This is a genomic window from Candidatus Uabimicrobium amorphum, from assembly GCF_009002475.1.
Taxonomy (GTDB): Bacteria; Planctomycetota; Uabimicrobiia; order Uabimicrobiales; family Uabimicrobiaceae; genus Uabimicrobium; species Uabimicrobium amorphum.
In genome coordinates this window covers 4,786,730-4,844,400 of sequence record NZ_AP019860.1, presented here as the reverse complement: position 1 = coordinate 4,844,400, position 57,671 = coordinate 4,786,730, and the positions used below count along the sequence as shown (strand labels likewise).

The following is a 57,671-nucleotide window of genomic DNA, read 5'->3' as shown; positions in this document are numbered from 1 at the left end:
AACGCCAAACAAAAATATAAACAACACATACATTCTGTACATTAACAATCTCCTTCACATTTAAAATTATGCTTTTGGCAGCACAATAGAGGTAAAAAAGTCAAAATTTTGAATATAGAGAGGATTTGGCGGTCTAAAAAAGTAATGTAATTTATACATTGAAATTTTTAAATTTTGCCGGTGTACCATCTCCAAGTGTGAATTGAAAATCGTATACAAGGCCAAAACTCTATAAAACACAAATTTTGAGGCGCTTTTACTTCCTTATACTATTACGCATTTTTTGCAATAATTGTTTGAACTATAAATAAAATAATTTTTTATGACACAACGTGTTATATCAAAAATGAACGACGAATCTAAACAACAAAAAAGCATTTCCCCTACGTAATCCCTTGTTAAACTGGGGATGATGGCGTTCACAAATGAACAACAAATCGTGGATTCCGACTTTCGCAGAAATGACCGTTATCAACATTTCTGCGCAATGGAAACCAAATAATATTTCTAAAACGGACTCGTATCCAAAAAACGATACTGTAGCGCCTCGGCAACATGTTTGCGCCTCACCACCTCGCTTTGGTCAAGATCAGCAATGGTGCGGCTAATTTTTAAAATTTTTTGATACGACCTCGCGCTAAAACCACTCGATTCATTTGCTTTCTTTATTAAGCTTTCACTTTCTTCGCATAATTTGCAAAATTTTTTTATCAAATTTAGCGACATTTGTGCATTTGTTTTTATGTTGTGGGTAGCAAAACGCTTTTCTTGTCGTGTACGAGCCTCAATAACCAGACGACGCATTTCACTAGAGCTCGTAGATGTTTGCGATTGAATGAGAAACTGTTGTTCCACACGTCTTACGTTTATATGTAAATCAAAACGATCTAACAAAGGACCAGAGATGCGTTTTTGGTATCTTTGCACCATATACTCGGGACAATTGCACATACGATGCTCATCGCCATAGTAACCACAAGGGCAAGGGTTCATCGCCGCAACAAGTGTAAATTTACACGGGAACAACACTTTATACTGCGCACGCGAAATGGTCACCCCACCATCTTCGAGTGGCTGACGTAACATATCCAACGTTTTGCGCGAAAATTCTGGCAATTCATCGAGAAACAGCACTCCATTATGCGCAAGACTTATCTCTCCAGGTTGCGGAAAGCTTCCCCCACCCACAAGAGCAACACTACTTATGTTATGGTGTGGTGCGCGAAATGGAGGCTTTTTCACAAGACCGTTCGCCAAACCGGCGACGCTGTAAACTTGAGTAGACTCTATAGACTCGCTTTCGCTAAGTGTTGGTAGTATCGTCGCAAAACGTTTGGCAATCATCGACTTACCACATCCCGGTGAGCCACACAACAAAAAATGATGCTGTCCTGCTGCGGCAATTAAAACCGCGCGTTTTACCATCTCTTGGCCCACCACCTCATTGTAGTCAAAGTGATATTTTTTGTCCTCGTTTTTTGTTGCGGTTTTGATATATTTCTCGCGAAAAATATTGTCAATACTGCGTAGTGAATGGATAGGGTAGACATCTATATTGTTTACCACCGCCGCTTCCGCAGCATTGTCCTTTGCACACACGAACTTTTTCAAGCCATACGATTGCGCTGCAAGGGCCATACTCAAAATTCCGGGTACCGCTCGTACACTACCATCAAGAGCAAGCTCACCTATAATCACTGTATCATGAAATGGCGTATTGTCCATTTGTCCACTCGCCATTAACAACCCCAACGCAATAGGCAAATCGTAACGTGGTCCTTGTTTCTTAATATTCGCAGGTGCAAGGTTTATCAGTATTCGCGCATACGGAAACTCGAAACCTGAATTATTGATCGCTGTGCGCACGCGGTACTTTGCCTCGCGAATCGCCGTATCGGGAAGTCCTACGATATCAAAGCGCGGTAGCTTATTGCTTATGTCAATTTCTATCTCGATGAGGATTCCATCGACACCAACAACGGTCATGCTCCACAATTTAGAAAGCATTCAAATACTCCTTTGCAATAGTAATTATGTTACAAAAAAGTATTATAAGAATGCTTGCGACAAGTCAGTGGCCGCTTTTAACGCAAACTGGCCACACTGTAACCCGACCAATCTTTTAATTTGCGATGTGCGTGTTTCGACCAGTAGTATTGGTGTCGTCTATCTATTCTTTGTAAGTGGGAAAAAGCGCGGTAAAAATCCGCCAGTGCAATCGACAACCACAAACGATGATTTTGCCGTTTTCGAACATCGTAAAAAGCACACTGCCCATTGATATTACCTAACTTTCCTGATTTTTCATAAGCAGCCACTCTTTCGTTGCCATTAAACACTCTTCCGCACGCAAGTACCGCTCGCGAAGTAGAGTCGTCACTATACATAACTTTTTTACTTAATCTAAATGCCTTTTCATGTTTGCCAAATTCAATGTAGTAGCTCAATAAGTTGGGAAAAAAATCTTGGCAACCGTGTTTTTCGTAAGCCTCTTCGAAAAGCTTACCGCCCAGCGTTTTCTTTTGCAAATACCATAAATAGACCGCTTTTGCTGACTTTTCTTCTGCGGTTTGTGGATTTTCCGGTACCATATTCTTCACAATGCGCAAGGTATCTGCGATTTCTTTTTGCCTTGCTTCGTTTTTATCATCTGGCTTCTCATACACAAAATATAGCACGGTCATGTACAGCTGAGATGCATAGATGTAGTACACAAAGTTGTCGGGATCTAAACGTATCGCCTCACGAATTTCACACCATGCAAGATCAACATAGAAACAATCAAACAGCATGCGAAAATTATCAAAATGGTGTTGCGCTTTTAACTTGTTTTTATCTAACCCTTTTTCTATAAAACCTTCCAAATCATAAAGGCTATATGCCAGCAATTGCTGCTGTTTGTTTTGTAATCTTTTCAACCACTTCTCTGCATCAGCAGACCTTTTTGCTAAATGACTTTGACACACAGCGCGAATCGCACGTGCGTACCCTTCGTTTGCAATAGGTTCAAAGGAAGTTTTATCCATCGCAGCAACCGAACATTTTGCATCGAGATGTCCTTTGTTTGCCGCTGTAAGATACGAACGATAGCTGTCGCGCTTTTCTAGTTTGCAAAGATATGCATGCTTCTCATATAAACTAGGTGACTTTTTCTTTATACTTAAAAAGAAACGTTGTGCATAATCAAAACCTTTTTCATGGTAGTATAGACCCAATAACCTCTCTGCAGCTTGCGAATAAGAGGATTTTTTCCAACACTTCTCAAATTCCGCGATGAGTTCTGCGCGTGTGGCAGATTTTTTCATCTGTTTTATCAACGCCAAAGAGTAAATATCTAAAAAATCCTCACTCGATTGAAGACGCGCAAAAAACTCCGCGGTTAAGATCGAAGAAAACTCTTTCTGGATAAGTTTTCTCTTGAGTTTGATGATAGGATCATCCCAACCATAGCGTATAAAACATGAATTTAAGTGCCAAGCGTGAACATAGTATGCCGGACGAGGATTCTGCGCGATGGCGTTTTTCAAATGTTGCCATGCTTCTTCAAGTTCGTATTTTTCGTAACTATCTAAGTATCGAGCAAAGTGTTGTTGCGCCTCTTTGGTGGCGCTATTGGTCGTTTTTTCATATGGGATTTCTTCGGTACTTTGTTGCAAAAAAATCCCCAGCAAAGCAAAAATGAACACCACAGCGGCAACAACGATTCCGACAATGTGCAAAGACCCACCTTGCTTACTACGACTTCTTGTACGCATACCGTTTTGGAAATTACGCAGATCTCGTGCAAACTGTGCGGCATTTTCGTAGCGTTGTTCTTTATTTTTTGCCAACGCTTTTTTACAAATGCGTTGCAACTCTCCCGATACGTTTCCGGTGAACTCCGGTTTGTCGTTTAAAATCGCGAACAATAAATTTTCATGGCTTTTTGCCTCGAACAAATTACGCTTGTACACAATTTCATAAAGAATGACCCCCAAAGAATAAATATCCGTAGTTTTGTCTACAGGCTTACCAAAAATTTGCTCTGGAGAAGCGTATTTCACTGTCCCCATTACATCCCCTGTTTTGGTCAGTGTACCACTAGAGTCCATCATTTTTGCAAGACCAAAATCCATCACAACAGGCTCTCCCTCTTTTGTCACCAATATATTGCTTGGTTTTAAATCGCGATGGATAATGCCATTTTCATGCATGTAATGTACTGCTCTCGCAACTTTCATAAGTACGTCAATCGTTTGCTTGCGTGAATGCTGTTGTTGATACTCTCTTAGAGTGCAACCATCGACATATTCCATTGTAAAAAATAACTGCGGCTGTGAAAAAACATCGTAAATATGAATAATATTCTTATGTCGCAAAGCCAAAAGCGCTTGTGCTTCGCGTAAAAAACGCGTTTTTTGTTTGTCATTGGCACTTTCACCTGCCAACAAAACCTTGATGGCAACTTCCGTATCTAAGTTTTTATCATACGCTTTGTAAACGCGCCCCATACCTCCTTGACCGATTTCTTTCAAGATTTTGTAACGCTGAACAATTGATTGATTTTGTGTGACATCCATTTTTCACCGTATTCTGATTATTTTTCTAAACATGCTAGATTCTACAAACTTACCACGATTCTTTGTGTTAAAGACGTGTTTACACTGTAAACAAAAAATATATTACAAACAAGAAAACTTTCGCCTTTTTAGAAAAACTTCATCGTTCTGAGCCGATTTTTGTTATACTTGAAAATATAGTATATAGAATACGTTCATACATCTTATTTTGATATTTTTTGGGGTATGAACTTTACATAAACTATTATTCAAACAAAAAACATACTTTGCTCGTTTGATATATAGATATATCTTTCGACAGAAAGTTTGTTCTTTGTCAAAAAACCATTTTGTTATGTAATTTCAGAGAATACATACTCGATAATCAAAATATCTAGAGTTTATCTAAAAATATGCCAAAAAATAAAAATTTAAAAGTTTTAGTCATCGGTGGTGGAATCCTAGAGCACTCACTGGTTTGGAAACTAAAACAATCACCCAAAGTAGCAGAGATATATGCCGCTCCTGGAAATGAAGGGATGCGTGACATTGCGGAATGCTTAAATATTCCCGAAACAGATTACTTTCAGATATTAAAATTCGCCAAAGAACAAAAAATCGACCTAACACTTGTAGGCCCCTACCGCCTTATTGCTGACGGGATTGCGGATCAATTTCACAAAGAAAAGCTGCGTATTTTTGCTCCGCGTGCAAAACAAGCCGAGATAGGAGCTAGTCGTGTAGTTGCTAAAGAACTTATGCGACACTACTCCATACCAACTTCTCCATACCATGTATTTGAAAATATTGATGGAGTCATGAATTTTTGCGAACATGCGCAATTTCCTCTAGTGCTAAAAATAGAGGGGACGGCTCTTGCGGGAACAGTGGTATGTCATTCCATGGAGCATGTCGTTTCCCACTTAGACAAAGTAATGAAGCAAAAAGTTTTTGGTGAAGCAGGGGAGCGCGTCATTATCGAAAATTTTATTCATGGTGACATTATCTCCATGACAATATTGATTGATCGCCAGACAATAATCCCCTTCCCAGCATGCCAAATTGTCAGAGAATTTGTCGATGGTAATCGCTACCCAATAAAATTGGGAGCATTTTCTCCGGTAAATTGTGCGTCCCCAAGAATGATACACCACATTGAACGTGAAGTCATTGTACCACTTGTACATGCGATCAATCGGCAATATCATTCCTACAAAGGTTTTCTCACCGTCGATATGGTTATAACGGAAAAGGGTGCACGTGTTTTGGACTTCAAAATCCAATGGAGCGATATATTGGCACAAGTTTTGCTAAATGTATATCAGGGTGACTTTGTTGATTTGATACTTCATACTTTAAATGGTACACTAGAAAATCTCAATATCCAGTGGAGCAAGCACTCTGTGGTAGGACTTGTTGCCGCAAAAGAAAATCAAATCAAATCAGCCGGGGGGCATGTAAAACTTCCGATCTTCCCCATGGATGAAGAAGATGAAAACACCAAGGTTTTTTGTGGGAAAACCAAACGAATGCGTGACACAGTTTGGGGAACAGGAGAAAGAATTCTAGGAATCGTCTCCACAGGGAAAACCGTAAACGGAACCTATAAAAATATGCAAGAGAGTGTCGCTTACAATGACTTAAAAGAAGATATTGTATTTCGCATTCCACAAATAACGAATAAAAACAAAAATAAATAATCTTTAATATGTGAATCGATTTATGAAAACTAAAGACATTATTATATTTTTTGCGATAGTCATCACTCTGTTTGTAGTGGACATTGCGAGCAAAAAGTATGTTTTTGATTATTTTTCGGTTGTCATTGCTGACGCCGCTCCTCAAGATAAAGACATGAGGATACTCTATGACGATCAAAAACCTTATGTTTACGTAAAAAAAGACTACGAACCTTTGGAAATTTTACACGCATACAAAAAATTTACCATCGACATGAAATATAAGTCGGAACTATATCACCGTCGCGTGAGTCCAACTTTAAAGAAAATTTTCAAAGAACAGGGATACGAAATAAAAGATCGCGCCTTTATCCAAAGGGCAAAAGACATGTGGATTGTGAAAGATTGGCAAAACGGCAAACGTTTTTTTGTAAAACCTCAAGAAGACAAACTACATGTTTCCTCTTCTTTTTTTAGTTTTCTCATTGTGATGAATCGCGGTGCGATTTGGGGAATTTTACAGGGCCAAACAATTGTTTTAACGATATTTTCACTTGTTGCGATTTGTTTCATCTTGTTTATTGTTTTTCGCAATGACAAAAGCAAACCGTACATGATTCCACTGGCATTTATTACCTCTGGGGCATTCGGAAATTTATGGGATAGGACATTTTTTAATGGAGTGCGAGATTTTTTAGATTTCAATCTCGGATTTATGCAATGGCCAACCTTCAACTTTGCAGATGTATTTATTGTAACAGGAGTAATTTTATATTGTTTAATCGAACTTTATATCTCATATAAAGAAAAGCATAGAAAGGATGCATAAGAAATGGCAACCGCTACTATTGAAACAAAATTTGGAAATATTGAATTGGAATTCTTGCCAGACGTAGCTCCAAAGCACGTAGAAAATTTTATCAAATTGGCAAAAGAGGGATTTTACGATGGCTGTACTTTTCACCGTGTTATTCCAGGTTTTATGGTTCAGGGAGGAGATCCTAACTCTAAGAGCAATGATCGTTCAAGACATGGAACCGGTGGACCAGGATACAACGTAAATGCCGAATTTAACAATACTCCTCACAAAAGAGGAATCTTATCAATGGCAAGATCAAGTGATCCGAACAGTGCTGGTAGCCAATTTTTTATTGTAGTAAAAGATTCCTTGTTTTTAGATAAGCAATATACTGTCTTTGGTAAAGTCTCATCCGGAATGGATGTAGCTGACCAAATTGTGTCTCAACCACGTGATGGTGCTGACAATCCTCATGATCGCATAGAAATGAAAGTTAAGATCACAGAGTAACACGCATAAGAATGTGGAGACATTCCACATTCTAAATTTCATGAGATTTAACACCGCAAACGATCACTTAGTTTAAAAATTAAGGAGATTCCAATGGAAAAACCTTATTTACCTATACAATATGGAGATGTGGACAACTTGCGCGGGCGTGCTGTAATCGCCATTGAAGTTAGCCGTGAGCCACAAAAGTTTGCGCATTCGATTATAGATATAAACGGAACAAAATTAAAAGAAGACTTAGCAGATGCTGTCGTCTATGGAAGATTGATTGTTCCCGATATATTTATTCCGTCTTATGTAAAAACCAAAACACTCAACAAAGAGATGTCGATTCAGCAGTTACGTGATTTTGCACAACAAGAATTTCGCGATTTAGTGGTTGTGTACTTTGACGAGGTGAATAACAAGCTTGCTGAAGCAATGCATGAACAAATGAGCACTCGTTACTTAATGCGCTACTACGAAGCTGTTTATTTGCGAATACTAGAGTCGATGTCAAATGAGATATTTCGTCATTACAGTCGTTACCCTTATAGTACTTACTATGTAACGTTGTTTCGTATTGCACAAGTTATTTGTTTACTTGCACGTGCGACAAAAGAAAAAAATGGTAGCGTCGAGTACTACAAAAACGAAATTCGTAACTATCAAGATCAAATTTCGATTTTAGATTTAAACAAGCTCACCGACGTGTTAACCGGAAAAAACGGTCTGGAAGCCCAAAAAGCAATCGAGGGACTAGATGCGCTATTTCTGTCTCTAAAAACAGACTACCCTTGCTGCTATAGCGGAGACGTGTTCTTTTCGTTGAACAAAGAGAGCAAAGAATGGTTGGGGCAAGGTCTCCCAAAACTATACTATCGTTTTTTTCATAGTTTGTTTTCGGAAGATTACGAGCAAGCGTCGATTTTACACCAAGAAATTGAGAACTTCGAAAATACAAGTTCGATAAAGGAATTTCATTGATATTAACTTACTTGTGTGTTTTATCACTGCTACTATGGACTTTATTGCTACTGCACCCTGATCAACCGCATTTATTTAGTGAATCGTTGCCTGAAAAACAACCGCTAAAGAATGCGCCCAAAGTTAGTATTGTAATTCCTTGCCGCAACGAAGAACAAATACTAGAAACAACTTTACAGACATTAACAAATTTGGACTATGATAATTACGAAATTATCTTAGTAGATGACTGTTCAACAGATGCTACGCGCACTATCGCAGAAAAGCAATTGCATAAACCACATGTAATTGTATCGGGAAAAGAGGTTCCCGAAGGTTGGGCAGGAAAAATGTGGGCATTGGAACAAGGTATAGCGAATGCAACAGGCGAATGGATTCTGCTCTCCGATGCAGATATTGCACATAACGAGCACTCTCTTTCGCAAATCGTTAGTTTAGCCGTACACCAAGAATATGATTTGGTATCGGTGATGGTTTCTTTGTCCACGAAATCTTTTTGGGAAAAGCTTCTCGTTCCCGCGTTCGTGTATTTTTTCAAAATTTTATATCCATTTAGGGCCATTCGCAGCAAAAAGCGCAAAGTGGCCGCAGCCGCAGGAGGCTGTGTATTAATAAAAAAAGATGTACTCCAAAACATTGGAGGGATTCGCGCGATTCATGGTGAATTGATTGACGATGTGGCTCTTGCCAAAAAAGTAAAGTCATCAGGATACAACATATCACTGTGGCTAGATAAAAATATCCGCAGCATTCGTAGTTATATTGGTCTAGAAGGACTGTGGGCCATGGTCGCGCGATCAGCATTTACCGAACTAAAATATTCCTACATGCGTTTATTAATGTGCACGTTTGGCTTAGTAGTTCTATTTATGATCCCCGTTTACACAATGATGACGGGCATCTTTACATCCCACAACCCTTTTGTCCTTTTAGGCAGCTCTGCATACATCACAATGATGATCACCTATTTACCAGCGATTCGCTTTTACAATGTGAATCTAGTGTATGCTCTGTTATTTCCTTTTATTGGCGTTCTTTACATGCTAATGACTTTAGATTCTGCACGAAAGTATACCTTTGGCGTCCGTGCCACTTGGAAAGATAGGTCCTACAAAAACTAACTTACCACAAAATAGCACTCCCATCCCACGCGAAAAATTTCGCTGAATCCTCCAGTGTTAATCCATAAATCACGTCTAACAATTGTTGTGCACACTTTTGTGGTGGAAACACAGTGCGTTTTGTACTATTGCGTACAAAGGGTTCGGAGAGTTGTGTAGCGACCGTTCCAGGGTGAAGAGCTACACATACAGTGGTTTTGGCGATGCGTTTAAATTCCAAAGCCATGTTTTTTGTAATCATATTTTGCGCTGCCTTCGAAGCGCGATACGTATACCAGCCGCCAAGTCGATTGTCTTCAATACTTCCCACACGTGCGGAAATATTTGCCCATACCGCATGGCTTCGGTGGTGAAAAAACCGATGAAAATGTTTTGCCATCAGCATTATGGAAAATGTATTCACCGCAAAGCCCTTGAACACAAAATCCATGTTGATGTCCTCAAGCTTTTTCTCCGGTTGCATTTCGCTGTCGTGTAAAATACCAGAACAATTGACCAGTAAATGCAACTCACTTGTATGTTTCGCTAAATCGTCGGAACAACTACGCACAGATTTTTCATCGGTCACATCTAAATGATAAATACGCAGGCGTTCGTTGTGAGAATTTTGCATCGCCTGTAAATTATTTTTACTTTCTTCGGAACGATAACTCGCATGAATTTTTCCTTGCGAATTTGCGAGTAACTCTTCGACAAAAGCAAGTCCAATACCGCGACCTGCGCCTTGGATAAATACCTGGGTGTCTTGTGATATAAATGTCATACATTATCCTATCTTGTGAAAAGCGCTTATATACCTGTATTTGAGGGACGGGCGGACACTAGGTACGCCCCTACATTTCGCAACACAAATAACGAGGTTTCAATTCTATATGTGGGCATTCGCGTTGGAATATTTCTATTTCTTCTTCGCGAATGTTCGTGCCATTTACTGCAATTTCTTTCAGTAAAGGCAACGACTTTAAATATTGTAATCCGCGAATGGTTATATTGGTATCGTTGAGTTCTAATGAACGAAGTTTATCATGAAATTTTAAATACTGCAAACCGTCATCTGTTATACGTGTGTTGTTCAAAACAATTTCTTTTAAATTGGGGAAGTCACTTAGATACCGAACACCTATGTTACTGATATTGGTGTTACACAACAAAAGATAGTGAAGTTTTGCCAGAGGCTTTAAAACCTCGATTCCCTTATCACTTATCTCTGTGCCACTTAAATCTAAGTAACAAAGTTCTTGTAGGTACCTTAAGTTTTTCAATGCTGTGTCACTAATTGCGGTTTTTACCAGCCTAAGACATGAAATTTTTGCCAGGCTTTGAAATACACTCATTCCTTTGTCGCTAATACTTGTATGATCCAAGAAAACAATACTTAAATTGGGAAAATATGAGAGATAATTTACTCCTTCATCGTCTACTTTTGTGTTGTCTAAGTACAACTCTGTCAATTTGGACAAAGATTCTAAATACACAAAAGCATGGCCATTCACTTGTGTCCGGCTTAAGTTCAATACTTGTAGATTAGTTAATTGACTCATATACCTTAAGCAACTACCATTTATGTCCGTAGAGGAAAGATCGAGTTCTTCCAGGTGGCGAAATTTACGTAAAATATTCAAACCGTCATCACTTACGCAAGACTCGCTTAAATTTAAGTCGCGAAGATACGAAAGATTTTGTAAATGTGTGAGAGTATCATCATTTATATCACACGATACATGAACTTCTCGTAAGTAAGTACACGATTTAAGATAGTGAAATTCTTGTGGCTTAACCGCCGTATTATATATCCCCAATTTCTTTAACTTCGAAAGTTTTTCGCAAAATCCAAGGCTTGTTATTTTTGCCCCCTCGAGTTCCAGCTCTTCAATTTCTTTATTTTCTCGTAAGTACTCAAAACCACGATCACTTACTTTTGTATAACGTAAACGTAGTGCCTTTAATCGTGGGAAAGCCGCAAAATACCTTAGATCTTCATCCGTAACCTGTGTGTTACTCAAACTAACGTCTTCTAAAGATGTAAGTTCTCGAAGATACTTAACACCACTGCTAATAGGATTTCGATTTAAGTCGATTACCCTTAAACCTTTAAGTACACTTAGATATTGCATGTCATCATCATTTATGGAAGAATTATAAAAACCTAACGAGATCAAACGCTTAAAGTATCGCAGATATTGAAGCTCTCTTTTATCAAATTCCATTAAACGCAGCTGAATTTCTTGTATATTATTTAGGTGGTAAATATTTTCCAAAATACGACCATCGACATCGACATCCCATAAATAAATGGCCTTGAGATGGGTCAGGTTTTTCAGGTATTTGAGTTCGTCGTTGACCCAAGTATGTCTTAAACGAAAGAATTCCAGATTCTTTAACTCCGCAATATGATGAAAGTCAGCGCGTTTACTTATTTTTTCTAACTCAAGATAGCAAAGGTCATCTAGTGATGTAATGTAATCAGGTATTGTACCTGATAAAGACAAACGAAAAGGTACGGAAAATCCACAATTGCGAAACGCACATCCTTCTAGATTTTCAAAATGGGCGCAATTTCGGAAACTACAATTTTCAAAGATAGAATTGCACACCGAATAGGGAGCATAATCGCTATCTAAATAAAAAGTACAACCGCGATATTCGCAGTTATTCTCAATATTTGTCAGTGATTGTCGCGCTATTTTTTTCAAAATTTTTCCTTTGTATTATACGTTGTCTCACAGTTTCACAAAAACGCTGCCACGTGGATTTTTACTCACCGCTTGCAATCTCATTTTTATATTTTACAATGAGACAAACTGTATTGTTACATTTTTTTCGAGGATGAATTATGGAATACCGTATTGAAAAAGATACAATGGGTGAAATGCAAGTACCTGCAAGTTCACTGTGGGCGGCACAAACCCAAAGAAGTTTGAAAAACTTCAAAATTGGTACTGAAAAAATGCCACAAGAACTCATCAAGGCATTCGCAATTCTCAAAAGATCTCTAGCTGTCGTCAATTGCAAGTTAGGTAAACTAGATGAGGGCAAGAAGAATGCGATTACTCAGGCTTGCGATGACATTCTTGCCGATAAATACCCGAATGAATTCCCACTATCTGTGTGGCAGACAGGAAGTGGTACACAAACAAACATGAACATGAACGAAGTGATCGCCAATCGCGCGATCCAAGTCTTAGGTGAGGACTACACCAAAGTAAAAACCATTCACCCTAACGATCACGTCAACATGTCGCAAAGCTCCAATGATACTTTCCCAACAGCAATGCACGTTGCCGCAGTAATAGACATTGAAGATCGTTTACTTCCTTCTATCCAAAAACTGCGTGACGTTTTACAAAAAAAAGTAGAAGAATTTTCTGACATTGTCAAAATTGGTCGTACGCACTTACAAGACGCCACACCTCTAACACTAGGACAAGAGTTTAGTGGCTATGTCGCCATGCTTGACACAAACATGCGTCAGGTAAAGGAAAGTTTGGAACATATTCGCGACCTTGCCATTGGTGGTACCGCCGTAGGAACAGGTTTAAATGCCCACCCCAAACTAAGTGAAATGGTTGCCGAAGAAATTAGCAATGTGACCGGAAAGAAATTTAATTCTGCACCAAATAAATTTCAGGCGCTCACTAGTCACGATGCCATTACTTATGTCAGTGGTGCGCAAAAAGCACTGGCAGCTAACTTAATGAAGATTGCCAACGATGTGCGTTGGTTGGCAAGTGGCCCACGCTGCGGTATCGGAGAAATCGCCATTCCTGCCAATGAGCCAGGAAGCTCCATTATGCCCGGAAAAGTAAACCCGACACAAGCAGAAGCCATCACTATGGTCGCTTGTCAAGTATTCGGCAACGACGCCACGATCGGTTTTGCTGCCAGCCAAGGGAATTTCGAGCTAAATGTATTTAAGCCGGTCATCATCTACAACCTGTTACAGTCAACACGTCTTTTGAGTGACGCAATGGTTTCCTTCTGTGACAATTGCGCCGTAGGTATCGAACCTGTCAAAGAAAACTTAGATCGTAACTTAAACGATTCCCTGATGTTGGTAACGGCTCTTAATCCTCATATAGGCTATGAGAATGCTGCCAAGATAGCCAAAACAGCTTTCAACGACAATAGTACGCTAAAAGAAGCCGCCATCAAACTCGAATTACTTACCGCAGAACAATTCGAAGAATATGTGAAACCACACGAAATGACTTCTCCAAAAGAATAGTTCGCGTGGTTACAAATACATGTCATTCCTGCGTAAGCGCATGTGTCAAGCTAAGCGTGAAAGCTTTTTTAATAAAGATCCACAAATCCATGTCATTCCCGCGTAAGCGCATATGTGTCAAGCTAAGAGTGAAACTTTCGTAATAAAGACTGACAAATCCGTGTCATTCCCGCGTAAGCGGGAAACCAGCAATATAAAGTTAACTTGTAAACGCTGGATCCCTGCTTTTGCAGGGATGACACAATAAGAGGCTTATATCTTAGCTTGACAGCCATGTGTTTTTGTAGGGATAACACCATAAGGATTTACATAAAACTAGCATGCCTCTAGAATTCTATTTTGATATATGTTATGATATAGAGAGTACATGTTAACGGATATATACATATTAATAGAATAAAAGTGACTGAACCAAAAGCCAAACCGAACCATAACTACAATTCAAAACAACGATTATAAAATCCGTTAAATGCATACACAAACCAATCATCCTAATCGTTCTGTGGTGTTTTATGACGAATCCTGAAAATAAAAACAAAGACTCATTTAGTAGTCGTATAAAAACGAGTCTACAACAAAAAGAAAATGGTGCACAAAACGAAACGTTGGATAAGCTACGGCATATTTCTGGTTCGAAAGTCACCGATAGTACCGTAATAGATACTCGGTCACCGAAGTCTACGGGCCGTAAAAGTAAACCAACATCCCAAGAAGAGTTTAAGTGTTTAGATGCGGATCGTTACGAAGTTATCGAAGAAATTGGTAGCGGTGGTTTCGGACGCGTTTATAAAGGCTTTGATACGAAACTCAGTAGACAAATCGCTATAAAAACCGTTCGTTTTGACAAAAACACCGAAACAATTGCTTTTGAAAACGAAGCGCGTACCTTGGCACAGTGTAACCATCCCAACATAGTTCAAGTACACGATGTTCTCAAAAGCAATGATAGTTCCTGTATCGTTATGGAGTTCATCAACGGGCCAAACATTTGTGAATATGCGGCCACACTGAAGGAAAGTAAACAATCAAAACAATGGCAACGCATTTTATGTTCGCACATCGTTGATCTTGTAGATGCATTGTGCTATATGCACAAACGCGAAATCTATCACCAAGATATCAAACCCAAAAATATACTAGTTTCCCTCAGCAATAGTTGTGCGAAACTCGTCGATTTTGGTTTGGCAATTGACTACTTTGATCAGAGTAAACACAGTGGATTGTCAGGTACATATGGCTATATGCCACCAGAAAAATTTTGTGGTGAAGGCACGCCAAAAATGCATGACATATATGCTTTTGGAGCGGTATTTTTTGAAGTTTTTACCGGAAGAGTTGCCAATCCTGGAGAGACAGCTCGTGAAGTAGCCGAACATGTCGTCGAAGGTAAAATAGAATTCTCTGATACCGAAAGTATCAACGAAAAGTTACAAAAAATTTGCTTAAAGTGCCTGGAAAAAGATCCGGAAAAACGCTACCAAAGTTTCGAAGAAATCTACAGAGACATAATGAAGTATCTTGGTGGCAACACCGCTGTTAACGACTATCCATACCTATCTCTCATTGCCGATAAAAAGAAGTTAGTGTTCCCACTAACGCAAAGTAAAAACTTTATTGGACGTACTTTTAACAACCAAATCGTAATTCCCGACCCCTCTATTTCACGCTCTCAGGCAGTTATTGAAATAAGCGAAACGGTAAAAATCAAAAATCTCAGTGAAGTAAACAAAATCAAGGTGGGAAACATCGAACTCGGATACGAACAAAAGATGCAACTTGTGGGACATGAGACCATCAAGATTTCCGACTACATATTTCACTACATACCACGCTCGGAAATACAAGATACCAAAGAAATGGTTATTGAAATCGAAGGAAAAAATTCGCAAGTGGTCAATCGCGTCGTGACACCTATCTCCGCTTCGCAAAAAGAAGCACAAAAAATAGGCCTTACTTACTCGCAAATTGACAATAGTATGTGGGAATCAACCATTGCCACGCAAGAGAGAAAAGAGTCACCTATCTCATCGTTATCTACCAAAGACGAAAAACCTCTCAAGTCACAAGATATACAAGAACTGCAATCTTCCATAGATAAACTCAAAAAAACCATAGAACAATTTGAACAAAAACTTTCACAGCAGTAGACCTATCATTAGTTATGGAATTACCCATGGATATTTTCGAACGTTTACAAAATAGAAGTTCCGTGCGTTCATTTGACACCACAAAACAAATTCCACGAGAACATGAACAAAAAATTGTCGGCGCTGCGCAGAGAGCGTCTACATCCTTCAATCTCCAGACATACTGTTTTATATCAGTGAAAGATACAGAAAATAGAAAGAAACTTGCTGAACTTAGTGGAGAGCAGTGGTTCATTTGTAAGGCAAGCCTTTTCTACGTCGTTTGTGTCGATTTATACAAAATGGACTTTATCGCGCACAAAGCCGGTTACAAATATCACCAGAAAAACCTGCTAGAAGGTTTCTTAATGGCGAGTATAGACACGGCAATTGCCGGACAAACGGCAGCAATAGCTGCAGAAAGCTTAGGATATGGTATTTGCATGATTGGTGGCATTCGCAATCATGTCGATCAGGTATGTGAAGTTTTACAACTTCCACAATTGGTAGTGCCTCTTTTCGGATTGTGCATCGGACACCCTCGTAAAGTAAACCCTCCCAAACCACGTTTGCCTATTTCAGGTATTTTACTCGAAGATACGTATGATAAAAGTTGCGTAGAAAATGCGATCGAGGAATACGATGAACAAATGGCACATTCAGGATTGTACAATAACAGAGAGTTTCCCAAAAAAGATATCGAAGAACTGCGTGAAGTTGCCAAAGACAAATATGGATGGGTTGAACATTGCGCGCGACGTGTTGCCACACAAGATCCCCTAAAAAGTCGTGCACAACTTTTACAAATTTTGCAGGAACGCGGCTTTCCACTCGGTTAGAATTTTATTTACTTCGTAAAAGAATAAAGGCGGCAGTTGCCGCCTTTTCCACCGCAGGATACAAACGATAGTTATTTTAGGATTTCTTTTTTGATGACTTGCCAACAAACCATCAAAAAAAATTAGAGGAGCAATAATAACTCCTCTATGGGTCTACATGTTAACGTTGGTTACATAGCTTAATACACACACACTTTTCATACCGGCATAAAAAAATATATTTTTTTTTACAACTAAATCAACTTGCCCGCTTCTGAGCCCGAGCCCGTTCCCGTTTGCATTTTCATCTTCGATCAATATACTCATCCCAACTTTTCACAGGCCAGTTCTTATCATGCCACAGTGATTCGACAAATAATTTCGCACATTTTATATTGGTAATAAGCGACACAGAAAAGTCAACAGAGGTACGCCGAATCAAATATCCATTTGTGAGTTCAGATCTCTCATTGCTCTTTGGTATATTAATCACTAAATCAATTTTTCCCTGTGTGAGATAATCATGAATGTTGGGTTGTTTATCTCTTTCAAGAGGCCAATGCAGCATAGAGGTCTCGATTCCTTCTTTACTTAAAAACTTTGCTGTACCTGCCGAGGCAAACAACTTAAATCCCATTTTTTGCAATTTGCGCGCACTATCCAAAAACTCTAACTTTTGTACCATTGGCCCTGTAGATAATAAAATATTCTTTTTGGGAATGCGAAAACCAGTGGACAACAGTGCCTTAAGAAAAGCTTCATAGCGATTTTCTCCAAAGCAAGCGACTTCACCAGTGGACGCCATTTCCACACCCAAAATAGGGTCGGCACCATGTAACCTTGTAAAAGAAAATTGTGGTGCCTTGATACACACATAGTCTAAATCAAAAATGGGCAGAGATACCTTCTCTACCTTTTCTCCCAACATAACACGCGTGGCTAAATCGATAAAATTAACCCCAAGGGTTTTTGACACAAAAGGAAAAGTACGTGAAGATCGCAAATTGCACTCGATCACCTTAATGGAATTATCTTTTGCTAAGTACTGGATATTAAATGGCCCCGATATATTTAAATGACGTGCAATTTTTCTCGTTATGTCGCGAATACGACGTATCGTTTCTATATATAAATTTTGTGCCGGAAGAACGAGCGTGGCGTCGCCGGAGTGCACTCCGGCATTTTCTATATGCTCAGAAATGGCATAGGCGACAAGTTCACCTTTATTTGCCACAGCGTCCATTTCAATTTCCTTGGCGTCCGATATAAATTTAGACACAACCACAGGATGGTCCGCAGATACCATGGTGGCTTTTTGTAAATAACCTTCTAAATCTTTTGAATTGTAAGCAACGTTCATTGCCGAACCACTTAACACATACGATGGGCGAACAAGAACGGGATAACCAACGCTTTCACCAAACTCTTGTGCATCAGAAATACTCGAAAGTTCTTTCCATTGCGGTTGGTCAACACTCAGAGAATCAAGCAATTGCGAAAATTTATAACGATTTTCCGCCTGATCGATTTGCCGAGGATGTGTGCCAAGAACTTTGACATTTTCATTAAAAAGTGGTATAGCAAGGTTGTTGGGAATTTGTCCCCCCACCGAAAGAATGATACCCGCAGCGCACTCACGCTCGTATATATCCAACACCCGTTCTAATGACAATTCCTCAAAATATAAGCGATCGCACTCGTCATAATCGGTACTCACCGTTTCGGGATTGTAATTGATCATAACATTTTTATATCCATGTTTTCTTAAGGTACGAATACAACTTACAGCGCACCAGTCGAACTCAACACTACTTCCAATGCGATACGTTCCACTTCCTAGAACAATAATACCTTTACTACTCACCGGTGTATCATTTTCTAGGCCATTGTATGTCATGAATAAATAATTTGTTTTTGCAGGATATTCGGCGGCCAGGGTATCAATTTGTTTAACAACAGGGATAATACCGTTGGCTTTGCGCAAGCGACGAACTTCTTTACTACTAATGTCAAAAATTTGCGACAACCGCACGTCGGAAAAACCGAGCTGCTTGGCACGAAGTAATGTTGCTTGGTCGATATTCATCCACTCTAGCTCGCGAAGATGTTTTTCAAAATCGATAATGTTTTGTAATTTGCTCAAAAACCAACGATCTATTTTGGTTTTTTCATAAACATATTCAATTCCCTTATTGTCATAAAGAGCGGTGGCAATGGCAAAAATACGATGTTCAGAAGGTTGCTGTAGCTCTTGCTCGATATCGAGAAATTCTTTTATTCGAAGCCCATATGGTTGAGATTCTACCATGCGAATAGCTTTTTGTATGGCCTCTTCAAAATTACGTCCAATGGCCATAACTTCACCAACGCTTTTCATGGCACTGCCTATTTTATTCGACACTTGGTGGAACTTTGTCAAATCCCATTTGGGAAACTTCACCACAACATAGTCAAGACTTGGCTCAAAACACGCGGCGGTCTCTTGGGTAATGGAATTTTTAATTTCCACCAAACTTTTTCCCAACGCTAACTTCGCGGCAACAAATGCAAGAGGGTATCCCGTCGCTTTAGAAGCAAGAGCACTACTGCGCGACAAACGCGCATTCACTTCGATAACACAGTAATTTTCGGAGTGAGAATCGAGAGCAAATTGAATATTACACTCACCAACAACCCCTAAATGACGAATCACTTTCAGAGAAATAGCACGCAATTTGTGGTATTCATCATTCGACAACGTCTGCGAAGGTGCCACAACGATCGAGTCGCCGGTATGAATTCCCAGTGGGTCAAAGTTTTCCATATTACAAACAGTAATACAATTATCATAGGCATCGCGAACAACTTCGTATTCGATCTCTTTCCAACCTTGCATCGATCTTTCCACGAGCACTTGGCTTGTCATCGAAAATGCCACCTTGGCAAGTTCTTCTAACTCGCGATCATTTTGTGCAAAACCAGATCCCAAACCTCCTAGCGCATACGCGGCGCGCACAATAACCGGATAACCAATATCATTGGCGGCACGAATAGCTTCCTCCACGGAGTTTACCGCGGTACTCTGCGCAATATTCACATCAATTTGTTCAAGCTTTTTAGCAAACAAATCGCGGTCTTCGGTGGCAATGATTGTCTCGATAGAAGTCCCCAGAACCTGCACATTAAATTTTTCAAAAACGCCTTGTTCATACAACTGAATCCCACAGTTTAGCGCTGTTTGTCCGCCAAACGTCAACAAAATACCGTCGGGGCGCTCGCGTTCGATAATCTGTATGATAAATTCACAGGTAATCGGATAGAAATATACTTTGTCAGCCAGTCCTTTTGACGTCTGAATAGTAGCAATATTTGGGTTGACAAGAATCGTATAGAGACCTTCTTCTTTCAGGGCTTTAATCGCTTGAGATCCGGAATAATCAAATTCACCTGCTTGGCCAATGGAAAGACCTCCGGAACCAATCACCAAAACTTTTTTAACATCAGGACGCGATGGCTGTGGTAAACATGCAACCTCTAAAGGCTCTTCGTTGCGCAGTTTGCGCAAAAACATGTCGAAAATAAACTCCGTATCTGTCGGACCACCTTTTGCTTCGGGGTGAAATTGTACCGCCAAAAACGGCTTTTCGTTATGAATCAGACCTTCATTGGTGTTGTCATTGGCATTGACAAAAAATTCAGACCAGCCTTCGGGAATGCACGAGACAAAGTAGCCGTGGTTTTGTGGAGTGATATAGCAATGACCTGTAGGAATGTGTATGCACGGCTGATTTTGCCCACGATGTCCATACTTGAGTTTTTCGGTACTCCCACCTGCTGCGAGGGCCAGTAGTTGACTCCCCAAACAAATCCCTAAGATGGGCTTAGATTGTTGCAAAGCGCAACGGAGATTTTCAATCGTTGTGACACAATTTTCAGGGTTTCCAGGACCATTGCTTACAAAAATCCCATCATAATCTTCTTGTAGAAAATCATAGTCCCATGGTACAAGTTTTACACATACACCTTGCTTTAGAAAGTAACGAATAATATTGCTTTTGATACCGCAATCGATGGCAATAATTTTGGTGTCTCCACTACCAAATGTTTTTACTTCTGGAGTCGAGACCTTCGCCACTAGGTTTTGGATATTTGGATTGACGAAGGAAGTGTCGTTGTCATCAACAACTACTTTTCCCAACATAGTCCCTTGGTTGCGCAATTTCTTTGTCAAAAGGCGTGTATCGACACCATAAATACCAGGTATATCGTTCTCTTCCAACCACTTAGCCAAAGACCTTTGCGAATTCCAATGACTGTGTTCTTCAGAGTAACCAGCAACAACAAGTGCCGAAATCTGTACTTTTTGAGACTCAAAATGCTGCAACAACCCCCACTCATCGACTGTGTCGCCTGGAACACCATAGTTACCGATGAGAGGGTATGTCAACACTAGAATTTGTCCGCAATACGAAGGGTCTGTCAGCGACTCGGGATACCCGACCATTCCCGTGTTGAAAACCACTTCACCAGCTACAGACTTCCGTGCCCCAAACAACTCTCCCGTAAAGCAACTTCCATCTTGTAAAATTAATTTTGCCATTTTGCCTTATCCTAGAAAAAACAGTTTTTTGAGGTTTATATAACAAACAATGGCTAAAAAAACAAGTCCTAGGTGCCTAATTTTTTTCCAAACCCGAGCCCGGAAGCGAGCTCGGATTGTTATTTCTTATGTGGTCTTGTTGTACAGAGGAAGATACAAAATAAACATTGCCCCGTCGGTAACGCGATGATCGTGAATTAACTTCCCATTGAGGTGTTTCGCCAAGCGTCTACTTAATGCCAGGCCAAGTCCCACTCCCGGAGCAGAATGTGCGGCCTCTTCTGCGGACTTACTAAAAGCGCCAAATAACTTGCGTTTTTGCTTTTTTTGTATACCAGGTCCATAATCACGCACTTTTAACAAAAAATAATGAGCGGTTTTCTCCCCAGAAACCACAATGCGTTTTTCTTTTCCATTAGAAGCATACTTGCATGCATTGTCTACCAAGTTAAAAACAATTTGTTCTACAATAGTCGTGTCTGTATACAACATTTGTTTACACAGTTCGTCATTGATATCCATCACGAGTTGCATATTGCCCTGCACAGCACGCTGTTCAATGTGACTTTGCATGTGATTGAGGAGTTTATCGACCTGCAAAGGCTGCAAATTTTTTTGCGTACGTTTTCGTTCGAGGCGTGCATATTCCAATACATTTTCCACAAGGTGCGTCAGTCTTTTGGCTTCTGCGAGCATTGTGGCAAAATAACGCTTTTGCTTTTTCTCACTGACCATTCCTTCATTTAGCATCTCGGCATACATACGAAAAGTGGTTAGCGGTGTTCGTAATTCGTGAGTCACAGACGATACAAACGAAGCACGTCTCTCGCTGATAGAGACGACACCGAATAACAATACGCTAATGGCAATGGTTGCAAGAATCATACATCCCCATGCCACCATGAGAGAAATACGTATGGGAGAAAGTTGACTAATGCCACTAAAATCTACGTTACCAGGAAGAAGCTGTATAGGCAACATCGCGAGAATACGCGCTTCCTGATGGGAGTGGTTGTGTGGTTTTAAATTTGCGTTGGGGAGAAGATCGTGAATATTCTCCAACAAATTTTTACGCAATGTTTCCCAGTGAATCCAACATCCTTGGAAATAGTATTCGTTATCGATCATTACCGGACGAATAAATAACAATACATCTTTTATCCAAATGGCTTTCATTAACCCTTCACCAACATTGTTCTGTGGTATTCGATTTCGCATGCTATTGGTAGACGATAACTGTTGGTATTGTTTACGTACGCGAAATTCTGACTGGTTTTTCTCAAACCATGTTTTTTTCTGCACCTGCATTTGTTGCTGATTTTGCGACACTTCTTTTTCTATATGAAACTCTTTTTGTATCGGCACCGCGTTTCTAGACGTATATGTCGGTCGCTTATTTTTTGGCGTACCATGCACAATCGCTGTTTTAGGCTTGCGAATATTCCTTGGCAATATTTTTTGCAAATGTTCAAAATCTACTTTTTGCCGTAACTGACTCAACAAACTATAGGCGATGTCAATTTTCTTGTTTGTGGTGTACTTATCCACCGCAATGCCGCGCATGGTGGTAGATGGCAATTGTGGTGAAGTCATTTTTCCATCTGGGTGTATTTGAAAATGCAACAAAATATTTTTTGATGGTGTTGTCATCAGAGGCGAAGGAACTAAAAATTCTCCCGCGTACACCTCGTCAAACATTTTGCTATATGCTCGTTCTAATGGATAAAAAGAGCTGTAAAAAAAATACGGCGAAGCGTTTTCTTGGGCAATAATAGGGGCAAGATACGAATCAAGCCTCCACAAGGCGAGACGTACATTTTCTTCAACAAGTGCTTCGTGACTTGCCTGCTGTTGCGCTTTTTCTAAATCCCAAACGATATTATTTACCCACAACATGGTAATTATCGTAGCGACTAAACACGTACCAAAAATACACCAAATATACAAAGGTCGCATTATTTCTCTCCAAACATATAGCCCTTGCCACGTACGGTAGATATAATGGTCGATGAACTGTCACGCAATTTCTCACGTAAGCGCGCAATGTGCATATCAATCGTACGTGTCTCCACTTCCCCAGGAGAAAATTTCCACACACGTGTGAGTATTTCTTCGCGAGAAATCGCACGATTTGCATGACAAACAAGGTATTGCAGTAACGCAACTTCTCTCTCGGACAGAGAAGCTTTTTCTTCATCGGCAAAACGTATCTCGCATTTAGAAAAATCAATCACTCCGCCATCAAACGCAACCGTTTGTCTTTTCTTAGGCCGTTCCGGTGAACGTCGTAGCACAGCGTCAATTCGTGCAAGTAGTTCTTTTATACTAAATGGCTTCACAACATAATCATCGGCACCAAGACGCAGTCCCTGAACACGGTCATTTTCTTCGCCGCGCGCCGTAAGGATAATTACCGGCTGTGTAGAATTCGCACTGCGCACTTCCTGTAGTATTTCCAAACCACTATGCTCGGGAAGTACCAAATCAAGGAGCAGCAAATCGTACTCATACGACAACGCCATCTCCATACCTGTGTCACCACGGTCCGCTTCAAGCACCTCATAACCTTCAAACTCTAGAGCATCTACGATTCCCTGACGAATCGCAAAATCGTCTTCCACTACTAAAATTTGTTTCGTCACCATCCTTCTCCTTACAACTCGTTTCTTATATCTTAGCACGCATACAAAAACTTTGATGTAACAATTTTGTAAAAATGCCCGCGCCGCTGTTCCAAGTAAGCATTTCATTGTACGAAATGAACTAACTGGTAGAATATGCTGTTACAAAGTAGGTTGATCGGTGGAATCGGTTTTGTTCGGATTGTGCGCTTCATGTATACATTTCATTTGTTTATAAATCTCCAAAGAATTCGGAAAATGGGAAAAAGAAATCACGGTATTATCTTTTAACTTTATAGTAATCACAAGCGATATATCCCCTTCATTATTTTCAGATTGGATCGAAATATCGCCGATTTCCTTCCATTCAACGATGCGTTTTGGTGCGAAAACGTGGTGAACAATAATTCCTTTTTCTTGAACGGTAATGGCAATTTCAATAAAAAACATCGCCCACATCATTAGGATTGCAATACCTAAAACTATTATGCCGGTGTAATCCTGTTCGCGAATTTGAAAAATAGAGACTGCGAAAAAAATCAAAACAATCCCCAAGTATATGAATACCCTATCCCAACTCCCTCGGTATTTTTGCGGTAGCTCCGGTAAGATATAAGAGTCAAAATCTTCAGAGTTTTGCAAATCATCGCGATACAAAACCTCTTGAACGTTGGTTTTAACAACGCGTTCTTTGAACATATCCATTAACCTCGGAAAATTTTCGGCGTACAAAGAAACAAATATTTCTTTTTCGCTATCGGATTTACTGTAGAAACGCATGCATTTCTTTGCTGATAGGTCTTCCAACTCCATATCCGACCAAGTGATGAAAATATCATCTTCGATATGTGTAATACCTTTTATGTCTACCCCTACTCTCTGGCCAATAAAACTACCGATCTCACGATCTTCTCTTGTGGCAACACGAATAACATACATAGACAACAAGAAAAATATAGAAATCACCAAATTCCAAGTGTACAGTATTGCCGCCCCAGATAGAACGGCAATAAGAGCTGCCGAAAATATCAGCAGTTTAGAAGCTTTTTTGTAACGCACTTTACAAACGATTAGATATTTTTCTTCTCCTGTGGTATCCTCTTCTTTTTCATACGTTGGTATTTTTTTAGACAACGACCGCGAAGCAAAACATGTACCCAGTGCAACAACCAATATACCAAGCCCCCACAGATACAGTTCGATTTCTTTTCTTCCGACGTTGCCAAGCGCCAATGCAAAAGCCCCAATAAATGTCAAGGCCACCAACATAAGCCCAAAACTAATCGCAATCCACAGTGTCAAACCTGAAATGGACTCCAAAACAAATCGAAGTAAACCATGTAAAATTTTCATATCTGTCATTCCTTAACTCTAAAAGATGTCCATACTTTATTGCTAACTTACTCCCTGAAAACGCAATACAAAGGGAAAGTTAACATCGGTGAAGAACAAACAAAATGGGAAAATTAAAGCTAGAAGATAACAGATTTGATCTTGGCACCACTATTAAATAATTTGTAAAATAAAAAAATATCTCTCCTCTGTTAGGAACCAAAAATAATGATCATTTTTAGCGAATATATCTCCACAAACTCCGAAAGCTCACGCGATTTACAGAAAATGACACAAACGGCACAAACGTTAGGATGTCGTGTTTATTTTATTCCTGGAGATTTCACAGACTGTGAAAATGCCGCAAATGCGCTCTGTTATGTTCCACAACAACCAAATCCAACAACGGCGGTGTGTATTGGTTACATCCCTACCCTAGATTACTATCGCGAAATATACAACGTCGCCAAGGATAAAAATATCTATTTAATCAATACGCCTCAGGAGTATGAACTCGCAGAACATTTTCACTTATACTATCCGTTTATAAAAGACCTGACACCAAAAAGCCACTTCATCCACACCTCAGACGAAATTTCCCAACAAAACTTTACGTTTCCCGTTTTTGTCAAAGGTTCAGTGCTATCTCTAAAATCACAAGGAACGGACTCATGTATTGCCCACAACAAAAACCAATTACATGAAATCGTAAATAAGTTATTCACCCACTACAACAAACGAACCGTAGGCACAGTAATCGTGCGTGAGTACGTCAAATTACGCCACGTGCGCAAATCATCACAAGGTTTTCCCTTTGGACGCGAATACCGCGTATTTTTGTACAAAGGACAGGTTCTAGCATATGGATACTACTGGGATGGAGAAGACGAACTGGCACAGTTGTCTCCACAAGAAGAAAAACAAGTCTTGCAACTCGCCACGCAAGTAGCCAAGCGTATCGCAACGCCTTATATTGCTATTGACATAGGTCAACTTGAAACGGAGGAATGGATTGTAATAGAGGTAGGTGACGGCCAATACTGTGGTGCAACCCATGTGCCACTGTTTACGTTGTGGAATCAACTAGTAGAGCAGACTAAAGACCCAAAAGCCAAACGACATCTTTTCGGCACAAGTTAGATACATTAAGCTCTCAGTGGGCTAGTGTCAGGTTGTTCTCTGGAGAATACAAAACTACCATCGGAGTCTCTGGAACTACAAAACCACCATCGGAGTGTCATCCCTGACTTGATCAGGGATCCAGACGCATACAATTTAACTTTGTTTTGTGGATTCCTGGTCAAGCCAGGAATGACACAGATTTGTAAGTCTTTATCGAGAAAGTTTTCTCGCTTAGCTTGACAGCCATGTGCTTTTGCAGGAATGACACCCCAATCCTACTTCTCATCAACATCGTAATTGGGATAGACGCGCTCAATCTCGTTGATAAACTCACGCATTTTGGGACGATCTTTGTATTCCAAAGACATGGCCTTGGTAATAATCTCCGCCACCTCACTGTGCAGTTTAGGAGCGGCCTTACTCAGAGGTACAAAGTCACCATTTACGATTGCTGACATTGTATCGACGATATCTTTTTGTGGAAATGGTGGCTTTCCAGATAATAGACGATACATAATCGCAGCTACAGAATACACGCTGGACTTTTCTTTTTGAAATTCTCCTTTTACTTGTTCCGGAGACAAATACCTCGTATACTCTAAATTCATTTCGCGAAAATTCTCCAAACCGGTAAAACGCACATATAGATTCGAGTTTTTTCTTTCCATATATATTGTCCATGGATTTATGTATTCCACAAAAAAACCTTGGTTTTTCAAAAAACGTATATCCTTATTTATGATATTCATTAAACGCAAAGTTGTACGTACCGCTAGTTTGGCACCTTTTATTTTACAAAAGAGTTCTTGCAAACTTCCCATACAACAATACTTTAAGGTCACGAATAGATATCCGTCTTTATTGCCATAATCATAAATCGGAAGTAAACCTCCATTTTTGCTATTCGCATTCTTCACCATTTCTGTAAATGCGGCTTTTTTTTCCGCGGATATGCTTTCATCCTTCACTCTTTTCATCACCGAATATTGTTTTGAATCCAAATGCTGCACTAGATACGTTTGCTCGTTGTCGTTGTCTCCCCATAAACTCAGAAGGTTGTAACCAGCATATGCTTCATCGACACGTTGCCCTTTGTCAAGTGGCGGAATTGCCCACGAGTCATATGCATATTCAATCGCCTTTAGCATTTCACCTGCGGTTTGGTAGCGATTTTCCCTCTCGCGCGCCATGCTTTTTTCCACAATTGCCACAAGCTCTTTTGGCAAATCGCGATTTATACTGCCAAGAGGTGTTAACGCGCCATCTAAAATAGTCTCACATAGTTGAGCAAAACCCTTACATTCATGGTATGGCGGATTACCAGCTAGTAAATGGTACAATGTCGCCCCCAAGGAATAAATATCATCGCGATGGTCCGTAGTAGAAGAGTCGGTGAGTTGTTGTGGGGAAGAATAATATGGTGTTCCCATCACGGTCCCCATGACCGTTAGTTGTGTATTGTGTTGTCCCCCCATAAATTTTCCCAAGCCAAAGTCGAGAAGACGACATACATTGCCAAACTTGCGAAATATAATATTTCCCGGTTTAATATCGCGATGGATAATATTTTTCTTTCGCGCATACTCAAGAGCACTCGCCATTTTTTGTGCTATTTTCATCACAGTAGGAGATCTCATCGGGCCTTCTTGGGTAACGATCATTTCAAGGTTTTTTCCTTCGGCATACTCCATTACGATGTATAGACGCTTTACTCGTTCACAATATCCTACCTCCAGAGTTTGAACTACGTTCTGGTGCCGCATTTGTTGCTGCACTTCGCCTTCACGTAGAAAACGCTTGTACAGTTCACTTCCACGGCTATGTTGTTTGTTGAGAATTTTAACCACAACTCTCTTCTCCTCGTCTGCGTTTGGGTACGCGAGAAAAACAGTCCCCATTTCACCATGACCTATTTTTTCCATCAGTTGATAATTACCAACCACTCGCCGTCGCGGAATACCCAAATTAGAAGAAGCATACATTAAATGTACGATCGTTTCCTCATCAAAAACAGCTTCACCAAACGCCATGGAGGAAAGCGGTAAACGCCAGCAGATTTCCTCCCCTACCGGTGTAAAAAAATGCCATTCGGCTTCGACAATACTTGAAAGCATTTGTTGAAATTCTGTTTCAGTAAATTTTGGTAACGCCGCGGTATTGAGAGAACCGCTGTCAATAACAAACGATGACAACAAGTCTTTATGTACCAAACGATATAGTTGTGGTGAATAATGGAGTTCTAAATGATAGGAGTGATAATCACCATCTTTGGATGGTGGAAGAACAACGACAATTCCCACCTGATTCTCTAGCGGTGCAGGAATCTTATTTAGCAAGCTTTTTATATCAGAGGTAACTTCGTTGTCAAGGTTTGACGTGGTATTGTTACTCAATAATGCATCCTGCAAAACAGTAAAATCCTGAGTAGGGGAAATGGTCCCCGTATTGTGTGTGGTTCGATAGATTGTTTCCCAAATTTTTCGCTGCGAGTTATTCTGAAAACGCATAGCCGACAAAGTCGTTTCCGCTCCCTTGGTATGGAATTTTTGTTCGCGGTTGGGATTCCATCTTCCTTCTTGAATACACTGAACAGGAAGATCTGTTGTACCTGCCCCCAAAATAAAGCTGTGCTGTAAGTGACGATTTTGTCCACCACCACGCAAAATATTTCCACGATATCCCAAAAAACGCTTTTCACTCAGATTTTTAGCGGTAATGCTTTTTACCAAATATCCACTTGCGCGTTCCTGTACTTCCACTTCGCCATCTTGCATCCCCTGCCATAGAAAGCACTTTATCTCGCGTTCGTTTTTAGGTTCACGAGAAATAATGGGAACCATCATTACATTTTTTAAGCGTTGTTGGTGGGAAAAATCAGCGTAAATATTTGGTATTCTCACAGCGACATCCTTAAAACTTCACTACAAATGTTCTAAATTGGTAACCGAAAATTTTATTGATTATAGCACACCTCCACAAAAATGTTTTACAAATATTCACATGAAGGCATGCAAATTGCTTGCGTTCATATAAACCTTAACATTATCCAAATGCAATTAAGGAGATTTACTATTTCAACACCTTGCTTTCACTGTGGACTACCTTGCTTAAAAGATTCTGTAACCAAAGACGAACATCATTTCTGTTGTCACGGTTGCTTGTTTGTGTTTGAAATACTTCAAGGTAACTCCCTACATAAATATTACGAATTAGAAAAATCTCCCGGAAAACCGGCAACAGAGAAAAGTAAAGAAGAGTATACTTATCTCGACGATGCAAAATTTTTGGAGCATTTTCTAAAATTTAACGAACAACAAACTGCAATAGCGTGTTTTTATATTCCCAATATTCATTGCGCCTCGTGTATATGGCTACTTGAAAACCTATATCGTATCAACGCCCATATAAAGAAGGTAGACGTCAATTTTTCTTCTCACGAAGTGTATATTACATACGACAAACAGAACATTCGCCTTAGTGAGATCGCCCATCTACTTTCGCAACTGGGATATCCACCGCACCTCTCCCTTGACCATGAACAACAAAATGCACAGAAAAACCACGACGATTTACTGCGTTTAGGTGTTGCGGGGTTTTGTTTTGGCAATGTAATGCTACTTAGCTTTCCTGAATATCTTTCTTCCGACGTTCCCAAAGAATTTCAACGCTTCTTTGGCTACCTAAATTTGCTGTTAACCATACCAGTGTTTTTTTATGCCGCAAAAGAGTGGCTATATTCGTCGTGGATTTCGCTAAAGCAAAAAAACATCAATCTTGATATTCCCATTGCCTTAGGGCTTATCGCACTATTGTCCACAAGCGCTTTTGATATCATTAGTAAACGTGGACCTGGCTACTGCGATTCACTTTGTGGCTTTGTCTTTTTTTTACTTATCGGTAAATTCTTTCAAAAGAAAACTTTTCAAAACCTATCCTTCGATCGCGATTACAAAGCATATTTCCCTCTATCCACTCTGCGCATACAAGATAACGACAAATGCGCAGTCCCTGTACATGAGTTGCAAGTGGGCGACACCATATTTGTTCGCCACCAAGAACTTATCCCTGTCGACGGAAAATTACAAAGTGACCATGCTCAAATCGACTACAGTTTTGTCACCGGTGAGTCTGATCTTATCGCCAAAGACAAGGGACAAGACATATTTGCAGGCGGACGTATTGTTGGCAAAGCTGCAAGTATACAGGTAGAAAAGCAAGTGGAACAAAGTTTCTTAACTTCGTTGTGGAAAAATGTACAAAATAAAGAAAAAAGTGCTGTACAAACCTTGACGAACACCATCAGTCCTTTTTTTACCTTAACAGTGATTAGTATCGCCTTGGCATCTTTTGCTTACTATTGGCTATATGGAAAAAATATCGCGATGGCGTGGTATACGTTTTCGTCAGTTCTTATTGTGGCATGTCCATGTGCACTGGCATTGACATCTTCATTTACACATGGTGCTATGATTCGCTTGTTGGAAAAACACCGCATATTTTTAAAAAGTGGTGATATATTGGAGAAATTGGCCAAAATAAACAACGTTGTTTTTGATAAAACAGGTACATTAACATCAACAACCCCGAGAATTTCACTCATTTTTGGCAATATTGACGAGCAACAACAACAAATTCTGGCAAACATTGTTCACCAATCCATTCACCCAGTCAGTCAAACTTTGGCCAAAACTTTTCCACTGTTAACACCTATTCACTTAACAGAATTTAACGAAATTCCCGGAAAAGGAATCGCCGCCAAATATAACTCTCAAGATTTTTTTGTAGGCAGCGTCAGCTGGATATCCAGTCTTTTAGAGCTTCCCAAAGGATTGCCGCAAAAAATATCACAGCAAAGTTGTGTGGCTTTTGCCGTTGGGAACAAACTTTGCTGTGTCTTTGCCACAGAAAACAATTTTCGTCGCGGTTGGGAAAACATTGTTAGTCGTATTGCGCAAAAACATGCTGTGCACCTCATCTCAGGAGACAGTAAACGCGATTTAGACATTGTTGGCAAAGTTTTCCCTAAAAATAATATACATTTTAACCTTGACCCGTTTCAAAAAGTTGCCTACATCGAAAAGTTACAAAAAAGCGCCGATAGTAAAGTACTCATGATCGGCGATGGACTTAACGATTCAGGCGCTTTGATAGAGAGCGATGTCGGGGTTGCAGTGATTGAGGAAAATAGCCATTTTTCTCCTGCAAGTGATATTATTCTAGCTGCGGAGAAAATTAGCTTACTTCCCAAAATGTTTTCACTATCACGCGCAACCCTTAACATCACATATGCAAGTTTCGCAATTTCTTGTATCTATAATTCCCTGGGCATTACTTTAGCCATATCTGGTAAGTTAACCCCTGTATTTGTTGCAGTACTTATGCCCGTTAGTTCGGTTACCGTTATGCTATTTACGACTTTTAGCTCTCGTCGTTTATGCAAGAAGATATTGGGAGATGATAAATGGGAGTAATGTTTATCCTAATCTGTGTGAGCATCTCATTAGCAACTTGTTTTTTACTCGCTTTTATCTGGGCAACCAAAAGTGGTCAATTTGACGACTGTGAAACTCCAGCAATAAAAGTACTGATTGATTGAGAAAGGCCTTTCATGAGCGTAGAAACTTTTCATTATGACAATAAAATAGTACGCAACTTTGCATTCGCAACAGTCTTTTGGGGTGTTGTGGGCATGTTCTTTGGCGTACTCATCGCATTTCAACTTCCCTTACCAGGACTAAATTTTGGTGAGCACTTTTCTTTTGGACGATTACGTCCGATCCATACCAACGCGGCCATTTTTGCCTTCGTCGGCAACGCGATTTTTATGGGAATATACTACTCACTACAACGTTTGTGCAAAGCACGTATGTTTAGTGATAAATTGAGTAAAATACATTTTTGGGGATGGCAATTTATTATTGTTGCCGCTGCCGTTACTTTGCTTTTCGGCTACACAACAAGTAAAGAATATGCCGAGTTAGAATGGCCTATAGATATTGCAATTACTTTTATATGGGTCGTTTTTGGTATCAACATGTTTGGGACGATCAGTGTAAGACGCGAAAAGCACATGTATGTAGCTATCTGGTTTTACATCGCCACATTCATCGCTGTTGCCGTACTACATATATTTAATTCATTGGCTTTACCGGTTTCATTTATGAAGAGTTACCCCATATATGCAGGGGTCCAGGACGCTCTAGTTCAGTGGTGGTATGGACACAATGCCGTAGCATTCTTTTTAACAACTCCATACTTAGGGCTTATGTACTACTATTTGCCTAAAATTGCCGATCGTCCGGTATACTCTTATCGTTTATCCATTATTCACTTTTGGTCACTGGTTTTTATTTATATATGGGCGGGACCACACCACCTGCTATACTCCGCCGTTTCTCCTTGGGCACAAACCCTAGGTGTAATTTTCTCTATCATGCTCATCGCTCCATCATGGGGGGGAATGTTAAACGGTCTTTTAACCTTACGCGGTGCTTGGCATACCGTTGCAAAAAACGTCGAGCTAAAATTTATGGTTGTTGCCGTAACATCTTACGGAATGGTAACCTTAGAAGGTCCATTGATGTCCTTTAAGAGTGTCAATAGTTTAGCACACTTCACCGATTGGATCGTTGGACACGTTCACAACGGTACATTAGGATGGAATGGGTTCTTAACTTTTGGGATTGTGTATTGGCTCATTCCACGAATTTACAACACCAAGTTATATTCACCAAGACTAGCAAATGCACACTTTTGGATTGGCACATTAGGGATTGTATTTTATTTAGTTGCCATGTATTTCTCCGGTATAACACAAGGTTTAATGTGGAAAGAACTAGATCCAGATGGCGGATTAATGCACGAAAACTTCTTGAGCACCGTAAAACAAATTATTCCGATGTACTACCTACGTGGAATCGGAGGACTGTTGTATATAACAGGTGTGTTCTTGATGGTATACAACTTATTCAAAACAGTAAAACAGGGTAACTTACAAGCGGACGAAGAAGCGAGTGCACCTGCATTAGAGCAAGAAAAAACCAAAGTAAAATCAACACACCGTTTTCTAGAAGGTCACCTTGGTCTATTTTTTATACTATCTACATTGGCGATCATCGCTGGTGGTTTGATAGAACTTGTACCAGGGGCGATGAATGAATTTATCTCTCCGACCAAACCTCTTGTGGAAAAATATTCACCACTTGAACTCGAAGGTCGCGATATTTACATTCGCGAAGGATGTAACAACTGCCACTCGCAAATGATTCGTCCTTTCCATAACGAGACACTGCGTTACGGAGCCTACTCCGAAGCAGGAGATTACGTATACGATCGTCCTTTCTTATGGGGATCGAAAAGAACTGGACCTGACTTACATCGCATCGGGCTTAGACCACGCAACGAAGTTTGGCATTATGATCACATGGTAAATCCGCAGAAATCTTCTCCGGGATCTGTTATGCCACCGTACCCATGGCTTGCCACAAATAAGTTAGATACATCCACAACTTCAAAGAAAATACAAGTAATGCGAAGTTTAGGTGTACCTTATAATTATGACGATGTAAGAAATGCAGAAGAAAATCTCCAAAAAGAAGCACAAGAACTTTCTGATATCCTCAAAAAAGGTAAAATTGATTGTGCTCCTGATCGTGAAATGATAGCACTTATCGCATACTTGAAAAAACTTGGTAAAAGAATAAAGGTTAAAAAATGATAAGAGAATATATGTCACAAATTGATATCGCTGTATTACTTTCCTACAGCGTACTTGTCACTTTCTTGACACTCTTTGTATTAATTACCTGGTACGTATGGAAAATTGATAATGACCAAATTAAAGAGCTAGAACAAATGCCTTTAGATCTACAACCAGAGAGGAGATAGCAATGGTCAATGTTCTCGAAGACGAAAAAGATATTTTATTGGATCACGAGTACGATGGCATTCATGAGTTAGATAACTTCCTTCCGCCATGGTGGACAATGTTGTTTTACATCACCATTGTTTTTGCAGTGATATATTTTGTGGGTTATGAAGTAATGGGTGTATTTAAACAACCTGCGGAAGAGTATCAGGCAGAGATTGCGCAATATCCTGATTATTACGAGGATGAAACAGAAGAAGAAGAAGAAGGTGATGACGACATTGCGGCATTTTTAGCCAAGAAGCAGCAACAACAAGGTAACAAAAAAGAAGTAGTGGTTGCTTTGACGGATGAAAAGAGTATTGGAAAAGGACGAAGATTATTTCGCAAAAACTGCGCTCTTTGTCATGGTAAAAATGCCGAGGGTATAGAAGGCCAAGGCCAAGGTCCAAATTTAACAGACAACTACTGGATTCATGGCGAAGGCAAAATCGAAGACATCATTCATACAGTAAAAACAGGTGTTATCGAAAAAGGTATGCAGCCTTGGGGTCCTACTTTGGGGAATACAAAAATTCTACAAGTAGTGAGTTATATAATATCCTTAAAGGGCTCCAATCCACCTAATGCCAGAGGTCCAGATGGCAAAGAGTACAAATAGTTTGCGTGCGATGTTACTAACGAACGCGGTGTCATCCCGCACTTGATGCGGGATCCACTCTTTTTAATGGATCGCCGGTCGCGCCAGGAATGACCGTGCCCAACAGCTCGCTGTTGTTTTATTAAAATGAAACTACTTCAACTTGCTGTTGGAATTGTACAACTTGGTCATGTAAAGTGTTGTACAGTTATTGCTTACGGTCAAAATGGCAAAACCATTTTGTTTTGTAGTTCCAGAGAACACAACATGTAGATGTCACCAATAACTATACATTTTTTAGAACTTTGTAAATACAAAGTTCTAAAAAATTTCTTAAAAACATTCAAATATTCAAATATACCGATATCCAAATAAAATGTATGCTAAAAAAATGATGTAAGGAGACTTAGAGTGAAAGCTAACCAAGAAGATGATTTCAGAGATCGAATTGCAACGGTTAACAGCGACGGGGAAAGAGTTTGGATTTACCCCAAACGCGTTGACGGACCTTACTACAAATGGCGTAAAATTATTAGCTATATACAACTGATCGTACTCATAGGTGTACCATTTATCAAATACAACGGTAAGCCTATTATTATGTTAAATGTTCTCGAACGAAAATTTATCTTTTTTGGCAATGTATTTTGGCCAGAAGATTTATATATTTTTGGCTTACTGTTTATCACTACAGTTATCTTTGTGGTGTGGTTTACCGCAACTTTTGGCCGTATTTTTTGTGGGTGGCTATGTCCACAAACTGTTTTTCTAGAAATGGTGTTCCGCAGAATAGAACGTTTTTTAGAAGGCGATGCCTCTAAGCAAAAAAAACTAAACAACCAAGACATGTCTACACAAAAGTTTTTCAGAAAAGCTTTTAAACATGTTTTATTTTATGCAATCTCATTTTTCATTGCCAATATTTTCCTATCGTATATTATCGGCATGGATGAGCTAATCAAAATAGTTACCGCTCCTCCAAGTGAGCATATCGTGGGATTTATAGCCATTTGTATATTTTCTTTTGTGTTCTACGGTGTCTTTAGTTGGTTTCGCGAACAAGCGTGTATTATGGTGTGCCCATATGGCCGTTTACAGTCGGTAATGCAAGATGTCAATACCGTAACTATTTCTTATGATTTTAAACGTGGAGAACCACGCGGACGAAAACTCAAAAAAGAGCAAGATTCCGATAAGGGAGACTGTATTGATTGCAAAAAGTGCATTGCTGTATGTCCAACGGGAATAGATATTCGCAACGGTCTGCAAATGGAATGTGTGAATTGTACCTACTGCATCGATGCTTGTGATGATGTCATGGAAAAAATCGGCAAACCAAAAGGGCTTATTCGCTACGCTTCGCACAATATGATTGAAAAAAATCATGGTTACAAAATATCCGCGCGAACTATTTTTTATGGTATTGTGTTTTTTATACTTTTTAGTGTCGACTTATTCCTACTTACTAACCGTCCACGAGTAAGTGCGATTATCAATCGTATGCCAGGATCTTTGTGTACAAAAATTAGTGATGATGCCTACATGAATGTGTATCGCAGTACATTACTCAACAAAACACTCGATACCCACAAATATTCGTTTAAACTTATCGATATAGAAGGCGAACTGCACTTAGGGGAATCGCATATCGAAATCGCGGGAGAAGGACTTGAAAAGTTTACAATGAAGGTCATCTTACCAGGAAAAAGCATAAAGAAGAGAGGGAGAACCTACTTCCATATTGGTATTTTTGAAAATGACAAGCTCATACATAAAGTTCTAGCGGGTTTCAGAGGACCATAATTAGATTTGCGAGGAATGAAAATGGAAATTTTATCTGGTTTTATTGTGGGATTACTGGGCAGTTTACATTGCGTTGGGATGTGTGGCCCTTTGGCTTTGGCTTTGCCTGTCGGACATAAAAAACTAAACGCACAAATCTTTTATCACTCTGGGCGCATTTCATCTTATGTTGCTCTGGGGGTCATTGTGGGCCTTCTAGGAGTTTCACTTCGCGGTTCCGGTGTTCAAGAATGGTTATCTATTCTGACAGGTGTTATGCTTCTCATCATTTTCTGCTTTTCCAGTATGAAAAACAAATTGATGATACTTCTATCAAAACCATTTACATGGATCACCAAGCGTTTTTCCATGCAGGAACTCATGCAAAAAAGTCGCGAAAAGCCAATGTATCTTTATGTTTTTGGCATCCTAAACGGTTTGCTTCCGTGTGGCTTCGTTTATATTGCCTTGGCGGCAGCGCTAAACACCTCGTCTATTTTTAGCGCAATGTTGTTCATGACGTTTTTTGGATTGGGAACAGTACCACTACTAGGGATGTTGATTCACAGTAAACAATTGTTACGTCCTTCGCGACTGCTAACAACTTTACTACCCACGGCGACTCTTTTGCTAGCAATCGTTTTCATCATGCGTGGTAGTGGCTTAGGAATTCCTTACATAAGCCCAAATCTACAGCAACCTCATAGCTGCTGCTCCGAGTAAAAAAATAGAAAGAATGAACAGGATTTACAGGATAGAAAATTTTTATCCTGTAAATCCTGTTCATTCTTTCTACAATTTTATACTTACGCCTCGGAAGAGGAGAACATCTCGTTTTGCTTGGGAAGTAAGCCGTATTTTTTCATGCGGCTCCATACAGTAACGCGCGATACACCTAAGATGTCCGCTGCCTTAGAACGGTTTCCGTTGGTTTCTTTCAAAGCTTGTATGAGCAGTGTTTTTTCCTCGCAGTCATTCGGCATTTTTATTTCACATGGTGTACTTTTTTCGAGAGGAAGTTCAAAAGGTTCTTGGTTAGGGTTATGATAAATATCTTCGGGAAGATGATAGGGATAAATCTTGTCTTCTGCCAGAACTAATGAGTGTCGCACACAATTTTCTAATTGGCGTATATTTCCAGGCCATGAATAGTCTTTGAGAATATCCATTGTTTCGTCATCAAAGCACAAATCATTGTTACGTGTATACAATTGCAAAAAATATTTTAGTAGAGCTTCCACATCACCACTACGGCTGCGTAATGGCGGGAGATAAATGGAAAAAACATTGATGCGATAGTAAAAATCTTCGCGAAAAGATCCTTCGCTAATCATATTTTTCAAATTGCGATTTGTCGCAGCAATGACACGCACATTCACATCGATTAAATTACTGTCACCTACACGCTCAATTTGTCTTTCCTGTAAACTGCGCAGTAACTTAACCTGCATAGCTCCGGAAAGTTCTCCAATTTCATCTAAAAACAATGTGCCATTATCGGCGAGCTCAAAACGACCTTTGCGATTTCCCACCGCTCCGGTAAAAGCCCCTTTTATATGACCAAATAATTCGCTCTCAAATAAATTTTCTGACAGAGCTGAACAGTTAACAGGGATGAAAGGTCCGTCTTTACGCCAACTGCACTCATGTATTTTTCTAGCAGCTAATTCTTTCCCAGTTCCTGTTTCCCCCAAAATTAAACAATCGACATCACTTTCCGCAACACGCTTAATCAAATAATTCACACGCTGGATACCAACACTATTGCCCATCATCCTTTTTTCGGAGCTTTTCATTATCTTTACCTTGAAAAATAAATAAAACAATGTTAAAAATAAGTGTCGTTAGGGCGGCCATTGATTAAGGTTTGTTTAATATTAAATAACGGTTAATTGGCCACACACCCTATAGTAAAATCTTTTGTAAAAAACGTTTATGTTAAAGTATGAACAAACATTCAATAATGTCTCGATTATGGATGATATGCTATGAATTTCAACATATAGTTATATTTCATTATACATAAGCTTCTTTACAATGTTAAGAGAGAAGTTGATGAAAAGAAAATTTTATACCGATGAGCACATTTGTTTGCAAGCTATTGATATTCTGAACATCGCAGAAGATGCCATCATTTGTTTAAACAACCGTTGGCGTGTCGTTCTTTTCAATAGAGGAGCAGAGAAGCTATTTGGTTACAAAGCCGAAGAAATCCTTAACCAATATATTGACATTCTCATACCTGACGAATTCGTCAAGGTACACCGCACTTACATGGAACAATTTGCCAATGGCAAAAGTAGGTCAAAATCCATGAACCGTCGTAATTCAGTATACGCAAAACGCAAAAACGGCACATTTTTTTCGGCCCAAGCAACTATCTCGAAGATAAAAACGAAAGATAACACCATATTTACCGCCATTATACGCGATATATCGCGACTTGAGTCAATGAAGGAAAAATTGCAGGAGGTAAATAATAATCTTGAGCAACGAGTAAAAGAACGTACAGCAAAACTCCAGGAAGCAAACACGCAACTCAAAAAAGAAGCGCAAGCACGTAAAAAAGCGCAGAAACTTTTGGAAAAAGAATTTCAGGCACGTTTAGATGCGGAAACAGAAAGAGCCGCATCCATACAAATTGTCGAAAAGTCTTCCAAGTTGGCTTCGATTGGGGTTGTGGCTGCGGGAATTACTCACGAGATTAATCAACCGCTTAATGCCATTAAGATAACGGCTGATGGTATTCTCTTTTGGGAAAAACGCAACAAAGGTGTTCTTCCCCAACGCTTTATCGACAAAGTAAAAGATATTTCACAAGGTGCAAACCGCATCAACGAAATAATTCATCACATGCGTTCTTTTTGGGATTCGCAGCGAAATAGAGACAGTAAAGTGAATACAACTGAAGTGATACAAAAAGCATTGTCTCTCGCGAGAGCTCAAATGGGAAGCCATGGAATTACTTTAGATTACACCCCACCCCAAAATGACTTTTATGTTAAGGGAAACCCCATACAACTGGAGCAAATTATCATTAACTTGATCGTAAATGCTATCCACGCTGTCGATGCCTCAGACAAGAAAAATAAGAGCATTGCGCTAAAGACAGTGAAGAAAAAGAATTACGTCCAAATACAAATAATTGATAATGGCACAGGTTTTGCAAGGGGTATATCACAAGAAAGTCTCTTTGATCCATTCTATTCAACAAAAAACGGTTCGGGAATGGGAATGGGACTTGGTCTTGCCATTGTAAAGTATTTTGTCGATAAGTTGGATGGTAAAATACGTTTTTTTAACAATAAATTAGGAGGCGCTACTTTTAACCTAGAACTTCCGATTTACAGTTGTTAAGGGATGGAAATGAGAATATTACTAGTTGATGATGAACCTCTCAGTAGGAAAGCGACAGCACAATTTCTAGAGGAAGAACTAGGTCACGACATCACAGAATGCGAACATGGTCTTGAGGCCAAAGATGTTTTGCGAGATAATAAATTTCCTTTAGTAATAAGTGACTTACGCATGCCGCATATGGACGGTTTGGAATTGTTGAAACATGTTAAGCAAGTGTCGGCCAACACTGATTTTGTGGTGATTACTGGTCATGGAGATTTGGATACGGCCATTAAGGCCTTGAGACTTGGAGCGTATGACTTTATTCGTAAGCCAATTGATGTAGAAGAATTAGCAGCTTCTATATCGCGAAGCATGGAAAGGCAAGCCTTGATCAATGAAAATTACGAATTGAAGCAAAAACAAACCAAAACCAATGTACTTCCACTCGATGCTTTTATTCGCAATGTACAACTACCGCAAAATGGATTCAATTTATACGAAATGGAAGCCACGATCATCGGTAAAGTACTCGAAATGCATGATAATAACAAAAACAAAGCCGCACAGTATCTCGGTATTAGTCCGCAAGCTTTACGCAGTCGTTTAAAATATATATAACTTTAACCAAGTTAGAATTTTCGATATCTCATAGTATCGTTTTTGCTATGGGATATTTTTTGTTTTACAGCGCTGTGCCCATCCAAATCCCACCTATCATTTTTGTGATTTAATGAACGACAAAAACTCCGCAAATACTTCTGGCGCAGACTCTACTTGAGGATAATGCCCTATATTTTCGAGAAGAACCACATTCTCCTTTGTCACAAGTTCCTTGTACCTTTCCGCCATATGTCTCCCCGATACCGGATCATCTACACCGTTAATGAGCTGTAACGGAACATCTGCACTTATCAACGCTCCCACCCACCTATCGCGAAATTTTTTGCGTTCCTCCATGTAGCGAATTAACTTATGAGCTACTTTGTGTCCTTTGTTGTGAGAAATCAACTCCCAAAATATTTTTAACTCGCGATGTGTGGGTTGGGTATTTTTACCAAAAATACGACAAAAACTGCGTGCAAATGAACGAAAATTCAAAAATTCTTTTATGATGACTCCGCAACGACTTGCAAGAAGTGTCTGAATAAGTCGTGGATGATGTGTTTCGGGAAACAATCCACCGTTTAGTAAGCACATCGATTTTATGGTAAATTTGCGCAAAGCTTTACGTGCTAAAAGTTCCTGGGCCACTGTGTCTCCGTAGTCATGCGATAAAATATGCGCAGCACCAACTCCCAGACTGGACAATACATTTTCGTGAAGATCCGCCTGATCCATGATGGAGTAATTGTAATTCTGCGGTTTATCGGAATAACCAAAACCAACCATATCAATTGCAATGACACGAAAATTATCGCAAAGCGATTCCCATATCAAATGCCAATCCCATGAGCATGTTGGAAAACCATGTATGCACAAAACAACTTCGCCTTGCCCTTCATCCACATAAAAAATACGCTGATTGTTATGTGTATAAAACTTGCCGCGATCTTTCCATTCTTCTATATTCACCACTACTCCTAACATTTCATTTCCAATTAACGGAAAAATATTATAAAATAAAAATCTACTCGTTTAAAGCGACTTATATTCTTTTAGAAAGGATGGTCAGTTGAAAAAGTTTATTATTTTGCTAATGGTATGTAGTTGCGTTCTTTTTGCAGAGGACCAAATACCATTTTCTAAACAACCTGTTGAGTTAAATTCAGGTGTTGTGAGCGCAAGCCGCTCTATGGATGCTCCTGTATTTCGTCAAATCGTAAGTATCCCTAACGCACAATGGTTGCGCGTTCATTTTTCTGAATATAACCTTGGTCAAAAAAGTTATGTAAAAATCACATCTCTAAAAGACCATGGCGAGCAAACACTGAATGCTGAACAACTAAAAATGTGGCATGATTCTTCTGCTTACTTCAATGGTAGTCGTGTTCTTGTAGAACTATTTGCAGCTCCACAAGATACCGGTGTATTTATCAATTGTTCTGAAGTATCTGCAGGTGAAGAAGGTGCTGCAGCACGCAGTATCTGTGGAAGTGAAGATGACCGCGTATCTTCTAACGATAAGCGTTCTGGTCGTTTGGTTCCTGTCGGTTGTACAGGATGGATCATTGGTAATGGATACCTAACCGCAGGTCACTGTGTTGACGGACATTCTGTTGAACTTTTAGAGTTCAATGTACCTCCATCAGATGCAAATGGCTCTATTAATCACCCAGCTCCACAACACCAATATCCAGTCACCGGTGTTGTTAAGTACAAAAACGGTGGTCAAGGAAACGACTGGTGTACATTTACAGTCGGACCAAACTCTGTGACAGGTTTGACACCTCTACAAGCACAAAAGTCTTTCTTTAAAGTTTCTAACAGTATTACACCTCAACAAATTAGAATCACTGGTTATGGTGTTGACAACATGCCAAGAGGTAGTACTGGAAGTCGTAATAAAGATAGTCAAACCCAACAAACCCATGTTGGTCCATTTTCTCAACTAAGTGGCAATACACTACGTTACACAACAGATACTACAGGAGGAAACTCTGGTAGTCCTGTTATTAGTGAAACACACAACACCACAGTTGGTATCCACACTCATGGTGGATGCGGAAGTTGGGGCGGAAGCAATGCCGGAACAAGTTTCAAGAACTCTGATCTTGGTAAAGCCATCCAACTACTATCTGAAAATAGTGTTTTCGTAGACAACACTCACCCTTCCGCAACACAAACAGGTGATATTTTCAATCCATACCACTCTATCAGCGATGCTATTGAAAAGAATCAAGATAAATCTATCAATGTTGCTCCTGGTATATACAACGAAAACATCGTTGTAAACAGAGGTGTATCGATTAATGTCATCACAGATGTTGTCGTCATCGGTCAAAGTGTTGAAAGTACTCCTGTAGTACTAAACGCTGTAAACGGCGATAAGGAAATAAATGAAGAAGCAGTACAAGTTGGTACAAATTTCCAAATTGCAAAAGGTGCTAACCTAGTCATCAATGCAAAATCAGTCACCATTTCTTCTAACATTAACATTCCTAACGGAGCATCTCTAACAATTAATATTGTTGAGTAATTTGAAAGGTGGGGTTTTCCCCACCTTTTTATTTCATAACGCCTATGAATAAAATAACACGCCAATCATTGCAACAGGTACAAGACCATACAGAGTACCGTACATGCTCTTTTCACCTACAGCATAACATTTTTAGGCTAAAAGGGTGTATATTCCATCACTGTAGCTTTCGCAGCTGGACAGTGCTCATTTCCCGTTTAGAAAATTGTATGTTTATCAATTGCAATTTCGCCGGAATCAACATAGAGCATCTTATCAACTCCTATTTCCAAAGAGGGTTTATCGAGGATTTGAAAATAACCCCCTATGAAACAAACGCCTTTGAATCATTCCAAGAAGTAAACATCGCCAACTTAAACATATCATGGACCGATAATCGTTACGCCATTATAAATTACCATTACGGCTTTGCCCCTCACCCCAGTCCTCTTACCGAAATTCCCGAGGAGATTTTTGATTTTTCTACACTCAAAGAACTGAATTTATCGAGAAATCAGTTAAGTTCTGTTTCTCCAAAAATCCAGAAACTTAACAATCTACGTTCTCTGAGCTTACGTTCCAACAAACTCAAAAAACTGCCTGTAGAAATTGGTAAGCTCACCAAGCTCGAAGAACTGGACCTGTACAACAACCAAATTGGTTCACTACCCAGCGCAATAGCCAACCTCAAACAACTACGTCTTCTACGTTTACCGTCCTATCGAACATCTATTCCTTTTGAGATGCAGCAGCTAGAAAATCTAGAAATAACCTATGACAGATAGAACATCAAAACACCACTTCGCAATGTGGCAATTTTTTTGCGATTCCGGCCTTATGGTCTTCCTCAATGCAATTGTTCGCCAAATACAACTTGCGTAAATTCGTCAGTTCGCTAATTTCCTCAGGCAAAAATTCGATTCTATTGTCATCTAAAACTAATAATTCCAGTTTGCGTAGCTGCGATATTTCGCACGGAATGACTTTGATGTTGTTTTTATCAAGATACAGTTCTTTCAGATTACTCAACTTCTGAATCTGCGGAAATTTTGCAATATTATTTTCGGAGAGATAGAGTTTCAATAAATTTTGAATGTTCAGTATTGGCAAAGGAATTTTCTCGATTTCACAGTTATCAAAATGTAGCTCCTTTATGTTGTTTGTTTGTAAAAAATCGAATTTGCGATTCTCTGTCAATAAATTACTCAATCGTAGACACTGAATATGCCCGCCTTTAATAAAACTTTTTTCGATTTGCTCCATGATAAATTCACCAAAGCTACAGTTCATAAAGCGGCTATTTTCGACAAATTCAAAACACACACCTTCACTAGGAAATCGACAGTCGATAAAAGTACATCCCTTGATGTGTTCGACAAAATCAATATCAAAAGTACAATTTTCATACCGTGTGTTGTTACGCAGATGCCATATAGTTTTCTTGCTAATTGTTTTTACCATTTGCTTTTCCTAGATTAAGATATTTCAGTTCCTGTAAAAAAGCATGTATTTTTTGAGCAGCGAGTTTGTTGCCTTTGTCATTGTAATGAGTATTTTGTAACAAATATAACACATCCTCACTCTTTTGGAAGTACGGCAATAAATCCAAACAAGGAGTGTTATTTTCGGCACAGTAAGACATCAAAAAATTTTGTGGTAGTCTTAAATGATACTCTCTCCAAGTCACCGCGTATTTTTTTTGTAATTGGTCCTGTAATCCTTTGTCACTCTGAAATTGGTCTGGATGAATCACCATGATGTATTTTGTGTTTATGCTTTTTGTATATTCACGTATTTGATCTAAAACGAAAATAGTGTCTTGCCACCTTACTTTTGCGGGAGAAAGTGGGCGACAAATTTGTAGTCGCTCGTATTCAATAGCCAAAAACGTATCTTTTTTAAAAACCCCTGCACGCTCAACGTTATTCTGTGCTTTATAGTAGTTACGTAGCCACTGAAACAGCACCCAAGAATGTGGACGAAATTTCATGATTCCGCTACGCTGACGAACGCTAATTTCGGCAAACTCAGAAGTATTTGTATCCGGATTGGCAAAATCATTGCCCACGAAAAAGCCATGAACCACAACATCAGGTTGGTACTGTGCCGCAAATTTTTTTAGGACATACAATTGATGGAGAGGTTCATAGCCTCCGGCAGAAAAGTTAACCACTTCGACCTTACGACCATCTTCCCTCAAATACTTTTGCAACAAATAATGATAGTTCTCATGCCCCCCTGCACGACCAAAAGAATCGCAAAGTCCAAGTATTCGCAGAGTATCTTTCGCTTTCTCCTTTGTAATTTTTTGCGGCCACGATGAAGAAATTTCGCGATAAAAAGACTTTTGATCCTCTGGTATTTTTGAATGTAGTAGTAGAGGAAAAAATATCTCCACAACAAATAAACTTCCAATAGTTGCCATGGTAATTAAAGCTATTTTCTGGAGCATTTTTTGTGGATGACGACTCCCCAAAAGTGCAAAAATAGAGGTGGCTAAAAATAAAAGCGGTGTGAGGGGATTCACGGTCATTATATCCCACAAACCATCGGCAAGAACAAAAATACCTAGAAGAATAGCGATCGTGGGTATTACTGGGTACATTGTCACCCGTTTATACAGTATCTGCCAACGCTCTTTTTTGATAAAAGTAATGTTTAAAATAACCACATTGACCGTCGCGAAACACAACAGAGTAAAGTAGTCCTGACTATAACGTTCCCATACTTCGGGGACATGGCTCTTGTGTAAAAATAGAAATATTAATACACAGAAACTTATAAAGACAACTGCATAACGTATAAAACTCACTGATTTGTCCTTTTCATTTAGAAATGAAAAATTTGTATTTTCGGTCATGGTCCAGTGACTTAAGAGGTAAGCATTTTTAATAAAAGACTTACAAATTCATGTCATTCCCGCGAAAGCGGGAAACCAGCAATATAAATTCGACTTGAAAACGCCTGGGTCCCTGATCAAGTCAGGGATGACATTGGTTATCTACGTTTAAGTCAATGGTATGGACGGTCACGGTCATGGTCACGGTGACGGTGACGATTACGGCTACGATTATGTATTTGTATAGGTAAAATAACAGATTTACGAGATAGTTGAAAAACGAAACTTCAGATTTCCTAAAAATTTTTCAACACAAACGAATCCTCCCTCGTCTTACTGTAAACTTTTTCATCCTAGTACAGCTTCGCACTTGTATAAAACACAATACCCCACAATTGCAAAAGCTGTACAACTTTATGAAAGGTATATTATGGAAGCTTTTTATGTGGTAGCAGCAGTTGTTGTGTTGTTTTTGATTGCAAGTTGTATTGTTGTTGTTCGGCAAAAAACAGCACAAATCATAGAGGTCTTTGGAAAATTTGAAGCTGTAAAACCAGCAGGACTACAATTTAAGAAGCCGTGGCCTATTGCTTCGTCGGTAGGAACGGTTAACTTAAAAATACAAGAGGTCAAAGATATTGTTGGTGTGAAAACACTTGACAATGCTTTTATTCGCTTTCCTGTCGCAGTGCAGTTTCGCGTTTTAGAAAACAAAGTACAGGCTGCTTTTTATGAGTTAGATCAACCTGTACAGCAAATCAAGTCTTTTGTACTCAACATTATCCGCTCGAAGGCCGCGGGAATGACAATGGCTGATTTGTATACCTCACGAGATGATATTGCCGTTGCCGTAGAAGAAGATCTAAAAAGCAAACTAGAATCCTTCGGTTATGAAATCGTTACTGTTCTGGTAGATGAACCGGAACCAAGCAAGGAAGTGGCCGACGCATTTAACCGTGTCATTGCGGCGAAGCGTGAACAAGAAGCGGCCATCGCCGAAGCGGAAGCTCTACGCATCCGCAAAGTTGGAGAAGCAAAAGCCAACGCCGAAAGCCTCAAGCTAACAGCACAAGCATATGTAGAACAGCGAAAAACGATCGCGGAAGGAATTGGTGACGCGATGAAGGAAATACGCGACGGATTACAGGGTGTCAGTGACCAAGTAATCCTCGAATATTTTGCAGGAATCGATGAGCGCGATGCCATCAGAGACGCTGCAAAGGGTAAAGGTTCCATCATTGTTTTTACCAATAGCAAATCAACAGAAAATGACCCAACGGCTCTCATTAAAGCAATCACCAATCAAATGAAGTCGTAGTTATCTAAGTCGCTTATAGATTCGGTCTATAAGCGACTTAGATCTCATCAATTTTGCGGTAAGTGTCCTTTTTTTATGTATATTTTTGCTCCTTGGTCCTTAGTATAAATTTGTTGCTCGCTCATATGCGGCAAGCGGATCCATGTTCCCTTTGGATAAGAACCTTCCTCATCGTGTATCGTACCTTCCAAGACAAAGATTTCTGCACCCCCCTTTAAAATTTCCTTATATGGCTTACAGTTTGCATCTAGCAAAAGTAAGGCAACGTTTTCCTCTTCGAAATTATGTAGGGGCATAAATTTATACTTCTCTTTTTCCAGCCATGGTTCGGTCAAGGTATCTATCGCAATTTGCTCTTTATCTTCTGTAGAAAATTGATGTAATTTTACAAAAATCACTGCTCCTTCTTTACCAATTTTGGGTGTATGCTCTGTACCGATGGGATTGCGCAGATATGTTCCTGCGGGATATTCACCATGCTCATCGCCAAATATACCGTCGAGAACAAAGATTTCTTCCCCTCCACCATGGCGATGAGATGAAAAATAGCTGTTTGGCGCATAACGTACTATCGTTGTTGCCCTGGCGACCTCACCACCAATACGATCTAACATCATACGTTCCACACCGGCAATCGGCGAATCTTGCCATTTGTAGTCTTCCAGTCTAACCACAACGCGTTTTGTAAAATCACTATTGATTTTCATGATAAACTCCCATAAACTGGTTTTAAATTAATTGCGACCTGCCATCACACCACCATCGACATCCCAAATCGCCCCTGTTACCCAATTGGCATTATCCGATAGGAGAAAATCGATTGTTTTTGCCACATCTTCTGCTCTACCCACGCGTCCAATAGGATGAAATCCATTGAATCCCTGGAGTTCTTGCTCAATTTTCTCAGGTTCGATAAACGCACCGTATATTGGGGTAACAACTACTGCGGGAGAAACAGATTCACACGTATGTTATCATCTCCTAACTCCATTGCTAAATGTTGTGTGAAGGAATGTAACCCTGCTTTTGCCATAGAATATGCCGAAGAAGGTGTCGCTTTTATTGCCTGTTTTGCCTTTAAATATAGAATTCCTAGTACTATTTGGGAAATTGTAGGTGAAAAAACGTATTTACTTTTAGCTCGTGGCTTCGTGGCTCGTGGCTCTTGGCTCGTGGCTCGTGGCTCATGGCTCATGGCTCATGGCTTGTGGTTCGTGGCTTGTGGTTCGTTGGTTTCTAATTGGAAACGTACACCAACGGTATTTAGGAACGGGCGGACACAAGGTCCGCCCCCTACATTAAAAAATCCTACCGTCGAGTATTCGTTTTAGAAATTTGGTATCAAAGTCGCCGTAGTTCTTGCTTCCCAGGCGTACAATCACCAAATTTTTAGACGGAATCACATAACAACGGTTTCCCAAATGCCCCGCCGCGACAAACAAATCTTTTGGTCCTCGTGGATAAATTGCCGGACCAAACAATGAATTGGTGCGCATCTGAAAGAAAAAGCCTAAATCTTTGCGATATTTTGCTGGTACTTCCTGATTTAACCAAAAACCAAAGCCAAATACGGGCATTACTGGTGTGGGAATCGTGCATTGTTTTAATACGCCTTGGGGAATAACCTGCTTGCCTTTCCACTTTCCATCGTCGCGCATCAAAATACCAAACTTTGCCCACTCTCTCGCTGTTGTCCAGCAGCCAAAGGGTAAGGCCGGATTTCCTTGAGAGTCTCTATACCATCCCGAATAGCGAAACCCTATAGGATTAAAAATTTTCCGTTGCATATAACTAATGGGATCTTCTTTGAGTTTTTTCTGCAAAAACGCCCCTAGCACATGATGATGTGTTCCACCATAAACAAAATGAGTACCTGGTTTTTTGGTTGCCGGTAGTTGAATGGCCTCGTGATAGACATCGGGAATTGTTTGTTCTTCTTTCATCATATCTTTTGTTAGACCAAATTTTATTTTTAGGCCGCTCGTAAAATTCATTAAGTGACGCATCGTAATTTTGGCTTTGCGTGGGTCTTTTTTAAACTCGGGAATCGTATCGGCAATTTTGTCGTCAAGACTCACCAGTCCCTCATTCACCGCACACATTCCCATCGCTCCGGTAAAACCTTTTGTTCCGCTCCAAATATGTAAAGGTACTTCCGCAGCGTGCCCATTGTGATACTCTTCAAAAACAATATCATAACCCTGGATAACGATCAGTGCTTTTCCAGCGCGCTTTTTAGAAAAATCAGCAGCAAGGCGGTAATTACGCGACTGCGCACTTGTGGGATACATATTTTTACTAAAAGTGTCATCCACGGGTATTATGTTATCAAAGGTCTTTAGTTGTGCCTGACACGAAACAACAGCGAACATTACGGCAAAAATGTATGCTTTCACTACAATCCCCTTTCAATCTAGCAATCTAATTGCTATAAAAATTTTACAACCATCTCAATGGTACCACTATGTTTATAAAGATTGAAAATATTATTGTCAAATGTGCAAAAAAACACCCGGAGTCTTTTACAACTCCGGGTAAATTTTGAGAGCAATATTTTTTACTGCCCCTTACCTGAAAAAATACTACTCAGGTTTTTCGTCTGTCCAACCCTTAGAACCTTCGATTAAATATAAGTAAAAAGGATCTATATAACCATATTTAGATCCAAGCTCTATATATTTTTGGTTGTCAATACGACCTGCCATATAATGCTCTGTCGCAGTGGCGAGAACTTTTTTGTATGGCGGAGTAGCGCTTTTTGTAAAAGTAACACTCACTTCTAAACTTTTACCATACTTATTTTCCGCTTTGGCCTTCACCACAGAATCTTCTGTTAAAGTAAAAGGACCTTCATAGCGCTGCCATGACTCACCGTCTGTTGTATAAAACACTACTTCAGGCTTGTTTGTTGCGCGAACGTAGACATTTACCTTACCAATAAATTCACCACCATTTGGTGAAATAGTGATCACTGGTGGCGCAGGTTTTGGTGGTTTATTGGTTTTTGTGTTTAGAAACGATGCGAAGCCGTTAAAAACATTTTTGTCTTTAATGATTTTTTCGTGTCCTTCTAATCCCCAACCTAAATTATAACCACGATTAAAGTCTGCTCCTTCCAAACGACCCGTTTTCGGATTTTGCATATCGACAAAATCCCCTTCTGCCCAGACAGCGACATAAGTAATTTGATCGTTATCCAGTTTGCTCACTTTTTGGTAAGGACCTTTTTGTGAAGAACCTTCGCTAGAACCATATGGAGTATCATCTTTGACACCATCTAAACTATGGATCTTTGCTTCAAATGCACCACCGGTCTGAAACTCACCAACAGAAAATGCACCTAGTCCATAGTTACCTGCCGCCATGGTAACAACGGTTCCCACCGCGTCAAAACGACGTAACGACTTGTCCCAAGACCCATCTTCACGAAGTCCCATCAAGTAAGACTTCACTAACGTTCCGCCTAGAGAGTGAGAGATGATATCAACTTTTTGTACATCGAGATATTCACGTACGGCATCAATAAAACTGCGTACATCGTTGATGTTATTACGATGAGGATCAGGAAGTTCTGCATCAGAATTGTCCGGACCTAGATAAGAAACGGCCCAAATTTCTGAATGATTATATCCTTTTTCCTTGAGAAAAGAACGCAACTTCAGCATCCCCCATTGTGGGTGATGTGCATTGCCGCCATTCCCGTGTAAAAGGATAACAGGGTTTTTGCTAATGGCTTTGCGATTTCCTTCACGATCTAAGGAGTGATTCCCCCCAAATCCAGAAAGAGCAGATCCATAACCATTACCTCCGCTATCATAAAGCTGTGGGAAATCTTTGGGAAAACCATCGATATCTTCCGCAGCAGGAAAAATAGCGAAAATAAACAAGCTAATACTAAATAAAACTATTTTGTTCACGTAACGACCTCCGAAACATATTCCTATAGGTGTGTGTTAATTACATCGTTAATCGTGTGTTAATTCCACTATATCACAGAATGATAGACAATAAAAACTATTTTCGCTCCACCAAGGTAAAACTTTGTTTATAAACAATTACATATTCCACCGCAATCAACAATCCACGTGTGCGAAATGCCTTTTCCCTTAGCGTTCATGAACCACTAGTTGTAACTTCCCCGGAGTAATCACCACAGAACGACGTTTCATTTTTAACTTAGTATTTTTGAGCTTGATGGAAAATCGCCTCAAAATAGTTGCCAAAACAAGCTTCATTTCATAGGTGGCAAAGGCAGCTCCTATACATTTCCTCACTCCACCACCGAATGGCAAAAATTCATACGGTGAATACTTGCGTTCGATAAATCTTTCGGGACGAAATTCTTGGGGATTTGGATATAGATCCTCTCGGTGGTGAGTAAGAAAAATACACGGTGCCACCAATGTTCCTTTTGATAAATGGTAGCCGTTCACCGTGTAGTCTTGCTGTAGGCGCCGTGCGACAATAGGAATAACCGGATTGAGTCGCAAAGTTTCCTTACACACCGCATCAAGGTACGGCAAACGCGAGAGAGTTTTCGCATCCCACTCATCTACACTGTCTAACTCTTCACAAAGTTTTTGATAAACTCGTGGCGTCTTATCTAACCAATATAAAGCCCATGCCAAAGCAGTCGCAGTAGTTTCATGTCCCGCAAGAAGAGCGGTAAGAAGTTGGTCGCGAATCTCTGGCGGTTGCATTTTGCTTCCATCTTCATAAGTGGCGTTTATTAACAAACTCAAAATATCTTCACCAGATTCGGTGCTATGTCCTTTGAGTTCCTCATAGATAAGATCGTTAAATTTACGCATATCATTTTGAAAGCGTCCCCAACGACTAAATCGTCCTAAATCTTTCTGTAGCACCGGCAAAAATAACACAAGTGCACCAAATCCGTCCATATGACGCAGTAAAGCCAGAATAGCCTTTTTGTAAGTAACAAATTTTTGTTGATCTTCAATACCAAAAACAACTCGTAATATAACTTCGAGAGAAATTTCTTGTAAATAGTTGTCTACGGCAAAAGGCTTACCCACGGGCCACTTATCCATTATTTTTTCGCTAATATCTTGCATAAATTGTCCATAGTGGCGCATCCTCTCACCATGAAAAGGCGGAAGCAACAAGCGACGCTCACGCAGATGGCGCTCCTGGTCTAGAATTAGCAAAGAGTTCTTTCCGAGAAAAGGTTCCAATAAACTATTGCCTTCGCCAGCAAATAAAACATTTGTGTCTCCCAAAAAAATTTCGCGAATAGATTGTGGATCACTAAACATGACTACTTTGCCAAATCCGAGAAATTTTAATCTTATCGGACTAGAAAACCGCTCAGCACATCTTGTTAAAAAAGGATACACGCGAAAAAACCAGTGGAAAGTTTGCACAAAACTTGGCATCCTTGGCCCTTTGGGATAATCATATTTTTTGGACATAACATTTCCTAATCGAAAATTTAGGACAAATTTTTGAAAATAACTTTTCATAAAACCAGAAATCGTTATAATGAGAGTAATTCTAATTTACCAATGTAAAATAGAGATTTGAAGCTGGAAATGTAGAAACAACATTTCCGGCTTTTTTTGTTTGTAGATATAATCTTTACACCACTTTTGCATCTTCACATCTACATTTGCAAAATATACGGAAAATATACGGCAAACATTTTACATTGCCTTGCCAAAAAGATATAATAACGTGAAAATAAATATGATGAAAGTAGAAATATTTAGAGAGGAGTTAAACAAATGATAGGCTACGTAACTTTGGGTACCAATGACCTTGAAAAAGCGGCAAAGTTTTACGATGAATTGTTCGCAGAAATGGGTGGTAAACGTTTTATGGAAATGGAAACATTTATCGCGTGGGTTGTAGCTCCTGGGAAACCGGGGTTGGGAATCACCAAACCATTTGACGGAAACCCTGCAACAGTAGGCAATGGTACCATGGTTGCATTGGAAGCCACATCAAAAGAAGATGTGCAAAAAATTTACAACAAAGCCATCGAACTTGGAGCGCAGGACGAAGGTAAACCTGGTCCACGTGGCGATGATGGTTTTTATGCTGGTTATTTTCGCGACTTAGATGGCAACAAACTCAATGTATTTTATTATCAAATAGGGTAAGAGGCATGAGTCCTGGCAAAGCCAGGACTCATAACGTTTATAAATAGATTTGACGATATTACTTATAAAACAACTCTAATCTTTGACGAATATTCTTTAACTTTTTTTCTTTTTCCTCTTCTTCCTCTTCTTTGAGATTCTCCCATACTTTGATTTGCAATTCAATCAAGTTGACATTCCACGGATTGATGGCAAGTCCCTCTAAAACTATTTTTTTACACTCAGAAAATTTTTGCATCTCAAAAAGAACTTTTGCTTTCCACGTTAAATAGTAGTCATCTCTGCTTTCAACAAGAACTTGGTCAATACACTGTAAACTATTTTCATATTCACCGAGTAAGTAACATATAATTGTTTTTTCAAAAAGATAATCGCTGTCTCCGGGATCAAATTTGAGCGCTCTTGAGATCAAAAATTTACAGTATTCGAGATCGGCAACCTCATTGTAAGATTCCGCCACATGCTCGCGATATTCTAAGATATCAACTCCGTGTTGTAGTTTGATTTCTTTTGCAGAAGATGCCGTCGAACATCCCCAAGCTGCTGCTTTGTGCAGTTTTTTTGTAAATTTTTTCAAGTATTTATCTACATTTTTTTTCCTAGTGGGTAATTTTATATCGCCACGTGAAGCGACATGGCGTACTAGACTAAAAGTAGCGGCTTTTCTTACCTTAAGCAACTTCTCTTTTTTCAAAACATAGATAATTTTCTTTTTGTAATCATCAAATAATAAACTCAAACCTTCCACAGAACTAATACGTAGATAGGGATCTTTACTATTCAAATTTCCAATAAAAACAGGTGTCATGACACCGTGTATGGTACGCGCAAAGGCTTCGGGTAGCTTTAAAGTTATCGGAGCCTGGGGAATCACTTTGAATAACAATGAACGCATAAAAGCAAAACGTTCCTGGCCGTTGTTGGGCAAAACCTTGATGTTATTGATATCACTAATCTGCTGTATCATTCCAAAAGGAGAATGGACTAGATTGTGTATACTAGTTAAAAATACTATTTGTGCCATCCACGATGCATTTTTTCGTGAAGCATATTCAAGACACTCATTGGGTTCTCCCAGCATTTTGATCGCATTCAACAGTAAATACTCAAAATTTTGATACTCGGGTATATCTGTCGCCAACAGTTGTCGTGCTTTTTCTACGGCGGGCTTCCAACCAGCATAACCGCTGGCAAAAATAGCAAAGCACTGCATAATTTTATCGTCCGGTCTCGTCCAGATTTCAAACCTAGGCTTCTGCTCTGCCATCATCCGATCTCTTTTTCCCAAATCGCGAAAACCAATCCAGTTGTCGGAGTTGATCTCCACCGTACCTTCCATATGAGAAATAATAGGCTTCCAAAACTTTACGAGTGCATAGCGACGTAATCCTCGGTCCCCCTCCATAGTTTGCTTTAGTAAAATATTTTTTGCGGGTTCATACCCAAAACGCAACCACAAGTGATTTGCTACCGCCAAACGTACTTGCACGCCAATGTTCTCATCGAGCAATTTTTTTACCTTTTCGGGCACTGCCTTCTTGCCAAAATGCTCAATGGCCAAAACAATCGCAGGTATATCATCACTATTTTTCATGCGAATAATTTTATCAATTTGTGTCAGTCGCTTCTCGATGCTCTTCCCAGTAAAAGTCAAACAATAAAGACTAGTTACTGGATTAGAAGAGCAGTTACGTTGCAAAACTTTGTACGCGTTAATCGTTTTCATTTTTTTTAACGCACGCGCCGCAAAATAGCGTATAATCCTATTCTCATCAGGATTTCGGAGTATCTTTTCCAGAAGAGCGCTACTATTTTCTTGCTGATACAGATCTTTAAGGGCTCTTTGATCGTACAGTAAAAAAAGGCGCTTGAGAAAATACGTCATTTCCTGCATCTTTATTTTTTCATGCTGCTCGAATATTTTGCTGCTGACTTTGTACAACTTCGCTTTTTCTAGTCGTTGCCAAACATCTGGCCAATAGGCCATAGTCTCCAAACCAGACTCTGCCATACGTAAAACTTGTGCCGAATATTTTTTTGTTGAAGAATATCAATGAAATGATCAAGTGATTTTGTGTCTAACGGCGCAAATTGTGGCTTTACAATTCCTTTGTACAATACGCGTTTTTGTTCAGCTAAAAGATCTTGATCAACTGCGGCGTATATTCCCTTTAAATGATTGATCATCCGGTAAGCAAACTTATGGTGATCTTTTGGATTTTCGGAAGAAATGACGATGTTTAAAAAATAACCGACATAGGAGTGTCCATGGTTATAATTCTTTGTCCCAGCGTCTAATTGCGAAAGTTTTACAAAATCATTGTAGCTATTCTCGTAGTCTCCCAAATCATAATATGCTTGTCCTCTATATTTATAGAGTTTCGCTTGCCAGGGTTGCTCGTCAATACAAATACTCAACAGAGGTATCGCTTGTTTCCACGCTTTTCCTTGCAGAAGACACTGCGCCAGGCGAAAACACCTGTGATAATTTTTGGCATATTTTTCATTCGCTTTATTCAAAAATAGAATCGCTTTAGAATACTCTTCTTTAAAAAAATAGCTTGACCCCAATAAGAAAAAACCCTTTTCATTTGTCGTTTCTTCAAGAGATTTTATTGCCTCATCATATATTTTGAGATGGAAAAAACTTTCCCCCATATAACCAAGCGTCAGACGTTTACTTTCTTGCAAACTTTTTTTTGCATATTTATCATCAGACTCTAAAGCAAGATATTGTCGATCAATAAAATTTAGCTGTTTCTCAAACTCATCAATGGCATCTTCATACATCTCATTTAGAAAAAGTAATTTCCCTCTGAACAAAAAGTCATTCTTGGGAGGTGAAGCAATTTTTTCGTACGTTTCAAGAGCTTCTCTTTGCCCCATTTGGTACATAATATGCGCCAGTTGGTAGTTGTAGTCGTCTTCACTCACTGACAACTTTCTGAGTTGCTGCATTGCCAAATTGTACTGCTTGTTTTTTACGTACTCTTGAAATTTTCGCGACCGTTCTTCAATATTTTTGTTGTACTCGCTTAACAAATGTGCCTGGTATTTTTGTCTAACAAACAAAATGGATATAAGCGTAAAACATAATATCAGTGCAATATAACATGGCTTTTGGTACTTACTCCACTTTTTGCGCAGAAAGTACAGCATTTCACTTTGAGGATTGAGATATTGTTGTAAGTCAGCGATAAGCTCTTGCATCGTTGCGTAGCGTTTATTTTTTTTCTTTTCCACAGCTTTCAAACAAACGTCTTCGAGTATTTGTGGAACCTCATCGTTGACTGTTGTGGGGCGTACAGGTTTTTCGTTAATCACGTTGTATAGAACATTCATCGTACTATCCCCAGCAACCATTCTGTGCCCACACAGCACTTCGTAAAGAATCACCCCAAAGGAATAGATATCCGAACGTAAATCTATTTTACGACTACCATTGGCTTGTTCAGGAGACATATACAAAGGCGTACCGATAGACTCGTGTGTTGCTGTGAGCGACTTACTGGTACGCATTTTCGCCACTCCAAAATCCATTAAATATGGCGTACCATCTTTTTTTACAATGATATTGTCTGGTTTTAGGTCGCGATGGATAATGTCTTTTTCATGTGCATAGTGAATTGCTTTCGCCACAGCGATCATCATTTCTACGCGCTGAGAAATAGAAAGCGAACTTGTTTCTAAATGGTCTTTTAAGGTTTGCCCTTCGATGTACTCCATCACCATAAAAAGTTTACCATTATACACCGAGCTGTTGTAAACTTTGACGATATTTGGATGATCTAGCTGGGCGGTAATCTCTACTTCGCGTAAAAATCGCTTCGATATTTTGGAATTTCCTGCTGATGAAATCACTTTGACAGCAAGGTTGCGATTGAGCTGCGGATCAAAAACTTGATAAACAACCCCCATCCCACCCTCGCCAAGTTTGCGGATGATTTGATATTTTTTGAAATATTCGGTTAACTCATCGGAAATACTTTTTAACATACTTGTCTCCATATCAAGAATGCTCTGGCACTTTAAACGGTATGTGTGATTATCGATATTATCACAACTTAATATAGATAACAAGTTATAGCTAATAGATTATAGATTATTCTCCTATAACACTATTCATGTCATCGTCAAAATCAAAATACAACTGCTGAGAATTGACATCTTCAAAACTAGAAACACTCACACCAGCGAGGCGAATAGGGGT

At 39.6% G+C, this 57,671-nt stretch carries 42 protein-coding genes and 1 pseudogene (2 of these 43 running past the window's edge); 21 read left to right on the top strand and 22 right to left on the bottom strand.

Annotation, left to right across the window (positions count from 1 at the left end; translation table 11 throughout):
* From UABAM_RS17620 to UABAM_RS17610, 3 genes are all read right to left on the bottom strand, one after another.
* Positions 1 to 42, bottom strand: the start of a protein-coding gene (locus UABAM_RS17620) for a PDZ domain-containing protein (protein WP_151969327.1). 1,041 nt of this gene lie to the left of the window's left edge; 42 of the gene's 1,083 nt are visible here — the first part of the coding sequence; the start codon lies at positions 40 to 42; its stop codon lies off the left edge, out of view.
* Between the two features lie 465 nt (positions 43 to 507).
* A complete protein-coding gene (locus tag UABAM_RS17615; RefSeq protein WP_151969326.1) occupies positions 508 to 2,007 on the bottom strand; it encodes a YifB family Mg chelatase-like AAA ATPase in 1,500 nt (499 codons plus the stop codon).
* Between the two features lie 77 nt (positions 2,008 to 2,084).
* A complete protein-coding gene (locus UABAM_RS17610; protein ID WP_151969325.1) occupies positions 2,085 to 4,559 on the bottom strand; it encodes a serine/threonine-protein kinase in 2,475 nt (824 codons plus the stop codon).
* Positions 4,560 to 4,951: 392 nt separating this feature from the next.
* On the opposite strand from UABAM_RS17610, the gene UABAM_RS17605 reads away from it, so the two are divergent.
* The 5 genes from UABAM_RS17605 to UABAM_RS17585 all read left to right on the top strand — a co-directional run bounded on the left by UABAM_RS17605 (position 4,952) and on the right by UABAM_RS17585 (position 9,613).
* Positions 4,952 to 6,238: a phosphoribosylamine--glycine ligase gene (locus tag UABAM_RS17605; protein ID WP_151969324.1), complete on the top strand. Its 1,287-nt coding sequence runs from the start codon at positions 4,952 to 4,954 to the stop codon at positions 6,236 to 6,238.
* A gap of 22 nt (positions 6,239 to 6,260) precedes the next feature.
* Complete coding sequence (gene lspA / locus UABAM_RS17600; protein WP_151969323.1) at positions 6,261 to 7,046, top strand: signal peptidase II; 786 nt, start codon at positions 6,261 to 6,263, stop codon at positions 7,044 to 7,046.
* A 3-nt stretch (positions 7,047 to 7,049) separates the two neighbouring features.
* Complete coding sequence (locus tag UABAM_RS17595; RefSeq protein ID WP_151969322.1) at positions 7,050 to 7,526, top strand: peptidylprolyl isomerase; 477 nt, start codon at positions 7,050 to 7,052, stop codon at positions 7,524 to 7,526.
* Between the two features lie 93 nt (positions 7,527 to 7,619).
* A complete protein-coding gene (locus UABAM_RS17590) occupies positions 7,620 to 8,492 on the top strand; it encodes a hypothetical protein (protein WP_151969321.1) in 873 nt (290 codons plus the stop codon).
* Positions 8,489 to 9,613: a glycosyltransferase gene (locus tag UABAM_RS17585; protein WP_173013392.1), complete on the top strand. Its 1,125-nt coding sequence runs from the start codon at positions 8,489 to 8,491 to the stop codon at positions 9,611 to 9,613. Before UABAM_RS17590 ends, UABAM_RS17585 begins: the two co-directional genes overlap by 4 nt.
* A 1-nt stretch (position 9,614) precedes the next feature.
* Here the strand turns inward: UABAM_RS17585 and UABAM_RS17580 are convergent, their stop codons facing one another.
* Together UABAM_RS17580 and UABAM_RS17575 are read right to left on the bottom strand one after the other, a co-directional pair.
* Entirely contained in the window at positions 9,615 to 10,376 is a 762-nt protein-coding gene (locus UABAM_RS17580; protein ID WP_151969319.1) for an SDR family NAD(P)-dependent oxidoreductase, read from the bottom strand.
* A 70-nt stretch (positions 10,377 to 10,446) separates the two neighbouring features.
* Entirely contained in the window at positions 10,447 to 12,306 is a 1,860-nt protein-coding gene (locus UABAM_RS17575; protein ID WP_151969318.1) for a leucine-rich repeat domain-containing protein, read from the bottom strand.
* A 140-nt stretch (positions 12,307 to 12,446) separates the two neighbouring features.
* On the opposite strand from UABAM_RS17575, the gene fumC reads away from it, so the two are divergent.
* From fumC to UABAM_RS17560, 3 genes are all read left to right on the top strand, one after another.
* Positions 12,447 to 13,838 (top strand): class II fumarate hydratase, encoded by a 1,392-nt coding sequence (fumC, locus tag UABAM_RS17570; RefSeq protein WP_151969317.1) that lies wholly within the window; start codon positions 12,447 to 12,449, stop codon positions 13,836 to 13,838.
* Positions 13,839 to 14,350: 512 nt separating this feature from the next.
* On the top strand, positions 14,351 to 15,985 hold the full coding sequence (locus UABAM_RS17565; RefSeq protein ID WP_151969316.1) for an FHA domain-containing serine/threonine-protein kinase: 1,635 nt from the start codon (positions 14,351 to 14,353) through the stop codon (positions 15,983 to 15,985).
* A 26-nt stretch (positions 15,986 to 16,011) separates the two neighbouring features.
* On the top strand, positions 16,012 to 16,803 hold the full coding sequence (locus tag UABAM_RS17560; protein ID WP_173013391.1) for a nitroreductase family protein: 792 nt from the start codon (positions 16,012 to 16,014) through the stop codon (positions 16,801 to 16,803).
* Positions 16,804 to 17,086: 283 nt separating this feature from the next.
* On the opposite strand, the gene carB is transcribed toward UABAM_RS17560, so the two are convergent.
* From carB to UABAM_RS17540, 4 genes are all read right to left on the bottom strand, one after another.
* Positions 17,087 to 21,361 carry a carbamoyl-phosphate synthase (glutamine-hydrolyzing) large subunit gene (carB, locus tag UABAM_RS17555; RefSeq protein WP_151969314.1) on the bottom strand — a complete coding sequence of 1,425 codons (4,275 nt, stop codon included), beginning with the start codon at positions 21,359 to 21,361 and terminating at the stop codon, positions 17,087 to 17,089.
* A 126-nt stretch (positions 21,362 to 21,487) separates the two neighbouring features.
* Entirely contained in the window at positions 21,488 to 23,317 is a 1,830-nt protein-coding gene (locus tag UABAM_RS17550) for a sensor histidine kinase (RefSeq protein WP_151969313.1), read from the bottom strand.
* Positions 23,317 to 24,006 carry a response regulator transcription factor gene (locus tag UABAM_RS17545; protein ID WP_151969312.1) on the bottom strand — a complete coding sequence of 230 codons (690 nt, stop codon included), beginning with the start codon at positions 24,004 to 24,006 and terminating at the stop codon, positions 23,317 to 23,319. The genes UABAM_RS17550 and UABAM_RS17545 overlap by 1 nt, the downstream gene beginning before the upstream one ends.
* A gap of 138 nt (positions 24,007 to 24,144) precedes the next feature.
* Positions 24,145 to 25,335, bottom strand: coding sequence for a hypothetical protein (locus tag UABAM_RS17540; RefSeq protein ID WP_151969311.1), 1,191 nt, complete (start codon positions 25,333 to 25,335; stop codon positions 24,145 to 24,147).
* A 207-nt stretch (positions 25,336 to 25,542) separates the two neighbouring features.
* On the opposite strand from UABAM_RS17540, the gene UABAM_RS17535 reads away from it, so the two are divergent.
* Positions 25,543 to 26,454, top strand: a complete 912-nt coding sequence (locus UABAM_RS17535) for an ATP-grasp domain-containing protein (RefSeq protein WP_151969310.1) — start codon at positions 25,543 to 25,545, stop codon at positions 26,452 to 26,454.
* Between the two features lie 257 nt (positions 26,455 to 26,711).
* Here UABAM_RS17535 and UABAM_RS17530 read toward each other — a convergent pair whose 3' ends face one another.
* Positions 26,712 to 29,336: an ARPP-1 family domain-containing protein gene (locus UABAM_RS17530; RefSeq protein ID WP_151969309.1), complete on the bottom strand. Its 2,625-nt coding sequence runs from the start codon at positions 29,334 to 29,336 to the stop codon at positions 26,712 to 26,714.
* Between the two features lie 81 nt (positions 29,337 to 29,417).
* On the opposite strand from UABAM_RS17530, the gene UABAM_RS17525 reads away from it, so the two are divergent.
* From UABAM_RS17525 to UABAM_RS17500, 6 genes are all read left to right on the top strand, one after another.
* Positions 29,418 to 31,907: a heavy metal translocating P-type ATPase gene (locus tag UABAM_RS17525; RefSeq protein ID WP_151969308.1), complete on the top strand. Its 2,490-nt coding sequence runs from the start codon at positions 29,418 to 29,420 to the stop codon at positions 31,905 to 31,907.
* A complete protein-coding gene (ccoS, locus tag UABAM_RS34210; protein ID WP_151969307.1) occupies positions 31,898 to 32,032 on the top strand; it encodes a cbb3-type cytochrome oxidase assembly protein CcoS in 135 nt (44 codons plus the stop codon). Before UABAM_RS17525 ends, ccoS begins: the two co-directional genes overlap by 10 nt.
* A 12-nt stretch (positions 32,033 to 32,044) precedes the next feature.
* Entirely contained in the window at positions 32,045 to 34,153 is a 2,109-nt protein-coding gene (gene ccoN, locus UABAM_RS17515; RefSeq protein WP_151969306.1) for a cytochrome-c oxidase, cbb3-type subunit I, read from the top strand.
* Positions 34,154 to 34,325: 172 nt separating this feature from the next.
* Positions 34,326 to 34,964, top strand: coding sequence for a cbb3-type cytochrome c oxidase N-terminal domain-containing protein (locus UABAM_RS17510; protein WP_151969305.1), 639 nt, complete (start codon positions 34,326 to 34,328; stop codon positions 34,962 to 34,964).
* 390 nt (positions 34,965 to 35,354) lie between these two features.
* Entirely contained in the window at positions 35,355 to 36,746 is a 1,392-nt protein-coding gene (gene ccoG / locus UABAM_RS17505) for a cytochrome c oxidase accessory protein CcoG (protein ID WP_151969304.1), read from the top strand.
* Positions 36,747 to 36,767: 21 nt separating this feature from the next.
* Positions 36,768 to 37,448, top strand: coding sequence for a sulfite exporter TauE/SafE family protein (locus UABAM_RS17500; RefSeq protein WP_173013389.1), 681 nt, complete (start codon positions 36,768 to 36,770; stop codon positions 37,446 to 37,448).
* A gap of 83 nt (positions 37,449 to 37,531) precedes the next feature.
* On the opposite strand, the gene UABAM_RS17495 is transcribed toward UABAM_RS17500, so the two are convergent.
* Positions 37,532 to 38,521: a sigma-54 interaction domain-containing protein gene (locus UABAM_RS17495; RefSeq protein WP_151969302.1), complete on the bottom strand. Its 990-nt coding sequence runs from the start codon at positions 38,519 to 38,521 to the stop codon at positions 37,532 to 37,534.
* Positions 38,522 to 38,780: 259 nt separating this feature from the next.
* Between UABAM_RS17495 and UABAM_RS17490 the strand changes: the two genes are divergently transcribed.
* Both UABAM_RS17490 and UABAM_RS17485 read left to right on the top strand, forming a co-directional pair.
* On the top strand, positions 38,781 to 40,082 hold the full coding sequence (locus UABAM_RS17490; RefSeq protein ID WP_173013388.1) for a PAS domain-containing sensor histidine kinase: 1,302 nt from the start codon (positions 38,781 to 38,783) through the stop codon (positions 40,080 to 40,082).
* A 9-nt stretch (positions 40,083 to 40,091) separates the two neighbouring features.
* Positions 40,092 to 40,685 carry a response regulator gene (locus UABAM_RS17485; protein ID WP_173013387.1) on the top strand — a complete coding sequence of 198 codons (594 nt, stop codon included), beginning with the start codon at positions 40,092 to 40,094 and terminating at the stop codon, positions 40,683 to 40,685.
* A gap of 96 nt (positions 40,686 to 40,781) precedes the next feature.
* Here the strand turns inward: UABAM_RS17485 and UABAM_RS17480 are convergent, their stop codons facing one another.
* Complete coding sequence (locus tag UABAM_RS17480) at positions 40,782 to 41,639, bottom strand: alpha/beta fold hydrolase (protein ID WP_151969300.1); 858 nt, start codon at positions 41,637 to 41,639, stop codon at positions 40,782 to 40,784.
* A gap of 100 nt (positions 41,640 to 41,739) precedes the next feature.
* On the opposite strand from UABAM_RS17480, the gene UABAM_RS17475 reads away from it, so the two are divergent.
* A complete protein-coding gene (locus UABAM_RS17475) occupies positions 41,740 to 43,203 on the top strand; it encodes a trypsin-like serine peptidase (protein ID WP_151969299.1) in 1,464 nt (487 codons plus the stop codon).
* Between the two features lie 44 nt (positions 43,204 to 43,247).
* Positions 43,248 to 43,967: a leucine-rich repeat domain-containing protein gene (locus tag UABAM_RS17470; RefSeq protein WP_151969298.1), complete on the top strand. Its 720-nt coding sequence runs from the start codon at positions 43,248 to 43,250 to the stop codon at positions 43,965 to 43,967.
* A 4-nt stretch (positions 43,968 to 43,971) separates the two neighbouring features.
* Here the strand turns inward: UABAM_RS17470 and UABAM_RS17465 are convergent, their stop codons facing one another.
* Both UABAM_RS17465 and UABAM_RS17460 read right to left on the bottom strand, forming a co-directional pair.
* Positions 43,972 to 44,643: a leucine-rich repeat domain-containing protein gene (locus tag UABAM_RS17465; protein WP_151969297.1), complete on the bottom strand. Its 672-nt coding sequence runs from the start codon at positions 44,641 to 44,643 to the stop codon at positions 43,972 to 43,974.
* The gene (locus UABAM_RS17460; protein ID WP_173013386.1) at positions 44,627 to 45,994 is read right to left on the bottom strand and encodes an SGNH/GDSL hydrolase family protein; all 1,368 of its coding nucleotides are present in this window, start codon (positions 45,992 to 45,994) and stop codon (positions 44,627 to 44,629) included. Before UABAM_RS17460 ends, UABAM_RS17465 begins: the two co-directional genes overlap by 17 nt.
* A gap of 457 nt (positions 45,995 to 46,451) precedes the next feature.
* Between UABAM_RS17460 and UABAM_RS17455 the strand changes: the two genes are divergently transcribed.
* A complete protein-coding gene (locus UABAM_RS17455; protein ID WP_151969295.1) occupies positions 46,452 to 47,339 on the top strand; it encodes an SPFH domain-containing protein in 888 nt (295 codons plus the stop codon).
* A gap of 47 nt (positions 47,340 to 47,386) precedes the next feature.
* Here UABAM_RS17455 and UABAM_RS17450 read toward each other — a convergent pair whose 3' ends face one another.
* The 5 genes and pseudogenes from UABAM_RS17450 to UABAM_RS17430 all read right to left on the bottom strand — a co-directional run bounded on the left by UABAM_RS17450 (position 47,387) and on the right by UABAM_RS17430 (position 52,771).
* Positions 47,387 to 48,046 (bottom strand): cupin domain-containing protein, encoded by a 660-nt coding sequence (locus UABAM_RS17450; protein WP_151969294.1) that lies wholly within the window; start codon positions 48,044 to 48,046, stop codon positions 47,387 to 47,389.
* A gap of 27 nt (positions 48,047 to 48,073) precedes the next feature.
* Positions 48,074 to 48,417: pseudogene (locus tag UABAM_RS34205) on the bottom strand (SDR family NAD(P)-dependent oxidoreductase); the annotation flags it as partial.
* A gap of 220 nt (positions 48,418 to 48,637) precedes the next feature.
* Complete coding sequence (locus UABAM_RS17440; RefSeq protein WP_151969293.1) at positions 48,638 to 49,735, bottom strand: serine hydrolase domain-containing protein; 1,098 nt, start codon at positions 49,733 to 49,735, stop codon at positions 48,638 to 48,640.
* A gap of 186 nt (positions 49,736 to 49,921) precedes the next feature.
* Entirely contained in the window at positions 49,922 to 51,256 is a 1,335-nt protein-coding gene (locus tag UABAM_RS17435) for an alpha/beta fold hydrolase (protein ID WP_151969292.1), read from the bottom strand.
* Between the two features lie 189 nt (positions 51,257 to 51,445).
* On the bottom strand, positions 51,446 to 52,771 hold the full coding sequence (locus UABAM_RS17430; RefSeq protein ID WP_173013385.1) for a cytochrome P450: 1,326 nt from the start codon (positions 52,769 to 52,771) through the stop codon (positions 51,446 to 51,448).
* 312 nt (positions 52,772 to 53,083) lie between these two features.
* On the opposite strand from UABAM_RS17430, the gene UABAM_RS17425 reads away from it, so the two are divergent.
* Positions 53,084 to 53,461 (top strand): VOC family protein, encoded by a 378-nt coding sequence (locus UABAM_RS17425; RefSeq protein WP_151969290.1) that lies wholly within the window; start codon positions 53,084 to 53,086, stop codon positions 53,459 to 53,461.
* Between the two features lie 58 nt (positions 53,462 to 53,519).
* Here UABAM_RS17425 and UABAM_RS17420 read toward each other — a convergent pair whose 3' ends face one another.
* The 3 genes from UABAM_RS17420 to dinB all read right to left on the bottom strand — a co-directional run.
* Complete coding sequence (locus tag UABAM_RS17420; RefSeq protein WP_151969289.1) at positions 53,520 to 55,448, bottom strand: hypothetical protein; 1,929 nt, start codon at positions 55,446 to 55,448, stop codon at positions 53,520 to 53,522.
* Positions 55,415 to 57,457 (bottom strand): serine/threonine-protein kinase, encoded by a 2,043-nt coding sequence (locus UABAM_RS17415; RefSeq protein ID WP_173013384.1) that lies wholly within the window; start codon positions 57,455 to 57,457, stop codon positions 55,415 to 55,417. Before UABAM_RS17415 ends, UABAM_RS17420 begins: the two co-directional genes overlap by 34 nt.
* 106 nt (positions 57,458 to 57,563) lie before the next feature.
* Positions 57,564 to 57,671: the final stretch of a DNA polymerase IV gene (gene dinB, locus UABAM_RS17410; RefSeq protein ID WP_229759271.1), read on the bottom strand. 993 nt of this gene lie beyond the right edge of the window; the window shows 108 of its 1,101 coding nt (coding positions 994-1,101); the start codon falls outside the window, past its right edge; it ends in the stop codon at positions 57,564 to 57,566.

What these genes read in the sequence shown, in the direction of transcription:
- UABAM_RS17615 (WP_151969326.1), bottom strand. Translation starts at nt 2,007, where the DNA reads ATGCTTTCTAAATTGTGGAGCATGACCGTTGTTGGTGTCGATGGAATC.
- UABAM_RS17610 (WP_151969325.1), bottom strand. Translation starts at nt 4,559, where the DNA reads ATGGATGTCACACAAAATCAATCAATTGTTCAGCGTTACAAAATCTTG.
- UABAM_RS17605 (WP_151969324.1), top strand. Translation starts at nt 4,952, where the DNA reads ATGCCAAAAAATAAAAATTTAAAAGTTTTAGTCATCGGTGGTGGAATC.
- lspA (WP_151969323.1), top strand. Translation starts at nt 6,261, where the DNA reads ATGAAAACTAAAGACATTATTATATTTTTTGCGATAGTCATCACTCTG.
- UABAM_RS17595 (WP_151969322.1), top strand. Translation starts at nt 7,050, where the DNA reads ATGGCAACCGCTACTATTGAAACAAAATTTGGAAATATTGAATTGGAA.
- UABAM_RS17590 (WP_151969321.1), top strand. Translation starts at nt 7,620, where the DNA reads ATGGAAAAACCTTATTTACCTATACAATATGGAGATGTGGACAACTTG.
- UABAM_RS17580 (WP_151969319.1), bottom strand. Translation starts at nt 10,376, where the DNA reads ATGACATTTATATCACAAGACACCCAGGTATTTATCCAAGGCGCAGGT.
- fumC (WP_151969317.1), top strand. Translation starts at nt 12,447, where the DNA reads ATGGAATACCGTATTGAAAAAGATACAATGGGTGAAATGCAAGTACCT.
- UABAM_RS17565 (WP_151969316.1), top strand. Translation starts at nt 14,351, where the DNA reads ATGACGAATCCTGAAAATAAAAACAAAGACTCATTTAGTAGTCGTATA.
- UABAM_RS17560 (WP_173013391.1), top strand. Translation starts at nt 16,012, where the DNA reads ATGGATATTTTCGAACGTTTACAAAATAGAAGTTCCGTGCGTTCATTT.
- carB (WP_151969314.1), bottom strand. Translation starts at nt 21,361, where the DNA reads ATGGCAAAATTAATTTTACAAGATGGAAGTTGCTTTACGGGAGAGTTG.
- UABAM_RS17550 (WP_151969313.1), bottom strand. Translation starts at nt 23,317, where the DNA reads ATGCGACCTTTGTATATTTGGTGTATTTTTGGTACGTGTTTAGTCGCT.
- UABAM_RS17545 (WP_151969312.1), bottom strand. Translation starts at nt 24,006, where the DNA reads ATGGTGACGAAACAAATTTTAGTAGTGGAAGACGATTTTGCGATTCGT.
- UABAM_RS17540 (WP_151969311.1), bottom strand. Translation starts at nt 25,335, where the DNA reads ATGAAAATTTTACATGGTTTACTTCGATTTGTTTTGGAGTCCATTTCA.
- UABAM_RS17535 (WP_151969310.1), top strand. Translation starts at nt 25,543, where the DNA reads ATGATCATTTTTAGCGAATATATCTCCACAAACTCCGAAAGCTCACGC.
- UABAM_RS17525 (WP_151969308.1), top strand. Translation starts at nt 29,418, where the DNA reads ATGTTTTACAAATATTCACATGAAGGCATGCAAATTGCTTGCGTTCAT.
- ccoS (WP_151969307.1), top strand. Translation starts at nt 31,898, where the DNA reads ATGGGAGTAATGTTTATCCTAATCTGTGTGAGCATCTCATTAGCAACT.
- ccoN (WP_151969306.1), top strand. Translation starts at nt 32,045, where the DNA reads ATGAGCGTAGAAACTTTTCATTATGACAATAAAATAGTACGCAACTTT.
- UABAM_RS17510 (WP_151969305.1), top strand. Translation starts at nt 34,326, where the DNA reads ATGGTCAATGTTCTCGAAGACGAAAAAGATATTTTATTGGATCACGAG.
- UABAM_RS17500 (WP_173013389.1), top strand. Translation starts at nt 36,768, where the DNA reads ATGGAAATTTTATCTGGTTTTATTGTGGGATTACTGGGCAGTTTACAT.
- UABAM_RS17495 (WP_151969302.1), bottom strand. Translation starts at nt 38,521, where the DNA reads ATGAAAAGCTCCGAAAAAAGGATGATGGGCAATAGTGTTGGTATCCAG.
- UABAM_RS17490 (WP_173013388.1), top strand. Translation starts at nt 38,781, where the DNA reads ATGAAAAGAAAATTTTATACCGATGAGCACATTTGTTTGCAAGCTATT.
- UABAM_RS17485 (WP_173013387.1), top strand. Translation starts at nt 40,092, where the DNA reads ATGAGAATATTACTAGTTGATGATGAACCTCTCAGTAGGAAAGCGACA.
- UABAM_RS17470 (WP_151969298.1), top strand. Translation starts at nt 43,248, where the DNA reads ATGAATAAAATAACACGCCAATCATTGCAACAGGTACAAGACCATACA.
- UABAM_RS17465 (WP_151969297.1), bottom strand. Translation starts at nt 44,643, where the DNA reads ATGGTAAAAACAATTAGCAAGAAAACTATATGGCATCTGCGTAACAAC.
- UABAM_RS17455 (WP_151969295.1), top strand. Translation starts at nt 46,452, where the DNA reads ATGGAAGCTTTTTATGTGGTAGCAGCAGTTGTTGTGTTGTTTTTGATT.
- UABAM_RS17450 (WP_151969294.1), bottom strand. Translation starts at nt 48,046, where the DNA reads ATGAAAATCAATAGTGATTTTACAAAACGCGTTGTGGTTAGACTGGAA.
- UABAM_RS17430 (WP_173013385.1), bottom strand. Translation starts at nt 52,771, where the DNA reads ATGTCCAAAAAATATGATTATCCCAAAGGGCCAAGGATGCCAAGTTTT.
- UABAM_RS17425 (WP_151969290.1), top strand. Translation starts at nt 53,084, where the DNA reads ATGATAGGCTACGTAACTTTGGGTACCAATGACCTTGAAAAAGCGGCA.
- UABAM_RS17420 (WP_151969289.1), bottom strand. Translation starts at nt 55,448, where the DNA reads ATGGCCTATTGGCCAGATGTTTGGCAACGACTAGAAAAAGCGAAGTTG.
- UABAM_RS17415 (WP_173013384.1), bottom strand. Translation starts at nt 57,457, where the DNA reads ATGTTAAAAAGTATTTCCGATGAGTTAACCGAATATTTCAAAAAATAT.